Annotated in this window: 58 protein-coding genes and 1 tRNA gene (2 of these 59 only partly in view); 40 read left to right on the top strand and 19 right to left on the bottom strand. The window is 53.9% G+C overall.

The genetic code is table 11. The features are described from left to right. From ACOZIO_RS08875 to dkgB, 11 genes are all read left to right on the top strand, one after another. Positions 1-411: the 3' end of a glycosyltransferase family 2 protein gene (locus tag ACOZIO_RS08875; protein ID WP_421595196.1), read on the top strand. Its footprint begins 1,305 nt before the window's first position; the window shows 411 of its 1,716 coding nt (coding positions 1,306-1,716); its start codon lies off the left edge, out of view; it ends in the stop codon at positions 409-411. 1 nt (position 412) lies between these two features. Next, a complete protein-coding gene (locus ACOZIO_RS08870; protein WP_217137917.1) occupies positions 413-856 on the top strand; it encodes an acyl-CoA thioesterase in 444 nt (147 codons plus the stop codon). Beyond that, positions 853-1,458 carry a LolA family protein gene (locus tag ACOZIO_RS08865; protein WP_129955014.1) on the top strand — a complete coding sequence of 202 codons (606 nt, stop codon included), beginning with the start codon at positions 853-855 and terminating at the stop codon, positions 1,456-1,458. Before ACOZIO_RS08870 ends, ACOZIO_RS08865 begins: the two co-directional genes overlap by 4 nt. Then, positions 1,448-3,754: an MMPL family transporter gene (locus tag ACOZIO_RS08860; protein ID WP_421595190.1), complete on the top strand. Its 2,307-nt coding sequence runs from the start codon at positions 1,448-1,450 to the stop codon at positions 3,752-3,754. Before ACOZIO_RS08865 ends, ACOZIO_RS08860 begins: the two co-directional genes overlap by 11 nt. Beyond that, positions 3,751-4,326, top strand: coding sequence for a DUF3261 domain-containing protein (locus ACOZIO_RS08855; RefSeq protein WP_129955016.1), 576 nt, complete (start codon positions 3,751-3,753; stop codon positions 4,324-4,326). Before ACOZIO_RS08860 ends, ACOZIO_RS08855 begins: the two co-directional genes overlap by 4 nt. Before the next feature lies 1 nt (position 4,327). Beyond that, on the top strand, positions 4,328-5,500 hold the full coding sequence (locus ACOZIO_RS08850; RefSeq protein WP_421595195.1) for a beta-ketoacyl-[acyl-carrier-protein] synthase family protein: 1,173 nt from the start codon (positions 4,328-4,330) through the stop codon (positions 5,498-5,500). Next, entirely contained in the window at positions 5,497-5,976 is a 480-nt protein-coding gene (locus ACOZIO_RS08845; protein WP_129955017.1) for a hotdog family protein, read from the top strand. The genes ACOZIO_RS08850 and ACOZIO_RS08845 overlap by 4 nt, the downstream gene beginning before the upstream one ends. Next, positions 5,973-6,704: a 3-ketoacyl-ACP reductase FabG2 gene (locus ACOZIO_RS08840; protein ID WP_217157911.1), complete on the top strand. Its 732-nt coding sequence runs from the start codon at positions 5,973-5,975 to the stop codon at positions 6,702-6,704. Before ACOZIO_RS08845 ends, ACOZIO_RS08840 begins: the two co-directional genes overlap by 4 nt. Further along, positions 6,701-7,930: a beta-ketoacyl-ACP synthase gene (locus tag ACOZIO_RS08835; protein WP_129955019.1), complete on the top strand. Its 1,230-nt coding sequence runs from the start codon at positions 6,701-6,703 to the stop codon at positions 7,928-7,930. The genes ACOZIO_RS08840 and ACOZIO_RS08835 overlap by 4 nt, the downstream gene beginning before the upstream one ends. Before the next feature lie 2 nt (positions 7,931-7,932). Continuing rightward, entirely contained in the window at positions 7,933-8,619 is a 687-nt protein-coding gene (locus ACOZIO_RS08830; RefSeq protein ID WP_129955020.1) for a 4'-phosphopantetheinyl transferase superfamily protein, read from the top strand. A gap of 113 nt (positions 8,620-8,732) precedes the next feature. Then, positions 8,733-9,536, top strand: coding sequence for a 2,5-didehydrogluconate reductase DkgB (gene dkgB / locus ACOZIO_RS08825; protein WP_129955142.1), 804 nt, complete (start codon positions 8,733-8,735; stop codon positions 9,534-9,536). Positions 9,537-9,577: 41 nt separating this feature from the next. On the opposite strand, the gene yafC is transcribed toward dkgB, so the two are convergent. Continuing rightward, the gene (yafC, locus tag ACOZIO_RS08820; protein ID WP_129992256.1) at positions 9,578-10,474 is read right to left on the bottom strand and encodes a DNA-binding transcriptional regulator YafC; all 897 of its coding nucleotides are present in this window, start codon (positions 10,472-10,474) and stop codon (positions 9,578-9,580) included. 106 nt (positions 10,475-10,580) lie between these two features. Between yafC and ACOZIO_RS08815 the strand changes: the two genes are divergently transcribed. Beyond that, complete coding sequence (locus ACOZIO_RS08815) at positions 10,581-11,756, top strand: MFS transporter (protein WP_129955022.1); 1,176 nt, start codon at positions 10,581-10,583, stop codon at positions 11,754-11,756. Positions 11,757-11,950: 194 nt separating this feature from the next. Next, on the top strand, positions 11,951-12,751 hold the full coding sequence (locus ACOZIO_RS08810) for an endonuclease/exonuclease/phosphatase family protein (protein WP_129955023.1): 801 nt from the start codon (positions 11,951-11,953) through the stop codon (positions 12,749-12,751). An 86-nt stretch (positions 12,752-12,837) separates the two neighbouring features. On the opposite strand, the gene mltD is transcribed toward ACOZIO_RS08810, so the two are convergent. Both mltD and gloB read right to left on the bottom strand, forming a co-directional pair. Then, positions 12,838-14,223 carry a murein transglycosylase D gene (gene mltD / locus ACOZIO_RS08805; RefSeq protein ID WP_129955024.1) on the bottom strand — a complete coding sequence of 462 codons (1,386 nt, stop codon included), beginning with the start codon at positions 14,221-14,223 and terminating at the stop codon, positions 12,838-12,840. A gap of 69 nt (positions 14,224-14,292) precedes the next feature. Continuing rightward, positions 14,293-15,048, bottom strand: a complete 756-nt coding sequence (gene gloB, locus ACOZIO_RS08800; protein ID WP_129955025.1) for a hydroxyacylglutathione hydrolase — start codon at positions 15,046-15,048, stop codon at positions 14,293-14,295. Positions 15,049-15,091: 43 nt separating this feature from the next. Here gloB and ACOZIO_RS08795 point away from each other — a divergent pair, with 43 nt between their 5' ends. Next, positions 15,092-15,817, top strand: a complete 726-nt coding sequence (locus ACOZIO_RS08795) for a class I SAM-dependent methyltransferase (protein ID WP_129955026.1) — start codon at positions 15,092-15,094, stop codon at positions 15,815-15,817. A gap of 141 nt (positions 15,818-15,958) precedes the next feature. Here ACOZIO_RS08795 and rnhA read toward each other — a convergent pair whose 3' ends face one another. Next, positions 15,959-16,426, bottom strand: coding sequence for a ribonuclease HI (gene rnhA, locus ACOZIO_RS08790; RefSeq protein WP_129955027.1), 468 nt, complete (start codon positions 16,424-16,426; stop codon positions 15,959-15,961). 271 nt (positions 16,427-16,697) lie between these two features. Between rnhA and aguB the strand changes: the two genes are divergently transcribed. The 4 genes from aguB to ACOZIO_RS08770 all read left to right on the top strand — a co-directional run bounded on the left by aguB (position 16,698) and on the right by ACOZIO_RS08770 (position 19,707). After that, complete coding sequence (gene aguB / locus ACOZIO_RS08785; protein ID WP_129955028.1) at positions 16,698-17,582, top strand: N-carbamoylputrescine amidase; 885 nt, start codon at positions 16,698-16,700, stop codon at positions 17,580-17,582. Between the two features lie 3 nt (positions 17,583-17,585). Further along, positions 17,586-18,671 carry an agmatine deiminase gene (gene aguA, locus ACOZIO_RS08780; RefSeq protein WP_129955029.1) on the top strand — a complete coding sequence of 362 codons (1,086 nt, stop codon included), beginning with the start codon at positions 17,586-17,588 and terminating at the stop codon, positions 18,669-18,671. 82 nt (positions 18,672-18,753) lie between these two features. Beyond that, on the top strand, positions 18,754-19,491 hold the full coding sequence (gene dnaQ / locus ACOZIO_RS08775; protein WP_129955030.1) for a DNA polymerase III subunit epsilon: 738 nt from the start codon (positions 18,754-18,756) through the stop codon (positions 19,489-19,491). A 139-nt stretch (positions 19,492-19,630) separates the two neighbouring features. After that, positions 19,631-19,707 (top strand) — tRNA-Asp (locus tag ACOZIO_RS08770). A gap of 87 nt (positions 19,708-19,794) precedes the next feature. Here the strand turns inward: ACOZIO_RS08770 and ACOZIO_RS08765 are convergent. After that, the gene (locus ACOZIO_RS08765; protein ID WP_421595189.1) at positions 19,795-21,297 is read right to left on the bottom strand and encodes an NCS1 family nucleobase:cation symporter-1; all 1,503 of its coding nucleotides are present in this window, start codon (positions 21,295-21,297) and stop codon (positions 19,795-19,797) included. A gap of 177 nt (positions 21,298-21,474) precedes the next feature. Between ACOZIO_RS08765 and ACOZIO_RS08760 the strand changes: the two genes are divergently transcribed. Genes ACOZIO_RS08760 through puuE form a run of 3 tightly spaced genes read left to right on the top strand, consistent with a single transcriptional unit; the run spans position 21,475 to position 23,898 of the window. Further along, positions 21,475-22,209 carry a GntR family transcriptional regulator gene (locus ACOZIO_RS08760; RefSeq protein WP_129955032.1) on the top strand — a complete coding sequence of 245 codons (735 nt, stop codon included), beginning with the start codon at positions 21,475-21,477 and terminating at the stop codon, positions 22,207-22,209. Next, entirely contained in the window at positions 22,209-22,967 is a 759-nt protein-coding gene (locus tag ACOZIO_RS08755) for an aspartate/glutamate racemase family protein (RefSeq protein ID WP_129955033.1), read from the top strand. The genes ACOZIO_RS08760 and ACOZIO_RS08755 overlap by 1 nt, the downstream gene beginning before the upstream one ends. Further along, a complete protein-coding gene (gene puuE / locus ACOZIO_RS08750) occupies positions 22,960-23,898 on the top strand; it encodes an allantoinase PuuE (RefSeq protein ID WP_129955034.1) in 939 nt (312 codons plus the stop codon). Before ACOZIO_RS08755 ends, puuE begins: the two co-directional genes overlap by 8 nt. A gap of 647 nt (positions 23,899-24,545) precedes the next feature. Here the strand turns inward: puuE and hpxZ are convergent. The 4 genes from hpxZ to ACOZIO_RS08730 are packed head-to-tail and all read right to left on the bottom strand — an operon-like array spanning position 24,546 to position 28,200. Further along, a complete protein-coding gene (gene hpxZ, locus ACOZIO_RS08745) occupies positions 24,546-24,929 on the bottom strand; it encodes an oxalurate catabolism protein HpxZ (RefSeq protein ID WP_421595188.1) in 384 nt (127 codons plus the stop codon). A 53-nt stretch (positions 24,930-24,982) separates the two neighbouring features. Continuing rightward, positions 24,983-26,386 carry an AtzE family amidohydrolase gene (locus ACOZIO_RS08740; RefSeq protein ID WP_217137906.1) on the bottom strand — a complete coding sequence of 468 codons (1,404 nt, stop codon included), beginning with the start codon at positions 26,384-26,386 and terminating at the stop codon, positions 24,983-24,985. Further along, positions 26,383-26,577 (bottom strand): oxalurate catabolism protein HpxX, encoded by a 195-nt coding sequence (gene hpxX / locus ACOZIO_RS08735; RefSeq protein WP_129955037.1) that lies wholly within the window; start codon positions 26,575-26,577, stop codon positions 26,383-26,385. Before hpxX ends, ACOZIO_RS08740 begins: the two co-directional genes overlap by 4 nt. 36 nt (positions 26,578-26,613) lie before the next feature. Then, the gene (locus ACOZIO_RS08730; RefSeq protein ID WP_421595187.1) at positions 26,614-28,200 is read right to left on the bottom strand and encodes a gamma-glutamyltransferase family protein; all 1,587 of its coding nucleotides are present in this window, start codon (positions 28,198-28,200) and stop codon (positions 26,614-26,616) included. 191 nt (positions 28,201-28,391) lie between these two features. Between ACOZIO_RS08730 and ACOZIO_RS08725 the strand changes: the two genes are divergently transcribed. The 9 genes from ACOZIO_RS08725 (at position 28,392) to uraH (ending at position 35,746) form a co-directional block, all read left to right on the top strand. Next, positions 28,392-29,231, top strand: a complete 840-nt coding sequence (locus ACOZIO_RS08725) for a MurR/RpiR family transcriptional regulator (RefSeq protein WP_129955039.1) — start codon at positions 28,392-28,394, stop codon at positions 29,229-29,231. A 257-nt stretch (positions 29,232-29,488) separates the two neighbouring features. Continuing rightward, complete coding sequence (locus ACOZIO_RS08720; protein WP_129955040.1) at positions 29,489-30,280, top strand: transporter substrate-binding domain-containing protein; 792 nt, start codon at positions 29,489-29,491, stop codon at positions 30,278-30,280. 23 nt (positions 30,281-30,303) lie between these two features. Further along, on the top strand, positions 30,304-30,969 hold the full coding sequence (locus ACOZIO_RS08715) for an amino acid ABC transporter permease (protein WP_217220854.1): 666 nt from the start codon (positions 30,304-30,306) through the stop codon (positions 30,967-30,969). Next, entirely contained in the window at positions 30,969-31,622 is a 654-nt protein-coding gene (locus tag ACOZIO_RS08710) for an amino acid ABC transporter permease (protein ID WP_165383764.1), read from the top strand. The genes ACOZIO_RS08715 and ACOZIO_RS08710 overlap by 1 nt, the downstream gene beginning before the upstream one ends. Beyond that, complete coding sequence (locus tag ACOZIO_RS08705; RefSeq protein ID WP_129955042.1) at positions 31,622-32,374, top strand: amino acid ABC transporter ATP-binding protein; 753 nt, start codon at positions 31,622-31,624, stop codon at positions 32,372-32,374. Before ACOZIO_RS08710 ends, ACOZIO_RS08705 begins: the two co-directional genes overlap by 1 nt. 18 nt (positions 32,375-32,392) lie before the next feature. Continuing rightward, complete coding sequence (locus ACOZIO_RS08700) at positions 32,393-33,631, top strand: pyridoxal-phosphate-dependent aminotransferase family protein (protein WP_129955043.1); 1,239 nt, start codon at positions 32,393-32,395, stop codon at positions 33,629-33,631. Then, positions 33,631-34,905, top strand: a complete 1,275-nt coding sequence (gene hpxK, locus ACOZIO_RS08695; protein WP_421595186.1) for an allantoate amidohydrolase — start codon at positions 33,631-33,633, stop codon at positions 34,903-34,905. The genes ACOZIO_RS08700 and hpxK overlap by 1 nt, the downstream gene beginning before the upstream one ends. Continuing rightward, the gene (gene uraD, locus ACOZIO_RS08690) at positions 34,902-35,399 is read left to right on the top strand and encodes a 2-oxo-4-hydroxy-4-carboxy-5-ureidoimidazoline decarboxylase (protein WP_266060710.1); all 498 of its coding nucleotides are present in this window, start codon (positions 34,902-34,904) and stop codon (positions 35,397-35,399) included. The genes hpxK and uraD overlap by 4 nt, the downstream gene beginning before the upstream one ends. Further along, entirely contained in the window at positions 35,396-35,746 is a 351-nt protein-coding gene (uraH, locus tag ACOZIO_RS08685) for a hydroxyisourate hydrolase (protein WP_129955046.1), read from the top strand. Before uraD ends, uraH begins: the two co-directional genes overlap by 4 nt. 12 nt (positions 35,747-35,758) lie before the next feature. On the opposite strand, the gene ACOZIO_RS08680 is transcribed toward uraH, so the two are convergent. Next, entirely contained in the window at positions 35,759-37,027 is a 1,269-nt protein-coding gene (locus tag ACOZIO_RS08680) for a glutamine amidotransferase-related protein (RefSeq protein ID WP_129955047.1), read from the bottom strand. A gap of 223 nt (positions 37,028-37,250) precedes the next feature. Between ACOZIO_RS08680 and ACOZIO_RS08675 the strand changes: the two genes are divergently transcribed. Further along, positions 37,251-37,757, top strand: coding sequence for a DUF1993 domain-containing protein (locus ACOZIO_RS08675; RefSeq protein ID WP_129955048.1), 507 nt, complete (start codon positions 37,251-37,253; stop codon positions 37,755-37,757). Positions 37,758-37,855: 98 nt separating this feature from the next. On the opposite strand, the gene ACOZIO_RS08670 is transcribed toward ACOZIO_RS08675, so the two are convergent. After that, the gene (locus ACOZIO_RS08670) at positions 37,856-38,629 is read right to left on the bottom strand and encodes an amidohydrolase (protein WP_129955049.1); all 774 of its coding nucleotides are present in this window, start codon (positions 38,627-38,629) and stop codon (positions 37,856-37,858) included. After that, entirely contained in the window at positions 38,617-39,777 is a 1,161-nt protein-coding gene (locus ACOZIO_RS08665; RefSeq protein WP_129955050.1) for a pyridoxal phosphate-dependent aminotransferase, read from the bottom strand. Before ACOZIO_RS08665 ends, ACOZIO_RS08670 begins: the two co-directional genes overlap by 13 nt. A gap of 207 nt (positions 39,778-39,984) precedes the next feature. Between ACOZIO_RS08665 and ACOZIO_RS08660 the strand changes: the two genes are divergently transcribed. From ACOZIO_RS08660 to ACOZIO_RS08650, 3 genes are read left to right on the top strand one after another with little or no spacing between them, the layout of a single operon-like run. Continuing rightward, a complete protein-coding gene (locus tag ACOZIO_RS08660; RefSeq protein WP_129992260.1) occupies positions 39,985-40,599 on the top strand; it encodes a methylthioribulose 1-phosphate dehydratase in 615 nt (204 codons plus the stop codon). Then, entirely contained in the window at positions 40,596-41,282 is a 687-nt protein-coding gene (gene mtnC, locus ACOZIO_RS08655; RefSeq protein ID WP_129955052.1) for an acireductone synthase, read from the top strand. Before ACOZIO_RS08660 ends, mtnC begins: the two co-directional genes overlap by 4 nt. 11 nt (positions 41,283-41,293) lie before the next feature. After that, positions 41,294-41,839, top strand: a complete 546-nt coding sequence (locus tag ACOZIO_RS08650) for a 1,2-dihydroxy-3-keto-5-methylthiopentene dioxygenase (RefSeq protein ID WP_129955053.1) — start codon at positions 41,294-41,296, stop codon at positions 41,837-41,839. A gap of 485 nt (positions 41,840-42,324) precedes the next feature. Here ACOZIO_RS08650 and ACOZIO_RS08645 read toward each other — a convergent pair whose 3' ends face one another. The 4 genes from ACOZIO_RS08645 to mtnA form a co-directional block, all read right to left on the bottom strand. Next, complete coding sequence (locus ACOZIO_RS08645; RefSeq protein ID WP_129955054.1) at positions 42,325-42,987, bottom strand: DUF799 domain-containing protein; 663 nt, start codon at positions 42,985-42,987, stop codon at positions 42,325-42,327. Then, positions 42,984-43,361, bottom strand: a complete 378-nt coding sequence (locus ACOZIO_RS08640) for a DUF4810 domain-containing protein (RefSeq protein ID WP_129955055.1) — start codon at positions 43,359-43,361, stop codon at positions 42,984-42,986. Before ACOZIO_RS08640 ends, ACOZIO_RS08645 begins: the two co-directional genes overlap by 4 nt. Before the next feature lie 18 nt (positions 43,362-43,379). Continuing rightward, complete coding sequence (locus tag ACOZIO_RS08635) at positions 43,380-44,051, bottom strand: CsgG/HfaB family protein (protein WP_015696171.1); 672 nt, start codon at positions 44,049-44,051, stop codon at positions 43,380-43,382. Positions 44,052-44,358: 307 nt separating this feature from the next. Next, positions 44,359-45,387 carry an S-methyl-5-thioribose-1-phosphate isomerase gene (gene mtnA, locus ACOZIO_RS08630; RefSeq protein WP_129992263.1) on the bottom strand — a complete coding sequence of 343 codons (1,029 nt, stop codon included), beginning with the start codon at positions 45,385-45,387 and terminating at the stop codon, positions 44,359-44,361. Positions 45,388-45,503: 116 nt separating this feature from the next. Between mtnA and mtnK the strand changes: the two genes are divergently transcribed. From mtnK to ACOZIO_RS08615, 3 genes are all read left to right on the top strand, one after another. Beyond that, positions 45,504-46,703: an S-methyl-5-thioribose kinase gene (gene mtnK / locus ACOZIO_RS08625; protein WP_421595185.1), complete on the top strand. Its 1,200-nt coding sequence runs from the start codon at positions 45,504-45,506 to the stop codon at positions 46,701-46,703. Positions 46,704-46,798: 95 nt separating this feature from the next. After that, positions 46,799-47,269 (top strand): DUF1456 family protein, encoded by a 471-nt coding sequence (locus tag ACOZIO_RS08620; protein WP_015696175.1) that lies wholly within the window; start codon positions 46,799-46,801, stop codon positions 47,267-47,269. 296 nt (positions 47,270-47,565) lie between these two features. After that, positions 47,566-48,963, top strand: a complete 1,398-nt coding sequence (locus ACOZIO_RS08615) for a carbohydrate porin (protein ID WP_129955058.1) — start codon at positions 47,566-47,568, stop codon at positions 48,961-48,963. Positions 48,964-49,227: 264 nt separating this feature from the next. On the opposite strand, the gene fadE is transcribed toward ACOZIO_RS08615, so the two are convergent. Next, positions 49,228-51,696 carry an acyl-CoA dehydrogenase FadE gene (gene fadE, locus ACOZIO_RS08610; protein WP_217137896.1) on the bottom strand — a complete coding sequence of 823 codons (2,469 nt, stop codon included), beginning with the start codon at positions 51,694-51,696 and terminating at the stop codon, positions 49,228-49,230. Positions 51,697-51,965: 269 nt separating this feature from the next. Here fadE and lpcA point away from each other — a divergent pair, with 269 nt between their 5' ends. Both lpcA and ACOZIO_RS08600 read left to right on the top strand, forming a co-directional pair. Next, entirely contained in the window at positions 51,966-52,544 is a 579-nt protein-coding gene (lpcA, locus tag ACOZIO_RS08605) for a D-sedoheptulose 7-phosphate isomerase (protein ID WP_129955060.1), read from the top strand. Positions 52,545-52,685: 141 nt separating this feature from the next. Beyond that, a complete protein-coding gene (locus ACOZIO_RS08600; protein WP_015696178.1) occupies positions 52,686-53,453 on the top strand; it encodes a class II glutamine amidotransferase in 768 nt (255 codons plus the stop codon). On the opposite strand, the gene dpaA is transcribed toward ACOZIO_RS08600, so the two are convergent. After that, entirely contained in the window at positions 53,424-54,149 is a 726-nt protein-coding gene (gene dpaA, locus ACOZIO_RS08595; protein ID WP_129955061.1) for a peptidoglycan meso-diaminopimelic acid protein amidase, read from the bottom strand. The two genes, ACOZIO_RS08600 and dpaA, sit on opposite strands and share 30 nt — an antisense overlap. A gap of 281 nt (positions 54,150-54,430) precedes the next feature. On the opposite strand from dpaA, the gene dinB reads away from it, so the two are divergent. Beyond that, positions 54,431-55,519: a DNA polymerase IV gene (gene dinB, locus ACOZIO_RS08590; RefSeq protein WP_217137895.1), complete on the top strand. Its 1,089-nt coding sequence runs from the start codon at positions 54,431-54,433 to the stop codon at positions 55,517-55,519. 55 nt (positions 55,520-55,574) lie between these two features. Here the strand turns inward: dinB and pepD are convergent, their stop codons facing one another. Then, a protein-coding gene (gene pepD / locus ACOZIO_RS08585; protein ID WP_129992267.1) for a beta-Ala-His dipeptidase crosses the window boundary here: on the bottom strand, positions 55,575-56,131 show its 3' portion. It continues 904 nt past the right edge of the window; the window shows 557 of its 1,461 coding nt (coding positions 905-1,461); its start codon lies off the right edge, out of view; the stop codon is at positions 55,575-55,577.

Raw genomic sequence — 56,131 nt, 5'->3', positions numbered from 1 at the left:
ATTTTATTGCAGGAAAAACTTGATGCCGGTGAGTGGGTGGCGATTGTCGGCGACCGCACCTCTGCCAGTCATCATCAGCGCGGTGAACATTCCCGCATAATTTACAGCGAGTTTATGGGCAAAACTGCCGCATTCCCGCAGGGACCCTTTATTCTGGCTGCTGCGCTACGCGCACCCGTTATGCTGATGTTTGGCATCATGCAGCAAAAGCGGTTGCATATTTATTGTGAGTCTTTTGCCGATCCTCTGATCCTGCCGCGTGCCAACCGCCTGCCTGCGTTACAGGCCGCAGTCGATCATTATGCCGCACGGCTTGAGCATTACAGCCTGCTGGCACCTCACGACTGGTTCAATTTTTATGATTTCTGGCAGCATCCCGCAGATGTCGCCTCTGACAGGAAACCTGAATGATATGACTTCCAAACTTGATCCGCGTTTTAACGATCCGCGATTTTCTACCTGCGTTGAAATCACGGTTCCTTTCCACGACGCAGATGCCATGGGCGTGGTCTGGCATGGCAACTATTTCCGTTATCTGGAAATTGCGCGCGAGCAGCTACTCAAGCAATTTGATTACGGTTATCGTCAGATGCAAGCATCAGGTTATGTCTGGCCGATTGTTGATACCCGCGTGAAATATATTGCGCCGCTGCTCTTTGAACAGCGTATTGCCGTTCATGCACAGCTGGAGGAAATCGAAAACCGTCTGCGCATCGGCTATCAGATTTACGATATCGAAAGCGGTAAACGTACAACAACAGGCTATACGTTGCAGGTCGCAGTGGACGCTGCCTCCAAAGAAATGTGTTTTGTCTCGCCGCAGGTTCTTTTCGATAAAACAGGAGTCAGCCTGTGAAGGTCTTACTGCTACTGGCTCTGACGATTTTCAGCGTCACAGCTAACGCTGTGACGCTGGAGGAATTACAACAGCGCTTCAGCCAGGTGCCGGTACTCCGTGCTGAGTTTGCGCAGCAAAGAACCATCAGCGGGATGGCACAACCGCTCAATTCCAGCGGGAATCTGCTGATTGCCCGGCAGCAAGGGCTGTGGTGGCAACAGGAAAAACCGTTCACCCTGACATTATTGCTGACTGAAAACCGCATGGTGCAAATCATGGCGGGGCAATCTCCGCAGGTGGTTACGGCGGACACCAATCCGCAGATGTTCCAGTTTAATTCATTGCTTAGCGCACTGTTTCACGCTGACCAACGGGCGCTCGGACAGAACTTCTCGCTTAATTTTACTGATCTGGGTAAAGGCGCCTGGACGCTTGTTCTGACACCAAAGGTCTCACCGCTGAACCGTCTGTTCCGCAGCATTACGCTCAGTGGCGAAACCTTCCTGAACAATATCGATATTAATGATATGCAGGGCGATGCCACGCATATTCGTTTCTTCAATCAGAAGACCACACCCGCCACGCTGACTGATGCAGAGAAACGCCATTTTGCCTCCTGATCTTCATCGAAAACTGGCGCAAAGCTGGCTGCTGATTATTGCGCTGCTGGTTGCAGCGCTGTTCTGGTTGTTACCACGCAGCCAGATTAACAGCAGCGTGCTGGCGCTGTTGCCGCAGCAACAGGAAACCCCTATTCCACAGGCATTGTCTGACGGCTTTACTCAGCGGCTGGATCGCCAGCTGATGTGGCTGGTCAGCCCTCCGCCGGGTGCCGGTATTCAGCCCGCCGCTGACTGGCTGAAGCAGTTGCAGGCGCTGCCAGAACTGAGTCAGGTGCAGGGACCGATGGACGTTCAGCGTCAGCAGGAGTGGGGCACTTTCTTCTTCAGGCATCGTAACGCCTTGCTTGATGATGCCACCCGTCAGCGTCTGACGGCAGGCGCGGAGACACAAAGTCAGTGGATCCTCGGTCAGGTGTATTCCGCCTTTTCCGGCGTCAGCGGCAAAGAGCTGGCGAATGATCCGTTATTGCTGGTTCGTGCCTCGCAGATGGCACAGCAGCAGAACAGCGGCGGCATGATGCTGGAACAAGGTTGGCTGATGGCCCGCGATCAACATGGCCGTAACTGGTTCATGGTACATGGCGAGCTGAAAGCATCTTCCTATGACATCACGTCGGCTAAACAAACCGTGGCGGCTCTTGGTGCGGCGAAAGAGGCTTTTGAAGCACGCTGGCCGGGTGCAAAAGTGCTTGAGCGCGGCACGATTTTCTACAGCAATTATGCCAGCCAGCAGGCTGAGCACGATCTTTCCACGATTGGTGCGGCATCAGTCACCGGCGTGTTTATACTGATCTTACTGATGTTCCGTTCGGTCCTGCCGATGCTGCTCAGTTTACTTTCAATCGCCATCGGTGCACTGTCAGGCACGGTATTGACCCTGTGGGTATTTGGTGAAATCCACGTGATGACACTGGTGCTCAGCACCAGCATTGTCGGTATTTCTGCAGACTACACACTTTACTTCCTGACCGAACGTCGGGTGCATGGCGACTCCTGCACACCGCTGGAAAGTCTGAAAAAACTGTTCCCTGCATTATCAATGGCGCTGCTTACCACGGTGGTGGCCTATCTGATGTTACTGATTGCACCATTTCCGGGTTTGCAACAGCTGGCAGTTTTTGCCGCTGCCGGGTTGAGCGCCGCCTGTATCACCGTGATGTGCTGGTATCCGTATCTGTCGAAGCGTTTACCGGTCGGCCCCGCACCTGGGCTGGCGATTATCATGCGCTGGTTGCTGGCATGGCGCAGCCGCAAAGCGGTACGCATCGGTCTGCCATTACTGATATTAGTGCTGGTAGCGGCCGGAATTTCACGGCTGAAAATCAACGATGACATTGCGGATCTTCAATCTCTTCCGGCCGGTTTACAACAGCAGGAACAGCAGATTGCTGCACTGACCGGACAAACTAACGATCAGAAATGGCTGGTGGTATACGGTGACAGCGCCGAGCAGACGCTGCAACGACTTGAAACATTGCGGCCCGCGCTCATCCAGGCGAGAGATAAAGGCGTAATTGACGGTTTCCGGGCGATAAACCTGTCTTCGCAAGCCCGGCAGCAGCGGGATTTATCTCTGCTACGCCTGCGTGCGCCGCAAATTATTGCACAGTTGCAGCAGGCGGGGATCACGGTGGCGGAACCGGATCTCAGTGCGCAGACGGTTGATGTGCCGGAATGGCTTAATAGCACAGTCAGTGAAGGCTGGCGTTTATTGTGGTTGTCCTTACCGGACGGGCGCAGCGCCACCCTTATTCCGGTGAATGGTGTGCATGACAGCGCCGCCATGGTGGCGCTGTCGGCGTCTGTACCGGGAACCGGCTGGATCGATCGCAAAACTGAATTCAGCGGTCTCTTCTCTCAGTACCGTATTTATCTGACCGGGTTGCTGGCCCTCGCCGTGGCGGTCATTGCGATCATTTATCTCTGGCGTTTTCGCCTGCCCCACGGGTTTATTTGTCTGATTCCGACCTTACTTTCCCTCGGGATGGGTGTCGCGGCGCTGGGCTTTAGTGGCCATAATCTTAATCTGTTCTCCCTGCTGGCACTGATTCTGGTTCTGGGGATCGGCATCAATTACACCCTGTTTTTCACCAATCCACGCGGCACACCGACGACGTCCATGTTTGCCATTTTTATGGCCGCCGTTACCACGCTGCAGACTTTCGGTATGCTGGTTTTCAGTTCAACACAAGCCATCAGTAGTTTCGGCATCGTACTAAGCTTTGGCATATTAACGGCATTTCTGTTGTCACCCCTGACTCTGCCGGCCAAAAAACGAGGACGTAAAAAATGACCCGGTTTAGGCTGCCTGCGCTGGCCCTGTTGATTTTTATGCTGGGCGGGTGTGTGACAAATCCCCCTTCAGATACACAGCCACAAGCCTGGCTGAAACGCGGCGTGCAGGTGAAATTACCCGCACCCACCCTGGATAAACCGGTCAGTCAGCAGCAGTTACTGACGGCCACGGTGAAAGGTAAACAACAGTCCTTGCTGGTCCTGCTCAATGCTGACGGAAAATCGTTACAGCTTGCCGGGCTTTCTCCTCTGGGGATCCGGCTGTTCAAAGTGGTCTACGATCAGACAGGGATCCACACTGAACAGACGATGAAAATTGATGGTTTACCTCCAGCAAATCAGGTTCTTGCCGATATTATGTTGAGCTACTGGCCGGCGCAGAGATGGCAACCCCTGTTGCCTGCAGGCTGGAAACTTGACGATCAGCCACTGCGCCGCACGTTACTGGATAACGAAGGCAACACGATCACCCGCATTGACTATCTGCCACAGGGCCGCGGACGTCGGCCGGTGTCGATCACGCAGATGGCGTTTCACTATCAGATAACTATCCGGAATGTGGGTGACTAACATGATTTACTTTTCGGCCGTCGGCATGGTGAACGCGCTGGGAAACAACAATGCGCAAATCGCTGCCAGCCTGAAATCAGGCTTTGCGCCGGGAATGTCGTTGCAGGAAGGCTGGCTGACGGAGGAACGGCCCGTCTGGCTCGGCGCGGTAACCGGCGAACTGCCTGCGATACCCGGCTCTTTGTCAGCGCACCGCAGCCGCAACAACCAGTTGCTGTTGGCTGCGCTGGCGCAGATTGACCCCCAGGTGCAGGCGGCTGTCAGCCGGTACGGACGCGATCGCGTCGCGGTCATTATGGGTACCAGTACGTCGGGCATTGCTGAAGGCGAAAACGCGGTGCGTCATCTTCACCGGCATGGGAAATTCCCGCAGGGCTACGATTACCAGCAACAGGAGCTGGGCGATCCTTCACAGTTTATGGCGGAACTTCTGGATCTCAGTGGTCCGGCTTATACCTTATCCACGGCCTGCTCATCCAGCGCGAGAGCGATTATCAGCGGGAAGCGCCTGATCGACGCCGGGCTGGCCGACGCCGCCCTGGTGGGTGGCGCTGACAGCCTGTGCCGGATGCCAGTGAACGGCTTCAACAGCCTGGAATCTTTATCCCGCGGGCGCTGTACGCCGTTCGGGCAAGACCGGGATGGCATTAATATTGGTGAAGCCTCGGCGCTGATCCTGCTGACCCGTGAGCCCGCAGACGTCGCTTTACTGGGCACGGGCGAGTCGTCCGATGCGTGGCATATGTCTGCACCGCATCCGGAAGGCCTCGGGGCTGAACGGGCAATTCATATGGCACTGGCGCAGGCCGGGCTGAGTGCGGCAGACATCGGTTATATTAACGCCCACGGTACCGCGACACCTCTTAACGATCAGGCGGAAGCCGCCGTCATACATCGGTTATTTGGCAACCAGACACCGTGCAGTTCGACCAAGCATCTCACCGGCCATACGCTGGGTGCGGCTGGCGCGACAGAGGCGGCGCTGGGCTGGCTGATCCTGACACAAAATCTCAAACTGCCGTCACAGGATTTCAGCCTTACACCACGCGATAGCCGTTTGCCGGATATACGGCTGGTACAAAAAGACGAAGCGCTGGCGAAGCCCGTTATCCTTTCAAACTCGTTTGCCTTTGGCGGGAATAATGCCTGCATTCTGATCGGGAGGCCGTCATGAGCATGCTCAGCGCGGGCCAATATCTGCCGCATGAATCACCCATGGTCTTACTGGATAAGGTCATTAGCGTCACAGCAGAGACCGCGCTGTGCAGCGTTGTGGTGTCCGAAAACAGCGTGCTGGCACCGTTTCTTAATGAGCGGGGCGCATTGCCCGCGTGGTATGCGATCGAACTGATCGCGCAAACTGTCGGTGTCTGGAGCGGCTGGCACGGCGCGCAAAGTGGCGAACCGCCGCAGGTGGGCATGTTGTTGGGCGGCAGGGCTTTGAAAACCAGCGTGCCGGAATTCGCGGCAGGCAGTGAATTATTCATCAGCGTCTTAATGGTGTTGTGCGATGAAAAACTCGCCAGCTTCGAAGGCGTGATCTGCATTAAACAAGAAAAAGATAACCTGCAGGTTGCAAAAGGAAGGCTGAATACCTACCAGCCAGACAAGGACGAACTCATTAAATTAATTCAGGGGAAACAGGAATGATGCGTTCGGTATTAGTGACCGGTGCCAGCAAAGGGATCGGCAAAGCCATTGCGAGTCAGTTAGCCGCTGATGGTTTTTTTGTTGTCATTCATTACCACAGCGATAAAGCAGGGGCAGAAAATACCCTGCAAAACATCACTGACAAGGGCGGCAGGGGTCGAGTTGTGCAGTTTGATATCAGCAACCGCCAGCAGTGTCGGGACGTGATTGACGCTGATATTGAGGCGCATGGCGCGTACTACGGCGTGATCAATAATGCCGGGATCACCCGTGACGCGGCATTCCCGGCACTGACCGACGAGGACTGGGACGGTGTGATCCACACTAATCTCGACAGCTTCTACAATGTCTTACAGCCCTGTGTGATGCCGATGATCGGCTTGCGTCAGGGCGGGCGTATTATCGCGCTTTCCTCGGTTTCCGGCATTACGGGGAATCGCGGACAGGTTAACTACAGTGCGGCCAAAGCCGGTATTATCGGTGCCTGCAAAGCATTGTCACTGGAACTGGCGAAACGCAAAATCACCGTAAACTGCATTGCGCCGGGCTTGATCGACACCGGCATGCCTGACATGGAAAAACCGGCGCTCGATGCCGCAATGAGCATGATTCCGCTCAGGCGGATGGGCCGTGCGGAAGAAGTCGCCGGACTGGCAAGCTATCTGATGTCAGATATCGCCGGTTATGTGACCCGTCAGGTGATCTCCATCAACGGAGGCCTGATATGACCCGGCGTGTAGTCATTACCGGCATGAAAGGCATAACAGCGTTCGGTAACCATTGGGACGAGATTTCCGTCCGCCTTCAACAGGGTAAAAACGCTGTCCGCCACATGGATGAATGGCTGATTTATCAGGGGCTGAACACACATCTGGGCGCACCGGTGGATGATTTTGTTATCCCGGCGCATTACACCCGCAAGCGCATCCGTTCAATGGGGCGCGTGTCCCTGCTGTCAACCCGTGCGGTGGAGCTGGCGCTGGAGCAGGCCGGTCTGCTGGAAGACACGATTCTTACTGACGGCGAAACCGGTATTGCCTTTGGTTCATCGACCGGCAGCACCGGCCCGGTCAGCGAATTTGCAACCATGCTGACGGAAAAGCATACCAACAACATTACCGGTACGACTTACGTACAGATGATGCCGCACACCACGGCGGTGAATGCAGGCTTGTTCTTCGGCCTGAAAGGGCGCGTGATCCCAACGTCCAGCGCCTGTACGTCGGGCAGCCAGGCCATCGGTTATGCCTATGAGGCCATTAAACACGGTTATCAGACGGTGATGGTGGCTGGCGGTGCGGAAGAACTTTGCCCGTCAGAAGCTGCCGTGTTTGATACGCTGTTTGCCACCAGTCAGCAAAACGAACACCCTGAACTGTCGCCGCGCCCGTTTGATATGCAGCGTGATGGCCTGGTGATCGGCGAAGGTGCCGGGGCGTTGATCCTCGAGTCACTGGAGCATGCACAGGCGCGCGGCGCGAAGATTTACGCCGAGATTGTGGGTTTTGCTACCAACTGCGATGCGGCGCATATCACTCAGCCGCAGCAATCAACGATGCAGATTTGTATTGAAAAAGCGCTGAAAAATGCCGGTATTCCTGCTTCCGAAATCGGGTATATCAGTGCGCATGGTACGGCCACCGATCGCGGTGATATTGCGGAAAGCCATGCGACTGCTGCGGTGTTTGGCAATCAGACACCTATTTCGTCGCTGAAAAGCTACTTTGGCCATACGCTCGGTGCCTGCGGCGCGCTGGAAGCGTGGATGTCGCTCGAAATGATGCGCGAAGACCGCTTCGTACCGACCATAAATCTGACGCAACCGGATCCGCTTTGCGGTGAACTCGACTACGTGATGGGCGAATCGCGCCATATTCAGACTGAATTTATTCAGTCGAATAACTTTGCCTTTGGTGGAATTAATACCTCTTTAGTTTTCCGTCGCTGGCCTTAACGATGAACCGGGCGCAGCTCATTACGGCGTCGCTGGATGACAACTTTTCATTGTCACGTGTGCCCGCGCAATGGTTAATGAAAAGTGAAGGAATGAATCCTGCCCGCCGCCAGCAATGGTGCGCGGGCCGGGCGCTTCTGGCCGAAGCGCTGTCAGTTTTCAGTGGTTGTGACAACTTACCCGCCATGCAGATTTCCGCGCAGGGAAAACCGTATTTTGCGGACGCCTCCCTGCCACACTTTTCTCTCAGCCACAGTAAACATCATCTGCAACTGCTGCTGTGTCCGGCGGGCGAAGACGGCGGCGATGTGGAGCAAATTCGCCCGCGCCGGCGTTATCTTGACGTGGCACGCGCAGCATTCAGTGATATCGAATGTCAGTGGCTGGTGGAACAGGCCGACCCGCAGACGGCGTTCTGGCAGTTGTGGTGTCTGCGTGAGGCATGGCTCAAACAGCAGGGTGGAAGTGTGTGGCAGATGGGCCGGATCCGCCTCGAACCGGGCCATCAGCGTTTTACTGCTGAATCTTCAGCGGACTGCCGTTTATGGTTCGCTGCGGATGGAAACGTGATGCGGGCGCTGGCGTTGCCTGCGGGCGTTTCTGAGGTAGAGGAATACAAGGTTGATGCTGCTTCCGGCGGTTTTCTCCGGCAGGTTTCACTGCCCTGGGCCCGCTTTTCCCCCTCCTGATTATTGCACTCTGGTCAAAAGTCTTCTGGCGATACGGTCGTTTTTATCCATGAATGCGCAGTCCATACTCTCTCCACGATTTATCCTCCAGAAAAATTTAAAGAGAGAACATGATGAGTATTCCTGCCTTCGGTTTGGGGACATTCCGCCTGAAAGATGAAGTGGTAAAAGCGTCTGTTGCCACCGCCGTTGAACTGGGTTATCGCGCCATTGATACCGCGCAGATTTATGACAACGAAGCTGCGGTGGGTGAGGCACTGGCTGAAAGTGGCGTTGCGCGTGAAGCGCTCTATATCACCACCAAAATCTGGATTGAAAATCTCGCTGCTGACAAACTCATCGACAGTCTGCAAGAAAGCCTGCGCAAACTGAAAACGGATTATGTTGACCTGACCCTGATCCACTGGCCGTCCCCGAATCAGGCCGTCAGCGTAGCAGAAACGATGCACGCGCTGGTTGAGGCGAAAAAGAGGGGACTGACACGTGAGATCGGTATTTCCAACTTTACCGTGGCGCTGATGCAGGAAGCGATCGACGCGGTGGGCGCGGATCAGATTGCGACCAACCAGATCGAACTGTCGCCGTTTCTGCAAAACCAGACCGTGGCAGATTACGCCCGCCGGAACGGTATCGCCGTGACATCTTATATGACGCTGGCTTATGGCGATGCGTTAAAAGATACGACGATTATCGAGATTGCCGCCCGACATCACGCAACGCCTGCTCAGATCGTTCTGGCCTGGGCATTGCAACTGGGTTACGCGGTGATCCCCTCGTCGACCCGACGCGAAAACCTGCAAAGCAACCTGCTGGCACAACAACTGACGCTGACAGAGGCCGATATGCAGCAAATTGCGGCGCTTGAACGCAATGGCCGACTGGTCAGCCCTGAGGGTCTGGCGCCTGCGTGGGATTGATGTCTTTGCTCCTTTTCCTTCACCGGGGAGGGAGCCAATGTTTAAACCCCGCGGGTTCCCAGCTTTTCACTGAGAAAATCAATAAAGCACCGGATCCGCGTGCTGACGGTTTGATCGCTGTAATACACCGCATGCAGCGGCATGGCGATGCGCATAATGTCCGGCACCAGCAGTTTCACCAGGTCACCTCGCGCCACATCTTCATCGGTCATAAAATCCGACAGACAGGCAATGCCATTACCTTGCAAACACAGCCTGCGCAGCGTTTCCCCGCTTCCTGAACTGATAAAGGGGGTGACCGTCAGTTGCTGACCATCGGCGCACAGCAGCGGCCATTTATTCAGCGCCATCACTTCGTTAAAGCCCAGGCAACGGTGATCCAGCAAATCATCGGCGCTTTGCGGTGTTCCCCATTTTTTCAGATATGCCGGCGAAGCCAGCACGCTGCGATAACTCAGCATCAGTTTGCGGGCCCGCAGGCTGGAATCTTCAAGCTCACCGACGCGGATCGCCACATCCACTTTATGATCGATCAGATTGATATTGCTCTCCGACGAGAACAGTGCCAGTGACATCTTCGGGAAACGTTCGGTAAATTCCGCCACCAGCGGCGAAATGACATGTAAAATGACCGGTGTTGCGGCATCGATGCGCAACAGCCCCTGAGGATCGTCGCGGTTCTCCAGTAAATCATCTTCAGCCGCCGCCATTTCATGCAGGATTTTTTGTACCCGGACAAAATAGCGCTCGCCTTCATGTGTCAGGCTGATCTGACGTGTGGTGCGGTTGAGCAGGGTAATGCCCAGTTTTTGCTCCAGCCGTTTCAGCGTCCGGCTGACCACGGAATTATCCTGCCCCAGTTGTTCTGCGGCACGGCTGAAACTGCCACTTTCTACCACGGTCACAAACGTAATCAGCTCTTCAGAACTGGCTCGCATTGTTGTTACTCCGGCATAAATAAATTGATACTTTGGTTATTTATGTCATTTAAGCACAAGCCGATAATAGCCGCCATCAAATCGACATTCATGTGGAGTAAAGGTTATGCCGCTTGCATTATTAGCACTGACCATCAGTGCATTTGCTATAGGAACAACAGAGTTTGTTATTGTCGGGCTGGTGCCGACTATCGCGCAACAACTGGGCGTTTCTGTCCCGTCCGCCGGTTTGCTGGTGTCCATTTATGCTCTCGGCGTGGCGACTGGCGCACCGGTTCTGACCGCGCTGACTGCCCGCGTGCCGCGTAAAGCGTTACTGATAGGCCTGATGGTGCTGTTTACGCTGGGCAACCTGCTGGCGTGGCAGTCACCGAATTACAGCACGCTGGTGATAGCCCGCCTGCTGACCGGCCTGGCGCATGGCGTTTTCTTCTCAATTGGCTCGACCATTGCCACCAGTCTGGTGGCAAAAGAAAAAGCCGCTTCTGCGATTGCGCTGATGTTTGGCGGTCTTACTGTTGCGCTGGTGACCGGTGTGCCACTGGGGACATTCATCGGCCAGCATTTTGGCTGGCGCGAAACCTTCCTCGCGGTGTCGCTGATTGGGGTTATCGCCATTATCGCCAGCGCGATCCTGGTACCGAATAACATCAAAAACAAACCGGCGGCGCGTATTGCTGATCAGGTAAAAGTGTTGATGAATCCGCGTCTGTTGCTAATTTACACGATTACCGCGCTGGGGTACGGCGGTGTATTCACCACCTTTACATTCCTTGCACCGATGATGCAGGAACAGGCTGGGTTCTCAGCCAGCATGGTGAGTTGGATCCTGCTGGCGTATGGTGTGTCAGTGGCCATCGGCAATATCTGGGGCGGCAAACTGGCTGACCGTCATGGTGCCGTTAAAGCGCTGACGATTATTTTTGCCGCCCTCACCGTGCTGTTGCTGATTTTCCAGTTCACTTCAGGTTTCGGTATTCCGGCGCTGATCACGCTGCTGGTGATGGGGGTTTTCGCCTTCGGCAACGTACCGGGATTGCAGGTTTACGTGGTGCAGAAGGCCGAAGAGGTGACGCCAAATGCCGTCGATGTGGCTTCCGGACTGAATATTGCGGCCTTTAACGTCGGTATCGCCCTGGGGTCAGTGATTGGCGGGCAGGTGGTTTCTACCCTTGGCCTGGCGCAAACGCCGTGGATCGGTGCAATCATCGTGGCGGGTGCATTGCTGTTTACCCGCCTGAGCGGGCGTCTGGACCGCAAACCTACGACTTCGCTGGCCTGATTTTTCTTACATTCTTTGTCTGCACGGCTCGCCTCTGGCGGGCCGTTTTTATGAGTTATGCTAGCCTGTAGATGTGACCAGGATGTATACCAATGTAAACAGATTTGGTCTGAGCGTCTGCGGGCGTATACTGAACTTTCGCGTGGGAATCTCTCTCATAAAGCAACGATATAACGGGTAAACAGGCGATTAGCGTGCGGAAAAAAACATATGCAATGAGGTATGTCGCAGGTCAGCCCGCAGAGCAAATCTTTCCAGGAGTCCTCGCTCATTTGGGGCCAGATTTGCCACCGGGTGCTGCGCTGCCCAATTCGAATATTTTGCGCGTGATGGTGTGGAATATCTTTAAACAACAGCGTGCTGACTGGTTGTCAGTTCTGCGTGATTACGGCAAAGATGCGCAACTGGTTTTGCTTCAGGAAGCCCAAACTACCCCTGAGCTGATTCGTTTTGCGACTTCCAATTATCTGGCCGCCGATCAGGTACCGGCATTTATGCTGCCTCAGCACCCCTCTGGCGTGATGACACTCTCTGCAGCGCATCCGGTTTACTGTTGTCCGCTGCGTGAGCGTGAGCCGCTTCTCAGGCTGTCTAAATCGGCTTTAGTGACGGTGTATCCGCTCATCGATGGCCGTTTACTGATGGTAGTGAATATTCATGCGGTGAATTTCAGTATCGGAATCGACGTCTACAGCAAACAGCTGGATCCGATTGGCGAGCAGATTGCGAACCACAAAGGGCCGGTGATCATGGCCGGGGATTTCAATGCGTGGAGCAAACAGCGTATCAATGCCCTGTTTGGCTTTGCGGGAAATATCCATCTGGAGGAGGTCCGTTTTCCTGCTGATTACCGCAAGCGGGCGTTCGGCAGGCCGCTGGACTTTATCTTCTACCGTGACCTCAGCGTCACCAGCGCGTCTGTGATGGAAACGCGCGCCTCGGACCATAATCCGCTGCGGGTTGAATTCCTGGCAGGCCAGCCTCTGGTACAGTAACGCTTATTTCGCAGGTTAAAAAATGCAGACAAAAAAAAGCACCCGGCATATTCAGGGTGCTTTTTTATTGCCGCGACCTTTCACGATCAGGTATCAGGGCTCATTTTGTTGCTCAGGAACAACGTTAACTTGTTGCCCGGTTGCAGGTTGTCGGCATTCGTATTCCAGCGCATCACATCCTTGATGTTGACGCCGTGACGCCTGGCAATGCTCGACAAAGAATCACCTTTACGTACCTGATAAGTGATACTGCCGCCATTGACACTGGTATCGCTGACGCTGTTATCCGCCACTTGCAGTGTTTGCCCAACTTTTAACGCGCCTGCTGAGCGCAAATTGTTCCAACGCTGTAAATCACGGGTCTTCACATTCAGCCGGGCTGCAATGCCAGATAAGCTGTCGCCGGAGCGAACCTTATACTGTTTTGCACCTGACGGAGTGTTGCTGGCCAGTTTGGTTTCCTGGACTGCGGCGATATCCCCATCAGCCAGTGAGTCTTTTAACTGGTCGGCATGCGCCTTCGGCAGAACAATGTAATGCGGGCCATTCGGCGCGGTCACATTTTTCTTATAGCCGGTGTTAAACGACTTGAGCTTGGTCAGGGACATGCCCGCCATCTCGGCCGCCTGTGTCAGTTGCATCTGTTGTCCGACTTCAACACGCGCCAGGGCACGGTCTTCACTCGGTTTCGGCAAGCTGATACCGTATTTCTTGCTGTGCTTGAGAATATCGCTAAGGGCTAACATTTTCGGCACATAAATCGATGTTTCACGTGGCAGCGCCAGCGCCCAGAAATCCGTTGAACGTCCCTTGGCTTTGTTCGCTTTCACCGCTTGCATGACACGGCCTTCACCGCTGTTGTACGCAGCAACGGTCAATAACCAGTCGCCACCAAACATCTTGTTCAGACGTTGCATCATATCAAGCGCAGCAGTCGTCGAAGCCACAACATCGCGGCGTCCGTCATACCACTGGTTTTGTTTCAAACCATAGTTTCGACCCGTTTGCGGCACAATCTGCCACAACCCTGCAGCGTTAGCTGATGAGGTTGCTTTGGGGTCAAAAGCGCTCTCCACTATGGGTAGCAGTACCAGTTCCATCGGCATATTACGTTTCTTAATCTGCTCGGTGATCCAGTACATGTACGGCTCTGCCCGTAATGTTACATCGTGGAGATAGCTCTTATTTTTTAAATATTTAACTCTTTGTTCGCGGATCCGGGGATTATCCGGAACCTTCATCTTCAGCTCGTCGCCTATGAAGTTCCACAAATTTTGTTGGGAGACGGCGTCGTTTCCATCCAGCCATCCCCCCGAGGCCGCACGGCCATCATCTGTGTACTGTCCTGCTTCACTTTGACTTGCTGAAGACAAACTCTGTGCATGTTGTTCCGGTACCTTCACGCCCTGCCTGGACGCCTGGCAACCTGTGAGCAACATGGAGGCGATTATTAAGATCGCGTTTGCCTTCATGTGTGTGTCATAGTTGCTTAAAAGACGAGCGATAATACTTTGCTTCGGAAAAAAACACAACCTTTGGGGCTAAAAGCTATCTTTGAGTGCCCTTAATCGGGCAAAAACCTGCCAGTCAGGTTTTAAGGGATCGTTAAGGTTTAATTTGTTTTGTAAATCAACGTCATCACATCGTAAAAAGAGATTAATTTTACGCTCAAGACCGAGGGTTGAAGGCAGGGAAGATTGTCCCTTTTCACGCATTTGTTGCACTTTGTGCTCATGAGAATGGATATCATCATCCTCAGGTAAAATAGCACGCGCAAACTTAAGATTTGAGAGAGTGTACTCGTGCGCAGCGCAGATTAATGTTTCATCGGGCAACGCCGCTAGCCGTTGAAACGACTGGTACATTTGCTCTGGCGTCCCTTCGAACAAACGGCCACATCCGGCGGAAAACATCGTGTCTCCACAAAAAAGATAAGGCGCGCTATAGTATGAAATATGACCAAGCGTATGACCTGGCGTAGCAAAGATCTGCCATTCCACACCGCCAATAACACATTTATCACCGTTTTTAAGACTAATCTGACGAAATTTATTCTCAGTTTCGTGAGGTCCGTACACTTTCAGACCCGGAAAATGGCTCGAAATCTCATCGACGCCTCCCACATGGTCGTGATGGTGATGTGTCAGAAGGATAGCTGTCGGGGTTAAATTCGCCTTTTTCAGTGCGGTTAAAACAGGGGCAGCTTCTCCGGGATCAACAATCACGCAATGTCCTTGCTGGTCATCGAGCATCCAAATGTAATTGTCCTGCAACGCAGGAATACTGATAAGATTCATGGCAACCTCTCTTTGGCAACTGCTTGAAAGAAGATAACAAACTATGCGACCAGCCCGCGCCCGTAAGACCATTGTTGCTCCGGCTTGCTGGGATGAGATCCCGTGCGGCGACTACTACCGTGCCGCGCTTGAGCAACAACTGCAACCCTGGTGGGGGAAACTCTACGGTTTCCACCTGTTGAAAATCGGCGCATTAAGTGCCGGAATCGATACGCAGGCTTGTCCAATCTCGCATCAGGTGAACTTCGCGCCCGAAGGCGAGGGGCTGCATGTGCGGGGGGATCCCTACTATTTGCCTTTCGCGGCAAAATCCGTGGATGCCTGCCTGCTCAGCCATACGCTGGCCTACGCGGACGACCCGCACCGTATTCTGCGTGAAGTCGATCGCGTACTGATTGATGATGGCTGGATGGTACTCAGCAGCTTTAATCCGCTCAGTCTGCTGGGGATAGGCAAACTGATGCCGCTCTTTCGTAAGCGTCAGCCGTACAGCAGTCGCCTGTTTACCCAAATGCGTCTGCTTGACTGGCTTTCGCTACTTAATTATGAAGTGATAGTGCACCGGCGTTTTCATGTTCTGCCGTGGAAAAAGAATGGCGGTAAATTACTGAGTACGCACCTTCCTGCACTGGGTTGCATGACGCTGATTATTGCCCGCAAACGGACCTTCCCGCTGACACCGACAGCGAAAAAAGTCACGGCGCAAAAGCAAAAAATCCCGCAGGCTGTGGGCGCGACGAAGAGTTACCGCAAAGAACACCGGGACTGACTGAGGCAGGAATTAACGAACAAGCTGAGGTCAGACAAGACGAAAACGGACGAAAAAACGCAGCTTATACCCGGTAGGTATGCATTTTATCACCGTTTTCAACCGTCCTTTTTCATCGCAGAATAGCCAGCGCGCAGCCGTTTAATTCTCCGCCTGATAGCCCACATCATCCAGGGTCGGATTTCCCGCTGCTTCTTTAGCCAGTACATCACAGCGTTCATTTTCAGGGTGTCCTGCGTGACCTTTCACCCACATCCATTTTAGTTCATGTGTCTGGATCGCGGCATCGAGACGCTTCCATAAATCGACGTTTTTTACCGGTTTCTTATCCGCGGTTTTCCAGCCACGTTTTTTCCAGTTGTGGATCCACGACGTGATCCCCTGGCGTACATACTGGCTGTCGGTGCTCAATGTCACTTCACACGGCGACGTCAGCGCTTCAAGCGCCACAATCGCCGCCATCATTTCCATACGGTTATTAGTGGTCAGACGGAAACCCGCACTGAACTCTTTTTCGTGTTGCTTGTAGCGTAAAATCGCACCAAAACCGCCGGGGCCCGGGTTACCCAGGCAGGAGCCATCGGTGAAAATCTCTACCTGTTTGGTCATTTCTGGCAGGCTCTGTCATCAAAAGTAAACGCCAAGTTTGACATAAACCGGCGTACCGGGCACAGCACTATCTTGGGGTATAACTGTCTGAAAGAGAGACGAAGAGGTGCCTTTGGCGCAGGTTATACAGGCATTCACCACTCTTTTGGCTGGAGAGCGCTGTCATTTGCAATATAATAGGAAAATGCAGAGTGCCAGTTCAAAACTCTGAGCGAGTCGAGCCTTTCATGGTTTTTTCACTGCCAATTTTTCAATGCTTTAAGGATGTCTGATGAGAAATGTAACGGTTTCTGCAACACAAATGAGCTGCAGCTGGGATCTGGAAAAGAATATTGTTAACGCCGAAAAGCTGGTTCGCCAGGCCCATAACCAGGGTGCGCAAGTTATTCTGATTCAGGAACTTTTTGCTGCGCCTTACTTCTGTATTGATCAGAGCCCTGAGCATTACAGTCTGGCGCAAGAACTGACTGACAGCCCGCTCATTCGTCATTTCTCCGCACTGGCAAAAGAACTGGAAGTGGTGCTTCCTCTGAGCTTCTTTGAGAAGTGCAATAATGCTTATTACAACTCGCTGGTCATGATTGATGCTGACGGCAGTGTGCTGGATGTCTATCGCAAAACGCATATTCCTAACGGACCGGCCTATCAGGAAAAACAATTTTTCATTCCGGGCGATACCGGTTTCAAAGTGTGGAACACCCGCTATGCGAAAATCGGCGTAGGCATCTGCTGGGATCAATGGTTCCCGGAAACCGCACGTTGCCTGGCATTGCAGGGTGCGGAAATCATCTTCTATCCGACGGCGATTGGTTCTGAACCGGCGTATCCGGAAATCGACAGCCAGCCACACTGGACCCGTGTTCAGCAGGGCCACGCTGCGGCTAACCTTGTGCCGGTGATTGCCTCTAACCGTATCGGCACGGAAAAAAGCAAATTTATTCCTGATTATGAAATGACCTTCTACGGCTCTTCCTTCATTGCTGATCAAACCGGTGCGCTGGTTGAACAAGCCAACAAAACCGACGAAGCTGTGCTGGTTCATACCTTTGATCTGGATGCTATCGCTGCACAACGCGCATCGTGGGGTCTGTTCCGCGACCGCCGTCCTGAAATGTATGGCGCCATCGCGACATCCGACGGTTCAACAAGGAAATAACTGATGTCTTCTATTGATATCAATCCTCAGGCTGAAGGTTTTGTGATGCCCGCTGAATGGGCCGCGCAGCAGGCTGTCTGGATGATCTGGCCTTACCGCACCGATAACTGGCGCTCCAACGGACGTCCGGCACAGCTGGCTTTCGCCAATGTGGCGGCAGCGATTGCGACTCAAACGCCAGTATTTATGGCGGTTCCGGCAGCAGAAATGGCCAACGCACGCGAAGTGATGCCGGCGCAGATTACCCTGGTGGAAATGGAAAGCGACGATGCCTGGATGCGTGATACCGGCCCGACGATTGTGGTCAATCCGCAAGGCGAGCGTCTGGCTATCGACTGGACATTCAATGCCTGGGGCGGCTTCAACGGCGGTCTGTATTCGAGCTGGGAACGCGATCAACGGGTTGCCCGTCAGGTGGCGAACTATCAGCACATTCCCTATGTGTCGACAGACCTGGTGCTGGAAGGGGGGTCCATTCATGTTGACGGCGAAGGCACCTTGTTGACCACCGCAGAATGCCTGCTCAATCCGAACCGTAATCCTCATCTTTCGAAAGCTGAAATAGAAGCGCAGTTGCAGAAATACCTCGGCGTGAAGCAATTTATCTGGCTGGAAGACGGCGTGTTCAATGACGAAACTGACGGGCACATCGACAACATGTGCTGCTTTGTTCGTCCGGGCGAAGTGGCGCTGCACTGGACTGACGACGAGCAAGATCCGCAATACGCGCGTTCTGCGGCGGCGTTGAAAGTGCTGGAAGCGGCGAAAGATGCTCAAGGTCGCAGCCTGAAAATCTGGAAAATGCCCTCACCTCCTGTCATGCATGCTACTGCGGAAGAAACTGTCGGCGTGTTGCCGGGCACGGCCATTGAGCGTGTGGAAGGCAACCGGCTTGCGGCGTCTTACGTCAATTACCTGATCAGCAATAACCACATCATCTTCCCGCTGCTGGATGCGACAACGGATCAGCAGGCCGGGAATTTACTGGCTGAAATGTACCCTGAGTACAAAATCACCGGCGTTCCTGCCCGTGAAATTTTGCTGGGCGGTGGTAACATCCACTGCATTACACAGCAAATCCCTGCGTAAGCTAAAGTGCCTGGCGCGAGATTTTATTTTCGTGCCGGGCAGATCGTTTCTGCAACTGACTGTCAGCGTTGGATAATGAGCCATGGATTTACAAAACACCTCTAACAGGATCGTCGTCCTCGATACCGAAACTACCGGTATGAATAAACTCGGCGTCCACTATGAAGGGCACCGGATTATCGAAATCGGTGCTGTTGAAGTGATTAACCGTCGCCTGACAGGGCGTAATTTCCATGTTTATCTCAAACCCGATCGTCTGGTGGATCCGGAGGCTTTTGGCGTTCATGGCATCAGTGATGAATTCCTCGCCGATAAACCGACGTTTGCCGACATCGCTGACGATTTTATTGAATACATTCGCGGCGGCGAATTAGTCATTCATAACGCAACGTTTGATATCGGCTTTATGGATTACGAGTTCGACATGCTCGGCCGTGACCTGCCGAAAACCGAAACGTTCTGTAAAATTACCGACAGCCTGGCGATGGCGCGTAAGCTGTTCCCCGGTAAGCGTAACAATCTCGATGCGCTGAGTGATCGCTACCTGATCGACAACAGCAAGCGTACGCTGCACGGCGCGTTGCTTGACTCCGAAATTCTTGCCGAAGTTTATCTGATGATGACCGGCGGCCAGACCAGCATTAAATTCAGCCACGAAGGCGAGCAAAATACCGGCGCGGACGGATTAGGGATCCAGCGCGTGGCGCGGCCAGCCTCCGGATTGAAAGTTATCGCTGCCACAGAGCAGGAACTGGCGTGGCATGAAGAACGTTTAGATTTAGTGGTTAAAAAGGGCGGTAACTGTTTATGGCGTTCGTAAGCCGCTTATCCGGTCTTTCGGATTGAAACGCACCAGACTGCGGAAAAACTGTGCGGTTGATTGAAAATATCAGGAAAAGCATTGACGTAAAGGCAGCCATTCCTTAATATCCGCTCCGTTCTTAACCAGAACACAGCGCGGAGCGGTAGTTCAGTTGGTTAGAATACCTGCCTGTCACGCAGGGGGTCGCGGGTTCGAGCCCCGTCCGTTCCGCCACTATTCAGAAGCCCTGAGTGAGAAATCACTCAGGGCTTCGTCGTTTCAGCCATCCTGGCTTTTTTCTTCCCTGTCGTACCGATTTATTTATTCCACCTCAGTCTTCATAAAGCGCATTTCGCCGCTGGTTGCACGGTCATGACGGGCGATATAACGGTAAAAGCCACCGGCCAGAAACGCACCGATAAACCAGCTAAAATTCGCGACCTGATGCAGGCCTGGCGTAAAGCTGATAATCAGACCGATCACCACGGCGGGCACCAGCGCGGCAATCGCTTTCGGGTTGAATCCGTTGCGATACCAATAACGACCCGAAGGCGTGGCATTAAACAGCGCATCCACATCCATATGCCCGCGCTTAATCAGGTAATAATCGGCCAGTAAAATCCCGAACAAGGGTCCGATTAACGATCCCAGTACATCCAGCGTGTAGTGAATGATTTCCGGTGACTGAAACAGGTTCCACGGTGTCAGCAGAACAGAACCGACAGCAGCGATCATCCCGCCGGTACGGAAACTGATTTTCTGCGGTGAGCAGTTAGAGAAGTCGAATGCCGGTGAAACAAAGTTCGCCACGATATTGATACCGATGGTCGCGATAATCATCGTCAGCAGGCCAAGTGCCACCGCAACGCTGTTGCCAACACGACTGACGGTTTCGATAGGATCGGTGATCATCTGCCCGAACAGGGATTGTGTCCCTGAAACGATCACGACGGTCACAATCGAGAACAGCAGGAAGTTAAACGGCAGGCCCCAGCGGTTACCGCGGCGGATTTCGCCCATGCTTTTGCCGTAACGTGAGAAGTCGCCGAAGTTCAGCAACGGACCGGAGAAGTAAGACACCACCAGCGCTGTGGCGGTCAGCATCTCCCAGCCTTGCTGGCCGGCGGTCAGGGTTTTAGTCGACAGCGTGAAAGAGATATTGCTCAGGCCGGTTTTATACAGGATCCAACCCGCCAGCAGCAGCATAACGACATACACCGCCGGGCCTGCCACATCGATAAAACGCTTAATTGCGCTCATCCCGTGCCAGAACACCATCGCCTGCAATACCCACATGATGCCGAAACATACCCATCCCAGCGCCGACAATCCCAGCCAGTGCGGGAGGGTCATTGGCGTCAGCGACGGGAAGAACTTCAGCAATACCAGCATTAACGCGTTAGCCGCCAGATAGGTCTGAATGCCGTACCAGGCGAAAGCGATCAGCCCGCGGATCACTGCCGGAATATTCGCCCCGAACACGCCAAATGCCTGACGGCAAATCACCGCGTAAGGTACACCGGCCTGCTGGCTTGGTTTCGCCACCAGATTGGCACAAATCTGCACGATACAAATCCCGCACAGCAAACACAGCAAAACCTGCCAGCTGGTCAGGCCGAGCGTAAAGAAGCTCGCGGCTACAACATAGCCGCCCATACTGTGTACATCGGACATCCAGAAAGAAAATATGTTGTACCAGCTCCAGTTTTGGTCACGCGTCGGTGCTAAATCATCGTTACACAGCTTCGGGCTGTAATAAGGTTTGATGATCCCGGCGCTCTGTTCAGATGGCGCCGTGGCGGAGGTGATTTCCTGATTTGGCATAAATCGTGCTCCTGTCATAAACAACATGTGAAAGTCGGAAGCCGGCTGCCGGCTGTCCAAAGTTAAAAAGCAGTCACAGGAGCACTGCATGAATCAGGCCAAATTTCATTTTTTGTATACAAAAAATCACTTTCATGTATACGATTAATCTCTCGAACGGTATACGGAGTAACGGCAATGACCAGTTGGAACGGGCTGAATACGGCCTATTTTACCGAGGATAAGGACGACCATATTTATAACGCGCTGGTGAAATCTATCGTGGAACACCAGCTTTTACCGGGCAGCAAATTGCCGGAAGAAGCGCTGGCAGAGGTGTTTTCAGTCAGCCGCACGGGGATCCGCCGTGTCCTGCAGCGCCTTGCCGCAGTGCAACTGGTGACGTTATTGCCCAAGCGTGGTGCGCATGTCACCACCCCGGATGCGGAAGAATCGCGCGATGTGTTCGCGACCCGTAAAATCCTGGAGTGCGCCAACCTGCCGCTGGTCATTGCTCATTGCCAGTCGCCACATCTGGTGGCGCTGAAAAAACTGGTGCAGGAAGAAAAGCGTGCTCACGATGAACGTAATGGTGCCGCTGCGATCCGCCTTTCCGCCGCGTTCCACGTTCAGCTTCAGGCCATTTCCGGTAATAAAGTACTTACTGAGTCTGTCTCGCAACTGACCCTGCGTTCCTCGCTGGCAATTGCCGCCTGGGGTGCACCGTGGCAGCAGGGTTGCCGTTGTCATGACCATGATGACCTTATTGAACTGCTGAAAAAACGCGATGTTGCCGGGCTGACCGCGAGCATGGCACACCATTTCGACAGCATCGTGGCCAGCCTGCACTTTGAGCAGCACAGCGGGCAGACACCCGATTTTGCGCAGATTTTTGCCACGCACAAACCCGTTACCGGCAAGGAATCAGGCTGATGGTCAAATCACTTTGTATACAACTGATCAACCCGAATACCAGCCAGGCGATGACCGGGATCATGGCACAAACAGCCCGTTCGGTTGCGGCGCCGGAAACAAACATTCTGGCCGTTTGCCCTGAAGAAGGTGCACCGTCAATTGAAGGGCATTTCGATGAAGCGATTGCCGTGCTCGGCGTATTACAGCAGATAAAAGCGGGGCGCGATGCCGGTGTCGACGGGCATATTATTGCCTGTTTCGGTGACCCGGGATTACTGGCCGCCCGCGAGCTGGCGCGTGCACCGGTGATCGGTATTGCCGAAGCGGCGATGCATCTGGCAACGATGCTGGCGACGCGATTTTCTATCGTGACCACTTTGCCGCGTACGCTGACAATCGCCCGGCATTTGTTGCATCAATATGGATTCGAACGCCATTGCGCGGCTTTACACGCTATCGATCTGCCGGTGCTATCGCTGGAAGACGGCAGCGGGCTGGCGCAGGAAAAAGTCCGCAGGCAGTGTATCGCGGCGAAAAAATCTGACGGCAGCGGAGCGATTGTCCTCGGTTGTGGCGGAATGGCTGATCTGGCGCAGGAACTGACACTCGAGCTGAATATGCCGGTAATCGACGGCGTCAGCGCGGCGGTCAAAATGGTCGAGTCACTGGCTGCTCTGCGTCTGACGACCGGTAAACATGGTGATCTGGATTATCCCCTTGAAAAACCCTTGTCTGGCCGCTTTGCCGGGCTGAATCTGAGAGATAATTATGTCTGATTTTGAGTACGGTTTTACGGATGCCTATCCGCGCGATTTAATCGGTTACGCCGGACGCCCGCCGCATGCCAACTGGCCGGGCAACGCCCGCATTGCGGTGCAGTTTGTTCTCAATTATGAAGAGGGTGCCGAGAACAACGTTTTGCATGGTGATGCAGGTTCCGAACAATTTTTATCGGACATCATCGGTGCCGCCAGTTTCCCTGACCGCCACATGTCGATGGATTCGCTGTACGAATACGGCTCGCGTGCCGGTTTCTGGCGCATCCACAATGAGTTTCAGAAACGCGGCTTACCGCTGACCGTTTTCGGCGTGGCGATGGCACTGGCCCGCAATCCGGAAATCGTCAGCGCGATCAAGGCGGCGGATTACGACGTCGTCAGCCATGGCTGGCGCTGGATCCATTATCAGGACATGAGCAAAGCCGGGGAGGCGGAGCACATGCAAAAAGCGATTACCGTTCTGCGCGATTTGTTCGGCAAAGCACCGTCCGGCTGGTATACCGGACGCGACAGCCCGAATACGCGCCAGCTGGTGGTAGAGTCGGGTGGGTTCCAGTATGACAGCGATTATTACGGCGATGATCTGCCGTTCTGGACGCCGGTCAAACTGGAAAATGGTGAAACGAAACAGCATCTGGTGATCCCTTACACGCTGGAGACCAACGACATGCGTTTTGCCTCCCCGCAGGGGTTCAACACGGGTGAGCAGTTTTACACTTATCTGAAAGACACGTTTGACGTGTTGTACGAAGAAGGCGAAACCTCGCCGAAAATGATGTCGGTCGGGATGCACTGCCGGATATTGGGCCGCCCGGGGCGGTTTCGGGCTTTACAGCGGTTTCTCGATTACATCGGGTCACATGAGAAGGTATGGGTGTGTAAACGGCAGGACATTGCGGATCACTGGGTTAAACATTTCGGTGTTTAATCCCGAAATTCAAATTCAAATTCAAATTCAAAACCTTGGGCTCGCCGCCCAAACTGGCCTTAAGGGGCGCCTATCGCCGCACCCCTTAAGAATCCCAGGCTCTTTCACTGCGCGCTCTGCTCGTTGGCTATGTTTCATAAGCCATAGCGATAGCCGCAAAATCCCGCCGCTCCGCGGTGCCCTCTGTTCGGGTTACAACCCGCGCAAAAAGACGCGCGGTTTTCCACCTCTCCTCCGGCGCGATTTTGGAACCGGCCTCAGGCTTCAACTTCACAACCTCACTATATTTTTTTAAAAAGCCCACGGGCGATTCAGAAATCTTGCTGAACGGAGCGGCTTCGAGACCTATGGCTCGAAGACCGAGAGAAGGAACCGCAGAGCGGCAAGATTTCCAGCCTGTCACGGTGGTAACTGGAACATAGCCAGCGAGCGAAGCGCGTGTTGTAACAGCGAGGGGAAATCCAAAAGGGGAAAAGCACTTTCCCCTTTTGGGCGGTTTCGGCGCAGCGCGATAAGTGATCGCTATTATTGAGAAACCGAAATTATCACCGTTCAGATTTCCCCTCGGTGGTAACCAAAACTCCCCTTCGGTGAAACCGAAAAAAAGTTTCCTCAGCTTTCCAAAGCTGAACCGCCCAATGGTTCGGTCAAACCATCAGACTCACATGGGCCGCCACAATCTTCCATCCACTTGGCATCTTCACCCACGTTTGCTGCTGACGGCCAATCTTGTCGCTGCCTTCCCGGCGGAATTCCGTACTGGTGACCGCCATGTCGTCGCCAAAAGTGGTGATGGTGGTATTGACTAGTTCCCGGTCTAACCCTTGTGACGATCGTGCTATGCGGAATGCGCGGATGGCGTCAATGCCGTAAAGATTTTCTCCCGCGCCGTAGCGCACGGTACGCGGGTCGTGCCAGAACAGTTCGTCGAGGACGGCGGTATCGTTAGTGATCAGCGCCTGTTCATAGCGATAAAATGCCGCGTTCATTTCGGCAAGGATCGCCGGGCGGTCGATATGTTCAGTTTTCATAGTGACTCTCTTTACTCTTTTCACTTCACCCTGGAAAACGGGGATGCAGGCTGTCAGGCGGGCATCACCGGAGAACTGCTGACTTTCACGATCCCCTGCTGCTCAAGCGCCCGGGCAGCGCGCAGGCAAAGGTCTTCGCGCCACGGTGGCGCTATCAGTTGTAATCCTATCGGCAGACCGGTTGATGTGGTGACCGGCACCGTTACCACCGGCAGGCCGAGGAACGAAATCGGCTGCGTCAGCATACCCATACTGGCGCGCGTTGGCAGATCCTGACCGTTGATGTGAAAGGTTTCCTGACCAATGAGGGTCGCCGGACACGGTGTGGCAGGCGCGATCAGAATGTCCCAATGATCGAACAAGGACAAGATTTGCTGTTGAAACTGCTGACGGAAACGCTGTGCCTGAACATACCATGCCGCCGGGATCATCGCCCCCGCCAGTAAGCGCTCGCGCGACAGCGGCTCAAACTGTTCCGGTATGCTGCGCAGTTTTGGCAAATACTGATTGCCGCCCTCCGACGCACTGATAATAAACGCAGCGGAACGCGCCAGTTCGGCCTGTGGCATTTCAATTTCTTCCTGCGCTCCCAGTGCCTGCGCGACCTGACATACGGCTACTTTGGCGTGATCATCGCACCAGGTGGAAAAATATCCGCCCAAAACGGCACTGCGCAAACCTTCCTGCCCGCGTTTAAGCAGTGAAAATGTCCCGGTCACAGGCTTATCGGCCTGGAAGTGATCCTGCGGATCCGTGCCCTGAATGGCATCATAAACCTGCGACAAATCTTCGCTGCAACGGGCCATCGGCCCGATGTGATCGAGGCTGGCAACAAACGGCTGGCTGCCGCGACGTGAAATCCGCCCGAAGGTGGGCTTCAGGCCCAGAATACCGCTTAACGAGGACGGCACGCGGATCGAACCGTTGGTATCGCTGCCGAGGCTGAAATGTACCAGCCCGGCAGCGACGGCAGCGGCCGAACCGCCGGAAGAGCCACCGGCCACACGCGACAGATCCCGCGGGTTACGGGTGGTGCCATAATGGCTGTTTTCCGTGGTGAAGCCGTACGCGTAAGCATCCATATTCAGCATGCCGGAAAGCATTGCACCCTGTGAGGTCAGGCGTGAAACCGTCCAGGCGTCCTGACGTGCGGCGGCATTGTTGCTGTTAAGGCTTGCGCCTGCCAGCGTCACTTCCCCGGCCACGTCCAGCAGGTTTTTCACTGCATAAGGAATACCCGCCAGCGGAGGCAATGTTGCGCCGCTGGCCCGGATTTTATCAACTTTTGCAGCTTCACTCAGCATGCGTTCACGGGTGATATGCGTATAAGCATTGATGACCGGATTCGCCTGTTCAATGGCATCAAGCGCGAAAGTGGCTATTTCCCTGGCGGAGATATCCCCCTGCGCAAGTGCCCGATGTAACTGGCTTATCGTAAAGTGATCAAGCGATTTCATGCGCGATATACCCCGGCAATCTCCAGTCGGGCATCGAGCGGTAAATCCATCAGGGGTTGCGCCATTTGGGCGATGCGGCTGAACTGCACCAGCAATTCCTGACGACGTGCGTCGTCGAGTTCCAGCGCCAGAACGGATTCCATCTGGCAGATATAGGCGGCCCAGCTGGTCGCTGCGGATGTTTCTTTCATGCTGCTTCCTTATCAATTTTCATGAGCGAACTCTGATCAAAATCCGGCTGCGCTGCCGTTGCTGCGCGGGTCGGAGGCCCCTTCAAACATGCCGTTGGTATGGCGGACGATCGCGCCAGCGTGGCCGACGGCTTCGCTGAAATCTGGCAACAGTTCGACGTCGTGACCACGCTGTCTCAGGCCCGCCAGCGTCGGATAGGCAAAACGGCTTTCCAGTTTCAGTGAATCCGAACTCTCGCCCCAGGTACGGCCAAGCAGCCAGCGCGGGCCGCTGATCGCCTGCTGTAACGATTGTCCCTGGACCACATGGCGGATAAACACGGCGGCCTGCGTCTGCGGCTGTCCGTCTCCCCCCATTGAGCCGTAAACCATCGTGCGCCCGTCATATAAGCGTGCGGCGGCAGGATTAAGGGTATGGAACGGTTGTTTGCCCGGCGCCAGCGCCAGTAAATGCCCGGCATCGAGGCTGAAGGACGCGCCACGGTTTTGCCACAACACGCCGCTGCCCGGCAGCACCACGCCACTGCCGAACTCGTGATAAATACTCTGGATAAAAGAAACAGCCAGTCCGCTGCTGTCCATCACACCCATCCAGACGGTATCGCCCGGTCCTTTACCTTTGCCCCAGTCGGCAGCGCTGTGGGGTTTGATGCGGGTGGCGAGGGCATCCAGATATTGGGGATCCAACAGGCTCTGGGCATCCTGCGTCATCATGCGCGGATCGGTGATAAAACGGTCACGCAGGCCGAACGCCAGTTTGGTGGCTTCAACAATGCTGTGAATCGTCGCACTTTCATCCAGGGTTTCCAGCGGCAGGCGGTCAGTCAGGCCGAGGATCGCCAGTGAAACCAGCCCCTGCGTCGGCGGTGTCAGGTTGTAGATTTCGCCTTTACTGTGTTTGAGGCGCAGCGGCACACGACGCTGGGGCTTGTAAGCCGCGAGATCAGCGCGGGTGACCGGCATGCCGAGCTTTTCCATGTCGGCGGCCATATTGTCGGCCAGCTCACCACGATAGAAACTGTTCAGCCCGTCCTCGCACAGCATCGATAATGTCTGCGCCAGTTGCGGCTGGGTAAAGCGATTTCCGGCGCGGGGGACATCGCCATTAGGCAGAAAAACGTCGGCGAAGGTGCTGAAATTTTCAAGTTCGTGTTGTTTGGCACGGGTCGCAGCTTCCTGCGAGGCTGTTACCGGAATGCCGTCAGCAGCGTAACGAATGGCATCACGCAGCAGGCGGGAGAGCGGTTTTTGCTCGCCGCCAAATTCAGCCGACACATTCAGCGCTTCCTGCCAGCCGCCGACAGTGCCTGCGACTGTCAGCGCGGCTTTCGGTCCCCGATGCGGAATATGCGTTTCACCGGTATAGAAATCGAGAGTGGCGAGGGAGCCTGCGGCACCGCTGGCATCTATTGCCACCGGGTTTCCCTGCGGTGGCACAATCAGCCAGAAGCCATCGCCGCCCAGACCGTTCATGTGCGGATAGACCACGGCAATTGTCGCGGCCGCCGCCACCATCGCCTCGATGGCATTGCCGCCTTCGCGCAATACTGCAAGCGCACTCTGGCTCGCCAGATGATGGGGTGTGACCGCCATGCCCAGCGGCGCGCTGTTACTGTTAATCATGCGATGTCCTTTTTGAAACACTTTTTTTATGCTGCCCGCGCATGCAGGGATGTGGGCGCGTAGGGATAAAGTTAAGCAAGAGGTGTTCCACATCGGCAGAATCTTCACGCTTTCACTCATAATTTAGCTTGCATTGGCAAGCATAGTGCATGGTATGTTCCGCTGAAACATTGGTTACAAAAGGGACGGGGATGAAACAGATTGATGAACGTCTGCGTGACCATTACGCAGAACTGACGCCGCAGGAACAGCGGGTGGCCGACTTTATTTTTGCCAGTATTGACGACCTGATGAGTTATAACAGCGCCGAACTGGCACGGCTGAGCGGCGTGTCGAAAGCCACGGTCAGCCGGCTGTTCAAGCGCCTGGGATATCCGAGTTACCGTGACATGCGCGATGAAATGCGCACCCTGCGCCAGAGCGGTATGCCGCTGACGGACAGTCGCGATGCGGTGCAGGGCAACACTTTGTTATCGCGGCACTATAAGCAGGAAATGGCCAACCTGACGCAGTGGATTAATCAGATTGATGGCGTACAGTTTGGCGCGCTGATCGCCGCCCTCAGTCAGGCGCGTCAGGTGCGCCTGCTGGGCTTTCGCAACAGTTATCCGGTGGCGCTGCATTTGCGTCAGCAACTGATTCAGGTACGCACTGGCGTGATGATGATGCCGCAACCGGGCCAGACGCTGGCTGAAGAACTGGTGGATCTGACTGTGCAGGATGTGGTGATTTTCGTCGCCTTCCGCCGCAGGCCGCGCATGGCGAAGGCAGTTCTCACGCAATTACAGACGATGGGCGTGCCGGTGTTGTTGATCTGCGAGCCGCAGGCCCAGACGCTGATCCCACTGGCAACCTGGCATCTGGCCGCGCCTCTCGACAGCGTATCGGCGTTTGACAGCTATTCTTCCGCCATGAGTCTGGCGAATTTACTCAGCAACGCATTGCTGCACGAGATGCTCACCTCAGGCCGGCAGCGCATTCATCAGATAAGCGATTTGTATAACGATCTGGATGAGCTTGAGCAGCGCTGATTCCCGTTTGCAGAACAAACTGAGCGCTTTTCTGGTGCTTTTGCACATTTTTAGTGCGTCATGATTGTCTTCTTTTCAGTCCTTTTGCCCTGGTTCAGGGCAAAAAATCCCTCCTGATCGTATCCTCCGTTTTCTAATTCCTTGTGGTACCGTGATTTTGTCCGCATTTTTTCCGCTGTGCTGGTTTTGGCACATTCGTTGCAGAGTTATAAATATAAGAATCTATCGTTTCAAAAACCTTTCACCGGAGATAATCTATGAACATGAACAAACGGCTGTTGATGTGGGCAGGTGCGGCAATGTTGGTGCTTCAGGCATCTGCCGTCATGGCCGATCAGTTACAGGATATTCAGAAACGCGGTGTACTGCGCGTGGCCGTTCCTCAGGATTTCCCGCCGTTTGGTTCGGTGAGCAAGGACTTGCAGCCGGAAGGGTATGACATCGATATGGCACATTATCTGGCCGATAAGATGAAACTTAAGTTGCAACTGGTGCCGGTCACCAGCGCCAACCGCGTACCTTATCTGCAAACGGATAAAGTCGATCTGGTGATTTCAAGCCTGGGTAAAAATCCTGAGCGCGAAAAAGTCATCGATTTCAGCAATGCCTACGCACCGTTCTTCCTCGGCGTGTTTGGTGCGCAGGGGGACAAACTGTCCGACCTGAAAGCGCTGTCCGGTAAAACCATCGGCGTGACCCGTGGTGCCGTGGAAGATCTGGCACTGACAGACGTGGCGCCGAAAGATGCCAAAATTCAGCGCTATGAAGACAACAACACTACGCTGTCTGCATACCTGTCCGGTCAGGTGGAATACATCGCCACCGGTAACCTGGTGGTGGCAGCCATTGCCCGCATGAATCCGGCCAAGGCACCGGTTTCCAAAGTGATGCTGAAAGATTCGCCGTGCTACGTGGGTCTGCGTAAAGACGAGCCTGCGCTGAAAGACAAAGTGAATGCACTGATCGCCGAAGGCATCAAAGACAAGACGCTGAATACGCTGTCTGAAAAATGGATGAAGGCACCGCTGCCTGCTTCCATCGGCGCGTAATCAGGGTTTGACGGAGATCTTTCATGACCTATCAGCTTAACTTTAGCGCGCTATGGCCTTATATGCCGGAACTGCTGGCCGGTTTATGGACCACCATTGAGCTGACGGTAATGGCAACGGTTGGCGGTGTCGCAATCGGCATTTGCGGCGCGGCCATCCGCTGCGGCAACCATAAAACCCTGCGTGCGGTATGGGGCGTGTATGTCGAAGCCATCCGTAATACGCCGTTTGTGGTGCAGTTATTTTTCATTGTCTTTGGCCTGCCGGCTATCGGCCTGAAAATGACCGCCGGTGAAGCGGCGTTGCTGGCGATGCTGATTAACCTCGGTGCGTACAGCACGGAGATTATCCGCGCCGGTATTCAGGTGACGCCGAAAGGCCAGTGGGAAGCCGGACGTGTGCTGGGATTAACCCGCAGCCAGACGTTCCTGCGTATCGTGCTGCCGCCGTCGCTGAAACGCATTTATCCGTCGCTGGTCAGCCAGTGCATTATCGTGATGCTCGGGTCTTCTGTGGTCTCGCAGGTGTCCTATGAAGAACTGACGTTTGCCGCAAACTTAATTCAGTCGCGTACATTCCTTAGTTTTGAAGTGTATCTGGTCACCACGTTGTTCTATTTGATGCTGTCCGTCGCAATGCGTCAGTTGCTGCTGCTGGCCGGACGCCGTGTCTTTGGGAGTGAAAACTGATGATGACCTTCACCGACTGGGACATTGTGCGCAATCTCCTGCTGGCGGCGCGCTGGACATTGTTGCTGTCGCTGACTGCCTTTATTGGCGGCACGCTGGTGACGTTGCCGTTGCTGCTACTGCGTCTCACCAAACGCCGCTGGCCCGGAAGGTTTGTGCGTCTTTATGCCGAGCTGTTTCAGGGCACGCCGTTGCTGATGCAGTTGTTCCTGGCTTTCTTCGGGCTGGGGCTGTTCGGGATCAACGTCAGCCCGTGGACTGCTGCCGCGCTGGCGCTGACGCTGTATACCAGCGCTTATCTGGTGGATATCTGGAGCGGCAGTATTGCCGCGTTACCGAAAGGCCAGTGGGAAGCGTCGCGCTGTCTCGGCCTGAATTTTGGCCAGACGCTATGGCGGGTGATCACCCCGCAGGCGCTGCGCATTGCTATTGCGCCGACGGTCGGATTTTCCGTGCAGGTGGTGAAAGGTACCGCGCTGGCTTCGATTATCGGTTTTGTCGAACTGACCAAAGCCGGAACCATGCTCAATAACGTGACCTATCAGCCGTTCAAAGTGTTTGGATTAGTGGCGCTGGGCTACTTCCTGATGTGCTATCCGCTGTCCCGTTACAGCCAGCATTTAGAAAAATCATTGCGTGGAGAGAAACAGTAATGCCGCTGATCACCATCAATCAGGTTCAGAAATTTTACGGCCAGAACCACGTACTGAAAGGCGTGGATCTGGATATCGACAGCGGCGAAGTGATTTCGATCATCGGTCGCAGCGGTTCAGGGAAAAGCACGTTGTTGCGCTGCATGAACGGGCTCGAAGGTTATCAGGAAGGCAGCATTAAACTGGGCGGAATGACCATTACCGACCGCGATTCCCAGGCGCGTGATATCAGCCGTTCCGTTGGCATGGTGTTCCAGAGTTTTAATCTTTTCCCGCACATGACCGCGCTGGAAAACGTCATGCTGGCACCACGCCGGGTGCTGAAAAAATCTGCCGCTGAGTGCCGTGAACTGGCCGCACAGATGCTGGCGAAAGTGGGCCTCGCGGATCGCATGGATTATTACCCATCCAGCCTTTCCGGCGGTCAGCAGCAACGCGTGGCGATTGCGCGTGCGCTGGCCATGAACCCGAAAGTGCTGTTGTGTGATGAAATCACCTCAGCGCTGGATCCGGAATTAGTCGGCGAAGTATTGAAAGTGCTCGAGCAACTGGCGAAAGAAGGCATGACGCTGGTACTGGTGACGCACGAAATGAATTTTGCCCGTGAAGTGGGCGACCGCGTGGTGTTTATGCATCAGGGCACCGTGTGGGAACAGGGCGAAAGCCGGACGTTGTTTGCCAATCCGCAAACCCCCGAGCTGAGACAATTTATCGCATCCGTACGCGGCTTAAATGAGGCTGCAGCAAGCTAACATTGTAAAGGATTAACTATGTCAGATTTCATTACTCCCGGACAAATCAACCCGCCAACCCGTCTGCTGATGGGGCCGGGGCCCATCAATGCCGATCCGCGCGTGCTGCGGGCGATGGCGAGCCAGCTGGTCGGGCAATATGATCCGGTGATGACCGGCTACATGAACGAAGTTATGGCGCTGTACCGTGCGCTGTATAAAACCGACAATCAGTGGACGTTCCTGATCGACGGCACCTCACGCGCGGGTATTGAAGCCGTGCTGCTTTCCGGTATCCGTCCGGGCGACAAAGTACTGGTGCCGGTATTTGGCCGCTTCGGTCATTTGCTGTGCGAGATTGCCCGCCGCTGCCGCGCCGAAGTGCACACCCTCGAAGCGCCGTGGGGCGAAGTGTTTGACCCGCAGCAAATCGAAGATGCGATTAAATCGGTGAAACCGCGCTGGCTGCTGACCGTGCAGGGCGACACCTCCACCACCATGTTGCAGCCGCTGGAACAACTGGGTGAAATCTGCCGCCGTCACGGCGTCCTGTTCTACTCCGATGCCACGGCGTCTTTTGGCGGCAATCCGCTGGAAACCGACGCCTGGGGGTTAGACGCGGTATCTGCCGGTTTACAAAAATGCCTCGGCGGCCCGTCAGGCAGCTCACCGGTCACCATCAGCCCGCGCTTTGAAGAACAAATCCGCCGCCGTAAATGCGTCGAGCAGGGCATCCGTACGGCGGATCATGCTGACGGTGACGAAGAGATGATTTACTCCAACTATTTCGATCTGGGCATGATCATGGATTACTGGGGGCCAGAGCGTCTGAATCACCATACCGAAGCCACCAGCATGTTGTTCGCAGCCCGCGAATGCGCACGCATTATTCTGGAAGAGGGGCTGGATACCGGTATCGCACGCCACAAGTTGCATGGTGGCGCATTACTGGCCGGCATTCAGGGCATGGGACTGGAAGTGTTCGGTGACCTGAATAACCGCATGAGCAACGTGCTCGGCGTGGTCATTCCGCCGGGCGTTCATGGCGAACAGGTTCGCCAGATCATGCTTAATGACTTCGGCATTGAAATCGGTACGTCATTTGGCCCGCTGGCCGGAAAAATCTGGCGCATCGGCACCATGGGCTACAACGCCCGTAAAGACTGTGTGCTGCAGACGCTGGTGGCGCTGGAAGCGGTGCTTAACCGTCTGGGCTTTGCGTCGAAATACGGCGCAGGGGCGCAGGCCGCCTGGGACCATTACGCGGGAGGTCAGTAATGGCTGAAGCCTTTACGCTGGCTGCGGTTTCAGAAAGCGCAAAGCTTGCCGCTGAAAGGGTGATGGCGCGTTGCGACGCACTGGCCGCCATCAGCGAAACGCCGGGGCAACTGACCCGCGTGTATCTTTCGCCGGAGCATTTGCAAGCCAACCGTCTGGTGGGCGAATGGATGAGCGCCGCCGGGATGCGCGTCTGGCAGGACAGCGTCGGCAATATCTGCGGGCGTTATGAAGGGCTGGATGCGTCGGCACCGGCTATTTTGTTGGGATCACATCTTGACAGCGTGCGCAATGCCGGCCGTTATGACGGCCCGCTCGGCGTGCTGACCGCGCTGGAAGTGGTGGCGCATTTGCATCAGAACGCCATCCGTTTGCCGATGGCGGTGGAAATCGTCGGGTTCTGCGATGAGGAGGGCACACGTTTTGGCATCACGCTGCTTGGCAGTCGCGGACTGACCGGCACCTGGCCCGCCGACTGGCTGGAACGTCAGGACGCGCAGGGTATTACGGTTGCTCAGGCGATGCGTCACGTCGGGCTGGATCCGCTGAATATCGGCGCATCACAGCGTGCGGTCAGCGATTTTTGCGCCTATCTGGAATTGCATATTGAGCAGGGCCCGTGCCTGCAAACGGCGGACGTGCCGCTCGGCGTGGTCACGGCGATTAATGGCGCGCGTCGCCTTAATTGTGAATTCACCGGTCATGCGGGTCATGCCGGCACCGTACCAATGGGGCAGCGTCAGGACGCGCTGACTGCGGCAGCCGAATGGACACTGGCCATCGAAAGCATCACCACCGCCACCGGTCGCAATACGGTGGCAACCGTGGGTACGCTGGAATGTCTGCCGGGCGCGGTGAATGTCATTCCGGGGCAGGTGAAATTGTCGCTGGATGTGCGTGGACCGCGTGATGATGATTTATCGGCACTGCTGGAAACGCTGCTGGCGAAGGGCCGTGATATCGCTGTACGTCGCGGGCTGACGTTTACCGCCGAACAGTTTTACGCCATCAGCGCGACGGAATGTCACGCCGGCTTACAGCATCGTCTCAGCCAGAGCGTTTTACACTTGCAGGGACAGGCGATGTTGCTGCCAAGCGGCGCAGGGCACGACGCGATTGCTATCGCCGAATGCTGGCCGGTCGGCATGTTATTTGTGCGCTGCAAAGACGGCATCAGCCATCATCCCGATGAGTCTGTTACCTCCGGTGATGTGGCATTCGCGGTGCAGGCATATATTAATACTGTGCTGAGTTTTGGTGAGGGACATTTATGACACCGGAAGCGTTCAATGCGTTATCCGAAACCGAAGCCGTTTCCCTGTTGCGCCCGCTGGTCAGTATTCCGGCCTGGGCGAAAACGGTCAGTGAGGCGCGGCCTTATTCTTCTGTGGAAGATGTGCTGCGCTGTGCCGAAGCGGCCTGTGACAACTGGACGCAGGAAGACATTGCCCGCGCGCTGTCTGCGCATCCGCGCATCGGTGAACGGGCCAGCGGCACCGGCAAAGAAGCGCAGCTTTCCCGTGGCGAACAGGCGACGCTCAATATCAGCCAGCAGGCAGTGATTGATGCGTTGCATGACGGTAATCTGCGTTATGAACAGCGTTTCGGACGGGTATTTTTGATCCGCGCCAAAGGGCGCAGCGCAGAGCAGATTCTGGATAATCTGCAACGGCGGCTACAGAATTTACCGGACGATGAAGATCGCGAAACGGCGCAACAACTCAAAGAAATTACCTTGCTGCGTTTAAAGGAGATATTTCAGTCATGACCTCTGTTTCTAAAACGAAAGTCACCACCCATATTCTCGATACGTCGTCAGGGCAGCCTGCGGCCAATGTGCGCGTCTGGCTGGAAAGGGTGGAAGGGCACAACATCACGCTTGTCAGCGAAACCCAAACGGATGCCGATGGTCGTGCCGCAAAATTAACACCGGAACCGGTCGCCTCAGGGCATTACCGCTTGTGTGCGGATATCGGCGCGTATTTTGCCGCCACCGGTCGTGAGACGCTTTATCACTCGGCGATCATTGATGTGGTGATCGCCGGTGAACAGGATCATTACCATCTGCCGCTCCTGATCAGTCCTTATTCCTGCTCCACCTATCGCGGCAGTTAGACGGCGTCGTCATCAGCCCATCAGCCTGTGCGGATGTTTTAAACGCACGCTTTTGGTCAGTGCAGCGTGACTGACATCGCGGTCACGGTTGCACTGGCGCACCTGTTGCAGAAACGCCATCAGCAGCGGATTGGGCCGCTCGCGTCGTGACGTCAGCTCCGGTTGCCCCTGAACGCCTATAAAGAACGGATGATTGTTCAGCTCAACAGCCTGCGCCTGTTCACCACTTTCGTCATACCCTGAAACGTTCAGCCCTGCGCTTTCAAGCTCCGCCAGTAAATGCGGATTCAGATAGCGGCGCTGGTTGTAGCGCAGCAAAAATTCATTGCCCGTTTTATTGGCCAGCAGGGTGCCGCGGCGGGTGATGACCGGATGATTTCCCAGACGGGGCTGGGTGTGTTCGGCCAGCGGTAAACCGGTTTGCAGGCTGCCGAGCGTTGATGGCCCGTGCATGACTACACGTTCCTGTCCGAGCACTTTCTGCCCCAGCGCAGTGATCATCTGATGCATGCCCTGATTAATCCCTAACACCGGGGTCTGGTTTTCCAGTGCCCAGGTGGCGGTTGCCAGCGGTCCGGCCTGCGCATCGCTGCGGGTGATCGTTGCGCCCGGGAAGATAATGCCGTCGACGTCAGCCAGTGTGCAATCAAGCTGGCTGCCCAGTAACGTGGATGTCACATAGACAACATCAATGTTCATTGCCAGTGCATCGGCGGCGTCTCCCAGTGCAGCGAGCATTGCCGGATAACTGTCGCGCTGCTCGCTAACATCCCCCACCAGTGCCACGCGCAGGGTTTTTCCTGCCCGCATGACCGGCTGTGAAACCGAACCTAATGCCCAGCGGCCAAAGGCATCGCGTCCCCAGCCGTTACTGCGAATTTTGCCGGTGATGCAGTCTTCCAGCTGGAATTTATCCTGATTGCGCACCACGGTTAATGATTCAGTTTCAATGCCCTGTGCTGTAATGAATGCGTTCAACTCTGCGGATAACGGTTCACGCAAGGGCACGACGATATCTTCTTTAAGTGCCCGATAAATCAGGGATTCAATGCCGGATTCCTCACCCGCATCACGCCCGGTCAGGCGCTCCAGCCACACCAGCCCGCTGGTTATTGCCTGTCCCTGCGCCGTCACGTGCTGGCGCGCATTCGGGTAACGTTGCGCATCATGACTGACGGGAAAATGACACAGCGGCAAAGCGCGTAGCTCAGCAAGTATCGCTGCCATCGCGCCGTACAACGCGGGTTCGGGCGTGGAGTGTGCAATAAAGGTGATGGTCATCAGGGGTCCTCTGTCAGATGTTTTTGCGGGAGTAGGAAATGCAAGAATTGATCCACCGGGGGTTGTTTTTACATGCGCTGACAAAAAGAGCGGCGCACGTCGCAAACCTGACGTTCCGCCATCCTTCACTGCTATAAAACGTCACGCTGTTCAGACCGGAACGCGCTAAGGTAGCGCCGGTTGTTCTAAGTTGTTCTAACCCGTCATTCACTGAGGAAGCATCATGTCAGCATCGCTTTATGGCAGTACAGCGGCACAGTTTGTTCGTGGTTTACAGAATCTTTCAGCATTACTGGAAAAGGGCGAGGCATGGGCAAAGGAAAACGGCAAATCAGAAGAAGAAGTCCTGAATACCCGTCTGGCAGAAGATATGTATCCGCTGGCGCGTCAGGTGCAGATCACCAGTGATATGTCGAAAGGCGCGGTTGCCCGTCTGGCCGGTATTACCGCGCCGGCGATGGAAGACAACGAAGTGACGTTTGCCCAATTGCAGGAACGTATCGCCAACACACTGCGTTTTATCGAAAGCGTGGACGCACAGCAACTGGAAGGCGATGAATCCCGTGAGATCGTGGTGAAAGGCAGAAACCGTGAAATGAAATTTACTGCACACAGCTACGTGACAGTATTTGCCATACCTAACTTTTATTTCCATATCACCACGGCGTATAACATTCTGCGCCATCTGGGCGTGAATATTGGTAAAGCGGACTTTATCGGCGGAAATTAACCGCGGCGGCCACCCAACAGAACGGTATAAAGTAAAAATGCCCCGGCAGAGACGTCCGGGGCATTTTTTTGTGAAGGCTGTTTAAGCGCTAAACCTTCTTAATCATGAAGCAAAAAAGTATCGGCATCACGCCAGGCCGGGAAGGTTTCGCGGTAATCCTGTAGCGCTTCAAGCGACAACTCGGCATCGATAATCATCGCTGAGCCCGGCTCAGCACGCGCCAGTTCTTCACCCTGCGGATTAAAAATCAGGCTGTCACCGCTGTAGTAATGGCCGTTGTCATCGTGGCCGACACGGTTGCAACCGGCAACATAAGCCTGATTTTCAATCGCACGGGCGGCAAGCAATGTCTGCCAGTGGCGGCTGCGCGGTGCCGGCCAGTTGGCGACGTAAAGTGCCAGATCGTAATCCTGCCGGTTGCGTGAATACACCGGGAAACGCAGGTCATAGCAGACTTGCGGCAGAATACGCCAGCCGCGCCATTCCACGATTTCACGACGTTTTCCCGGCACATAATAATTGTGTTCACCCGCCATACGGAACAGGTGGCGTTTATCGTAAAAATGCACTTTACCCTGCGGTTCGACCAGCAGAAAACGATTCACTGCGCCTTCCGTGGTGCTCAATGCCACGCTGCCTCCGATCATTGCACCGAGCTGTTTCGCCCACTGTTGCAGCCATTGCACGACACGCGATTCAGGCAATGCGCTGCCCGGTGCCTGCATGGCGAAACCGGTGGTGAACATTTCCGGCAAGACAATCAGGTCGCGTGCGGTCAGTGCACCGAGCAGGCCGTCGAAGTGTGCGAGGTTAGCCTCGCCGTCCAGCCACACCAATGGCTGTTGCAATACGGACAGTTTTAAAGTTGACACAGGCGCTCCGAAGCCGCGTCCAGTGTAGCTTCCTGTTTGGCGAAGCACAGCCGGATCAGTTTATGTGGGAAAGGCGCGGCGCAGAAAACCGACATCGGAATGGCCGCCACACCGGCATGTTCAGTCAGCCAGTGGCAGAATGCAACATCATCTAAATCGGAAACGTCACTGTAATCGGCCAGCAGGAAATAGGTGCCCTGACCCGGCAAGACCTTCAGACGGCTGTTAGCCAGCCCCTGCGCGAGACGGTCACGTTTAGCCTGATAAAAGGCCGGTAATTCCTGCCAGTGTTCCGGCGCTTCACGCAGCATATCCGCCAGCGCCAGCTGAACCGGCGTGGTGATGGAGAAGGTGAGGTACTGGTGAACCTTGCGCAGTTCAGCGCTGATTATCGCCGGTGCCACGCAATAGCCCACACGCCAGCCGGTCATGTGATACGTCTTACCGAACGACGACACGGCAATGGCGCGCTGACGCAGTTCCGGATGACGCAGCACACTGGCGTGACCTTCCGGCGCAAAACAGATGTGCTCATACACTTCATCGCTCAGCACGAAAATGTGCTTATCCGCAATGCTCTGCCAGAGCTGCTCAATGTCGCTGTGGCTCCAGACGGTGGCCGACGGATTATGCGGCGTGTTGATGATCACAAGCTTTGTGCGATCAGTGATGTGATCCGCGAATTCCGCCCAGTTAACTTTGAATTCCGGTGGCTGCAACTGAATACGTTTCATTACGCCGCCCGCCAGTTCTACCGCCGGAGCATAGCAGTCATAGCTCGGATCGAAAGCAATCACTTCGTCACCTTCCGATACCAGCGCGGTGATGGCGATATACAGCGATTCTGTCGCACCCGCCGTGATGGTGATGTCGGTGGTGGCATCCGGTGCATAGCCGTAAATCTGTTCGGTTTTGGTGGCAATTGCCTCACGCAGCTGTGCCGTGCCGGTCATCGGGGCGTACTGGTTCGCGCCCTGGCTGACGTGATAAGCCAGACGGTTTTTCAGGTATTCGGGGCCGTCGAAATCAGGGAAACCCTGCGACAGGTTAATGGCATTGTGTTTCTGCGCCAGCGCACTCATTTGGGTAAAAATGGTAGTGCCTAAAGCAGGAAGTTTACTTTCGGGGATCAGTGCTGCTGTGCTCATGGCGGGTCAGTACTCCTGGACCGTTGACCTGACAGGCGTCAGGTGTGCAAATAGCGATGTTGCTCACAATATAACACGATGTTAATATTTGGCAATCGAGACGCTTAGATGGCTAAATGCCAATTCGGTCTAAGCCGCATAACATTGAATATATCGTCAGTTTCATCCCGAACTTCGTCCCTCAACCCACAGCTTTTCAGGAATACGATGACAGAGAATTTGCAACTGGGCGCGCTGCTGGCGGCCTGTCACTGGATTGGACAGAAGGGCTGGAGCCCGGCGACGGGCGGCAATATGTCCGTGCGCGAAGGCGATGCCCATTGCCTGATCACTGAATCGGGAAAAGACAAGGGATCACTGACCGCAGAAGATTTCCTGCGGGTGGAACTCGACAGTGGCCTGGCACCCGGCGGACGTCGTCCTTCAGCGGAAACCGGGCTGCACACCATGCTGTATTCCCGCTATCCTGAAACAGGTGCGGTGCTGCATACCCATTCGGTCAATTCGACGGTGTTATCCCGGGCAGAACGCAGTGGTGCGCTGGTGCTGGAAGGTTATGAGATGCAGAAATCGCTCAGCGGCCAGACCTCGCACCTTGATCAGGTGGTGATCCCGATTTTCGACAACAGCCAGGATATTGCTGCGCTGGCGCAGAAGATCATGACGTCAGCGGAGCACACACCGTTGCAGTATGGTTTTTTGCTGCGTGGCCATGGGCTGACGTGCTGGGGGCGGGATGTGGCCGAAGCGCGCCGCCATCTGGAGGGGCTGGAGTTTTTATTCCAGTGTGAACTGCAACGTCGCCTGCTGGAGGCTAAATGATCCGCGCTATTGTCACTGATATTGAAGGCACCACCACGGATATCCGTTTTGTACACCAGGTGTTATTCCCCTATGCCCGGCAGCGTCTCGCCGACTTCCTGCGCCATGAGCACGAACAGCCGGACGTCGCCGCTGCCCTGGACGCTTTACGCGCTGAAATCGACCGGCCACAGGCCAGCGTCGAGGCGCTGATCGAACAGCTCTTTACGTATATGGATAACGACGTGAAATCGACGTCGCTGAAAGTATTGCAGGGCATCATCTGGCGTACCGGCTATGAAAACGGTGATTTTCGCGGACATCTGTATGCCGATGTCGCGCCGCAGCTGGAAGCGTGGAAAGCGGAGGGGCTGCAACTTTGCGTGTATTCCTCAGGTTCGGTAGACGCGCAAAAGTTATTGTTTGGCTACAGTGATGCCGGTGATTTAACGCCGCTGTTCAGCAGATATTTCGATACCCGCGTCGGTGCCAAGCGTGAAACGGAATCGTATCAGAACATCGCTGAACAACTGATATTGCCGCCGCAGGATTTACTGTTTTTATCGGACATTCGTCAGGAGCTGGACGCCGCGCGTTTAGCGGGCTGGAATACCTGTCAGCTGATCCGCGATGACGCTGATGAACTCAGCGATCATCTGCAGGTTAATCGTTTTGATCAGATAGCCTTAGAAACATTCTTATAAGAGGGTTGACCATGAGTGCATTAACGATTTTTAGTGACCAGGATCCTTCCGCACCGTTGTGGGAAAGCCGAGACGGAGACGCGATCGCCGCCGAACTGAGCAAAATTGATGTACGTTTCGAACGCTGGCAGGCTGACCGCGATTTAGGCGCAAACCCGCAGCCGCAGGACGTGATTGCCGCTTATCAGCATGAAATCGACAAACTGGTCGAAGAGAAGGGGTATCAGAGCTGGGACGTGATCAGCATGCGGCCGGACAACGAGCAACGCGAGGTGCTGCGCACTAAATTCCTTTCCGAACATACGCACGGTGAAGACGAAGTGCGTTTCTTCGTCGAAGGCGCAGGGCTGTTTTGTCTGCACCTGAACGGCAAGATTTTCCAGATCCTGTGCGAGAAAAACGATCTGATTTCCGTACCGGCCAACACCCGCCACTGGTTTGATATGGGCGGCTCTCCGTCGTTCACGGCAATCCGCGTTTTCGATAATCCCGAAGGGTGGGTGGCGCATTTTACCGGCGATAAGATTGCCGATGCGTACCCGAGAATGGGTGAATAAGATTTGCGTACTGCAGAAACAAAAAAACCACCAGAAGGTGGTTTTTTTGTGCTGGTCAGGTTAGCGGCCTTTCCAGCGGGCTTCGTTACTGATGTAACGCAAGCGCAACCCAGCCACAACATAGTCTGCTTTCTGAACAATTTTGTCAAGTTGGTCGACAACAAGTGTATGATTATGGCGGCCCTTTACGCCGTCTTAGCAAACGGGCACCGGTTTCAGAAAAGGATGTCCAATGACCGTCAACGCAGGCGCAACCCAGCGCTTGTTTTCACGGAGATATCACCGGTGGTGTTGACGTGAAGCGGTCTTTGCAAGGACCGCACAATGAAACGGTACATCTGTATCTTTATCGTTGTCACCGGAGCGGCAATGTTTCAGGGCAAAGGAAGTTGGAGTATCTCCAATAATTCTCTCTCTGTGACAATTGACGCATCGGGCAAGTAAGCCAGAAAGCCGTCTCGTAAGGGGCGGCTTTCTTTAGGCCTTTATCGCATTGCCTGCTTAGCGTAATTCGGTGAGCGCGGGCCATACAGCAGGCCGTCGGTCTGAGATGCACTCAGCAGACGGTCGCTGGTGAGCCCGGCGATATCATGACCTTTGTCGGAAATCGTGCTGGAGATTTGCTTCACGGCAGCCTGAACCAACATGCCGATGATCCCACCGTTATTGTTGTTGTCATTTTCGCTGTCAGAAGCGGTGGCGTTACCGGTCCACAACACTTTGCCATTGCGTAAATCCACCAGTTTGGCATTAGCGGTCACACGGGTTTCGCTGGAAACCACCATGTAAGTGCTGCCGTAGCGGGTTATATCAATGTAAAGCGCGGCATCCGCACCGAAAATTTCACGCAGTTTGGCGGCGCTGACGGCACGAATATCTTCCGCACCGGTTATGCCGTTCTGCTTGAAAGTTTCCTCAACGACGGCCACCGGGAAGACATAGAAGCCGTCTTCAGCCAGCGGTGCGGTGACGGTAGAAAGCATGCTGTGACTGGCATTCACATCCGGAGAATGGTTCACCGGCGGGAGCACCAGAATCGATCTCGGTTTGCTCTCTTTAAACGCGGTGTAATCGTAGGACGCTTTTTTCGCACAACCCGTCAGCAGTAACGTCAGCACTACGCCGGTCAGCAGGAATAAACGTTTCATTTAACACTCCCTTTATTTTTCAGCAGGAAATCCATATAGGTTGCTGACTCCGGAAATAAACTTTTCTCAGTATTGAATTCCTGAAATGCCAGGTCGGTGTGGCCCGTATTGGCATAAAGCAATCCCAGTTGCGCGTGCAGGCCAGGTGGTACGGCTTTATTGGTGGCGCGGGATTTTTCAATCGATTCTTTTAATGACGCGATTTGTTCTTCAGGACCCACTTTGTCACCCTGATAATACTGGTATACCGTAGACTGGTATTTGTCCCAATTATAAAGTGACTTATCCGCCTGCTTTGCACAGCCCGCTAATAATAACGTTAAGGTAATAAGGCCACCCTTTATCAGGGCGCTTTGGTTTTTACATATTGTCATTTTATAATATCCGTATTATTAATTAGCCGGACGCCATGCGCCGCTTTCGATTCCATTGACCAGATTATTCACCGCTTCGCGGATAGCTAAATCCAGCACTTTACCGTTTAAGGTTGAGTCATAACTGGCGGTGCCGCCGAAACCAATAATTTCGCGGTTAGACAGGGAATATTCGCCCGCACCTTGTGAGGAGTACACCACTTCTGAGGTCTGTACATTAACGACATTCAGGCTGACTTTAGCGTAAGCGATTTGTTGCTTGCCGCGTCCCAGGATGCCCCACAGCTGGTTATCGCCGACTTCTTTGCGGCCAAACTCAGTGACATCGCCGGTGATGACATAGTTCGCGCCTTTCAGAGTTTGTGCCTGGCCTTTGATACCCGCTTCTTCTTTAATTTCCGCCATATTCGTGCGGTCTAATACATTGAAGCGACCCGTTTGTTGCAGGTCAGTGACCAGAATGGTTTTAGACTGATTGCCCAGACGATCGACACCATCGGAGAAAATGCCACTCATATAACTGGAGCGGTTATCGAATTTACCGACAGAAATCGGGCTGCGCGGACCATTATATTGCGTGTTATAAGAAGCCACTTTCTGAACTTCTACCGTGCGTGATGATTCTGTTGCGCACCCTGATAATGTGCCTGCCGCAATAATTGCCGACAAAACGAAAACTGATTTCCTCATGTTACTATTCCTTGTCCATTTAATGTCTTATTAACGGGTAATAGCTGCCCGTTCCAAATTAAAATAATTTGACTTAATGTCATCTCAATATGATGAAATTGATATTTCACTTAAAGGCGCGAATTATCTCAATAGCCAGATTTTCTATTTACGGCATCGAAAACCGGTGCAGAAAAGGGATAAATTTAAATTGGCTAAGAATAATCCTAACAGATATTGGTTTTCGATTTCCTTACATTTGTGAGTTTTTCTTATCAGTAGCTTAAAAAAACAGCGCCCGCAGGCGCTGTATTGCAGGCAGGCTGTTTTAACTTAATGCCTGACGGAAGATACCATCCTGTACCTGATCCGGTGTCACCACCCCCACATCCAGCACCCAGCCGCTGATCAATTCTGCCGGTGTGACATCAAATGCCGGGTTATAAACCTGCGCGTTGAACGGTGCCCATTGCACGGCCCCGAAACTGCCGGAAACGCCGGTGACTTCAGTCGCTGTCCGTTGTTCGATCGGGATGGCGGCACCGTTCCGGCACTGCGGATCATGTGTGGTATGCGGCGCGGCAACGTAGAACGGAATGCCGTGATATTTCGCCAGTACCGCCAGGCTGTAAGTGCCAATTTTGTTCGCGACATCGCCATTGGCGGCAATGCGGTCAGCGCCAACCCAGATAGCATCGACGCGTTTTTGTGCCATCAGGCTGGCGGCCATCGAATCACAAATCAGCTGATACGGAATGTTAAGTTCGCCAAGTTCCCAGGCAGTGAGGCGGCCGCCCTGTAACAGCGGACGGGTTTCATCCACCCATACCTGTTCCACATTGCCCTGTTCATGGGCACGGCGGATCACCCCGATGGCTGTGCCGATGCCTGCCGTTGCCAGACCGCCGGTGTTGCAATGGGTGAGCAGGCGACTGCCGGGCGTCACCAGCGTCGAGCCGTGTGTGGCAATGCTGTCACATAATGCTTTGTCTTCATCCACCAGACGGAGAGCTTCTTCAGTCAGCGCTTTCACGTAATCCGCCTGCTGCAATGCAGCCTTCATGCGGTCAAGATTGTTCATCAGATTCACTGCCGTCGGACGCGAAGCACGCAAGGTTTCCAGCGCGTGATGCAATTCATCCTGCGCCATGCCCTGTTCAGCCAGCAATGCCAGCAGCAGGCTGGCGGACAAACCAATCAGCGGCGCACCACGCACGCGCAGGGTCCGGATGTGATCCACCAGTTCACTGACGTCGCGGCATTCGCGCCAGTCTGAACGTTGCGGCAGAGCTTGCTGGTCGAGGATCCACAGCTGGTTTTCACGAATACGTAAACTGGTGGTTGTGAGGCTTTGCATTGTTGGTTAAATCCTTGTTGCCCGGTTGCATCTGTTCACTTATTCTGCCAACATGCTTCACGGATGTATAGACGTCTAAACGCTTTAAAGGCTAAAAAAGAATTCGAGAGGTCAGGATGTCACGTTACTACACCTTTACCGCCCAAGATGCCGTTGAATATGCCCGTCAGTTTGGTGGCGTGGCGGATCCGCAATCTCTGGTCACGGCCGATGAAATCGGTGACGGAAACCTGAACCTGGTGTTTAAGATCCGCGATACGGCGGGAAAAAGCCGGGTGATTGTGAAACAGGCTCTCCCTTATGTGCGGTGTGTGGGGGAATCCTGGCCGCTGACGTTAGATCGTGCGCGCATTGAAGCCGAAACCCTGATAATCCACGGTCAGTATTGCCCGCAGCACACGGTTAACGTGTTGCATCACGACGCTGAACTGGCCGTGATGGTGCAGGAAGATTTGTCGGATCATCATATCTGGCGCAGTGAACTGGTGCTGGGAAAACATTACCCGCAGGCAGCAACCCAGTTGGGCGAATATCTGGCTCAGACGCTGTTCCATACTTCCGATTTCTACCAGAATGCGCAGGCCAAAAAAACCGAAGTCTCCCGTTTTACTAACCCTGAATTATGTCAGATCACCGAAGATCTGTTCTTCACCGATCCGTATGTTGATCATGAGCGCAATAATTTTGAGCCGGTATTGCAGCCGGCGGTGGAGGTGCTGCGTCAGGATAAACCGCTGCGTCTGGCCGTCGCCGCGCTGAAACACCGTTTCCTGAGCAAGGCGCAGGCGCTGCTGCATGGTGATATCCACAGCGGTTCGATTTTCGTTGCCGAAGGCAAACTGAAAGCCATCGACGCGGAGTTCGGTTATTACGGCCCGATGGGCTTTGATCCCGGTTCGGCTCTCGGCAACCTGCTACTGAACTATTGTGGTCTGCCTGGGCTGGTTGGGGTGCGTGAAGCGGCGGATGGCCGCGAGCAGCGCCTGCAAGATGTGCGCGAACTGTGGCTGAGTTTCTCAGCGCGTTTTCTGCAACTGGCGCGGGATAAATCACAAGATCCGACGCTGGCAGAGCCGGGTTATGCAGAACTCTTCCTGCAGGAGGTCTGGCACGACGCGGTCGGTTACTGCGGCGCGGAGTTGATTCGTCGTACGGTTGGCCTGGCGCATGTTGCTGATCTCGATACCATTAAAGATGATGCCATGCGCGCTGATTGCCAGCGCCATGCGCTGAGCCTCGGGCAAAAACTGATCCTCACTGCGCAACAAATCGGCGATGTGGAGTCACTTATTGCACGGATCCGTCAGTTCAGCTAATCCTGTAAGTTTCTTGTATAATGCCCGCCTTCGAGGTGCGTAGGGGTAAACCCGGTGGCATTTCCTCGGTTTACTTTTAACAGGAATACAGAATTATGATGCATAACCATGTCTTACGCAGCGTGCGCTACATGTTGGATTTAAGTGAAGGCCAGCTGATCGAGATCCTTAAAACCACCGGTACGCCTGTCAGCCCCGACGTGATGTCGCGTTATCTGAAAAAAGAAGACGAAGAAGGTTACATGGAAGTGCCGGACGAAGTGATGGCAAACTTCCTTAATGGCCTGATCACTTTTAAACGCGGCAAAGACGATCGCTTCCCGGCACCGGAAGTGGAAAAACGCCTGACCAACAACATTATGCTGAAAAAGCTGCGTGTGGCGTTTGAGCTGAAAACCGAAGATATGATTTCTGTCCTGACCGCGGCTGATTTCAAAGTGTCTGAAGGCGAACTGAGCGCGTTCTTCCGTAAAGAAGGCCACAAAAATTACCGTCCGTGTGGCGATCAGGTGATGCGTTATTTCCTGAAAGGGTTGACGGCGAAAGTTCGTCCTAAAAAAGGCTAAGATATAAAATATTCGCCAGCTTAATATATCTGATGGTGTGTATTATAAATAATAATTAGCGGGGTGCTTTTATGAAAAAAGCGCCCCGTTTTACGTTTATTGGTTTTTCAGTGATGTAATTTCGTTATTACAGTTTTACTTCACGTTTCCCCGCTTTTATTTTTGACAGATTATTCCTTCGAAAACTATCTTCTGTTCTCATTATGAAACCTCCGGGCATTATTTTAATAAAAATGAAATAACACCGTTTATTTTAAAATGGCGAATTTAATTTGTATTGAAAGGACATCTTAATTATGAGAAAGATTACAACTTTGGCTTTATTAGTCGGGCTGGCTGTGTCTGCTCCCGCACTGGCAGCGAGTTCATCAGCCAGTCTGGAAGCCCGTATGGCGCAGCTTGAACAACGTCTTCAGCAGGCAGAAGCGCGCGCGGAAACGGCGGAAAAACAGATCCAGCAACTGACGAAGCAGGATGTGAAACGTGAGCAGCAAATAGCCAGCGTGAAAGAAGCCACGCCGGTAGAAGTTAAACAAGATGGAATATCGAAAGACAAATTGTTAACACTTAATGGATTTGATAATTTAAAACTATACGGCGATGTGGAATTTAATGTCGACGGTGCAAGCCGTAGCGGTCAATTAACCTCTGTCAGAACGCAGGATAATAAAAACTGGAAACCGGGAACCCATGAACGCTGGGATGTTAACGGACGGTTATTAATCGGGCTGGATGGTTATCGTCGTAATGATAACGGGCAATTCTCTGGATTTTCTGTACAGCCGACGGCTGACCTGAACGGTTCAATGACGCTTGATGATGCCGCCTTCTTCTTCGGCGAAGAAAAAGACTGGATGGCAAAAATCGGCCGTTTCGAAGCTTATGATATGTTCCCGCTTAATCAGGATACTTTCGTCGAGTACTCCGGTAATACCGCCAATGATCTGTACGCTGACGGCTACGGCTATGTCTATATGATGAAAGAAGGGCGCGGGCGCAGTGACAGCGGCGGCAACATCATGTTGAATAAAAACATCGGCAACTGGTATTTCGAGCTCAATACCTTACTGGAAGATGGTTCCGCGCTGTTTGCCGAGCAAAATTACCATGGCAATGAGCTTGAAAATGATAAAAACGTTGCGTATCTGCGCCCGATTATTGCCTGGAAAGGTGATGCATTCTCGGTGGCGGCCGCAATGGAAACCAATGTGGTGAATAATGCTTACGGTTACACCAACGATAAAGGCGATTTCGTTGACCAGTCCAAACGTAATGGTTACGGCATGACCATGACCTGGGACGGGCAGAAAGCTGACCCTGAAAATGGCGTGGTGGCTAACCTGAGCACTGCCTACATGGATGCATCGGATGAGAAAGATTTTACCGTCGGCGCCAATGCGTTGTGGAAACGCTTCGAACTGGGCTATATCTATGCGCATAACAAAATTGAAGATTTCAACATTAATGGCGTTCGTGCATCCGATTACGACGATGACTGGTTCGATGAGCCGGGCAGCTATGACATTCATACCATTCACGCCAGTTATCTGATCCCGAACGTCATGAACATGGAAAACTTTAACGTGTACCTGGGTGCCTACGTCTCAATGCTGGAAGCAGATAAAGCTGACAGTGCCGATGATGACAGTGATGAGCGTTACGGTGCGCGCGTGCGCTTCAAATACTACTTCTAAATTACCCGTTATATTTCGCGTCACAGGTGCGTTGGCTGCACATGCTCGCCCGAATCACTTACCTGAGTAAGCTCATCGGGACTCGCTTGTCTGCCGCGTTACTCGTCAAAGCCTCGCCCCTTCGGGGCCAGCTTGAGCGCTGTTCAAAGGCTAAAGCCTTTGTCCTGGGACAGGAACTCGTTAGGGTAATAGGTATGTATTTTCACAAATAACAAAAAGCCTGAGTGCGTAACACTCAGGCTTTTTTATCGGCTAACGGTTCACTCAGGCAGCTTCGGTGTGGCGGGGTTTCGCCTCATCCTTTTTTGCGTCGTTTTTCTCCGCGGCTGGTTTTTGCGCGGCCAGGGCATCCGGCTCGAACTCATCAACGTTAATCGAACGCAGACGGCTTTCTTCTGCACGGCTGAGAATACGGGCGTCATCAGCACTCAGATGACCGGCATCCAGACCTTTTTGCGCCAGCATATCCAGACGGGTAAATGGCAGTTTTTTACCCATCGCCTCACATAAACGTTTATGTACCGGCTCTGCCGCCAGAATATCCTGCAATGCTTCTTCCAGCAGGCCAACCGGGTTGTGCTCGCTTGGCGTCAGATACTGACCGCGGCCGATGCGGCTACGCGTGGCCGAAGGCACCTGAAGAATACGCGCCAGTTCGTGATCCAGACGATCTGACGGGGCGGAATGCGAACGGCCCAGCGGGAAAATCACCACCCGCATCACACCGGCCACAAAACGGTTCGGGAAGTTACGCAGCAGGTCATCGATAGCCACTTCAGCCTGGTGCAGACAATCCTGCACGCCCCAGTGCACCAGCGGTAAATCCGCTTCGTTACAGCCTTCTTCGTCATAGCGTTTCAGCGTCGCCGTGGCCAGATACATCTGGCTGAGGATATCACCGAGGCGGGCGGAAATACGTTCGCGACGTTTCAGGCTGCCACCCAGCACCCCCATCGACACGTCAGCCAGCAGGGCCAGATTGGCGCTCAGACGGTTGATGTGCTGGTAATAACGGGCAGTTTTATCATTAACCGGCGTATCGCTGGTACGACCGTCAGTCAGGCCAAGCCAGAAACTGCGCATTTGGTTGCTACCCACGTGGCCGATATGTCCGAACAGCGCGCGGTCGAAATCATCCAGATCATTTTTCTCCGCCGCCGCCATTTCACGAAGCACATAAGGATGGCAGCGGATCGCACCCTGACCGAAGATGATCATGCTGCGGGTCAGAATGTTGGCACCTTCCACGGTAATTGCAATCGGCGCGCCCTGATAAGAGCGGGCCACGAAGTTACTGGTGCCGAGCATAATGCCTTTACCGCCGGTGATATCCATCGCATCCATCACGGCGCGCTGCCCGCGGTGTGTACAGTGGTATTTCACGATAGCGGACAGCACCGCCGGTTTTTCACCCAGCATAATACCGTTAGTGATAAGCGTCGCGGCGGCATCCATCACATAAGCATTACCGGCAATGCGTGCCAGCGGTTCTTCAATACCTTCCATTTTACCGATCGGCAGTTTGAACTGACGGCGGATATAAGCATAAGCACCGGTCGCCAGCGCCAGAGATTTCAGGCTGCCGGTCGAGTTAGAGGGCAGCGTGATGCCCCGGCCCACAGAAAGACATTCCACCAGCATCCGCCAGCCCTGACCGGCCATTTTCGGGCCGCCAATGATGTAATCGATCGGGACAAAGATATCGCTGCCACGTGTCGGACCGTTCTGGAAGGGCACATTCAGCGGGAAGTGACGGTGACCAATTTCCACACCGGCGGTGTCGGTTGGGATCAGTGCACAGGTAATGCCTAAATCAGTTTCGCTGCCGAGCAGGTGATCGGGATCTTTCAGTTTAAACGCCAGGCCCAGTACGGTGGCGATAGGTGCCAGCGTGATGTAACGCTTGTTCCAGGTCAGGCGCATGCCGAGCACTTCTTTCCCCTGCCACTGACCTTTACACACGATACCGAAATCAGGGATGGCTCCGGCATCAGAACCCGCTTCCGGGCTGGTCAGGGCGAAACACGGGATTTCCAGACCGGCGGCCAGACGTGGCAGATAGTGATCTTTCTGCTCTTCGGTACCGTAATGTTGCAGCAGTTCGCCCGGCCCGAGGGAGTTCGGTACACCGACGGTGATCGCCAGAATGCCCGACACACCGGCCAGCTTTTGCAGCACACGCGCCTGTGCGTAAGCTGAGAATTCCAGGCCACCATATTCTTTCTTAATGATCATCGCGAAGAAGCGGTGCTCTTTCAGATATGCCCACAGTTCCGGCGGCAAATCAGCCAGTTCGTGGGTGATCTGAAAATCATTAGCCATGCGGCAGGCTTCTTCAACCGGCCCGTCAATAAAACGCTGTTCTTCTTCTGTCAGTTGCTGCTCAGGGTAATTCTGTAATTTCTCCCAGTCCGGCTTGCCACCAAACAGGTCGCCTTCCCACCAGGTAGTGCCCGCTTCAATCGCTTCTTTTTCCGTACGGGACATAGCAGGCATCACTTTACGGAAGGTACGCAGCGCGGGGCCGGAGAATAAGGCGCGACGCAGGGCAGGAATATTGAAAGGCAGAAGAATGATCGCCAGCGGCAATAACAACCACAGCGTCCACAGATGAATAGCGCCCATGGCCGCTGTAAACGCCAGCAAAATCAGGCTGCTAAGGGCAAGGTTGACCTTGTGATAGAACAACGCACCAAGGATCACGATAAATGCAACAATGCTAAGAACCATCATAGTAAAGCTCCTGAGTCGTAGGAGGTCTGACCTGTTGTAGGGATACAATGGTTGTAGTTCATGCTCATTTCTTTATCAATGTGTTTACATATTAATTACAACGCAGCTCACAAACCGGTCGCACGAAGCGTCAAAAACAGAAACTATCGGAATCATTACCGCTTCACTGCTTCTCGCTGTTTCGGCTTTCCGTTAAACTGCACAGCGGAACGTTTTATTGCTATCGGCCGTGCTGAAACCGGCTGTAAATGGACATAAAAGAGGCTGCTATGTATCTGGATATTATCCGTACTGAACTGAACGAAGCTGCTGATACGCTGAATAAATTCATCAGCGATCCGTCAAATATTGAGTCTATTCAACGTGCAGCAGTGCTGCTGGCGGATTCATTCAAAGCGGGTGGGAAAGTGATTTCCTGCGGTAACGGGGGTTCACACTGCGATGCCATGCATTTTGCAGAAGAACTGACAGGCCGCTATCGCGAAAACCGTCCGGGTTATCCGGCCATTGCGATTTCCGACGTCAGCCACATCTCATGCGTCGGTAACGATTTCGGTTACGAATATATCTTTTCCCGTTATCTGGAAGCCGTGGGTCAGAAGGGCGATGTGCTTCTGGGTATCTCCACTTCCGGTAATTCCGGTAATGTGATCAAAGCCATCGAAGCCGCGCGCGCCAAAGGCATGAAAGTCATCACCCTGACCGGTAAAGACGGCGGGAAAATGGACGGTTCAGCCGACGTGGAAATCCGCGTTCCGCACTTTGGTTTTGCTGACCGCGTGCAGGAAATTCACATTAAAGTGATCCATATCCTGATTCTCTTAATCGAAAAAGAAATGGCGAAATAATTCGCCGCACGTTTGTAATACGGCGTTGAAATCTGGCTCAGAATGCTCATTTACTCTGTGTAAACTCCGCTTCTTCGCCAGATCCCGCTTTGTTTCACCATAGTGCAGCGCATTATTAAAATAATAAAAAGGGGGCTGGTGATGTGCGAATTGCTCGGGATGAGCGCTAACGTTCCTACTGATATTTGTTTCAGTTTCAGCGGATTAGTGCAGCGCGGTGGCGGAACCGGCCCGCATAAAGACGGCTGGGGCATCACCTTTTATGAAGGCAATGGCTGTCGTACTTTTAAAGATCCGACGCCAAGCTTTAATTCGCCCATTGCCCGCCTTGTTCAGGAATACCCGATCAAATCCTGCGCGGTGATTTCTCATATCCGCCAGGCAAACCGTGGCGAAGTGGCACTGGAAAACACCCATCCGTTTACCCGCGAGCTGTGGGGACGCAACTGGACTTACGCACACAACGGTCAGCTTCGCGGCTATCGCCAGCTGGATACCGGTACCCTGCGCCCGGTGGGGCAGACCGACAGCGAATACGCGTTCTGCTGGTTATTGCATAAACTCACTCAACGTTATCCGCGCCGCCCTGCAAGCTGGCCGCCGGTGTTTCGCTATATTGCGTCTCTGGCTGATGAGCTAAGGCAGAAAGGGGTGTTTAACATGTTGCTGTCGGATGGCAATTTTGTGATGGCGTATTGCTCGACGAATTTACACTGGATCACGCGGCGTGCGCCTTTTGGCAAGGCAACGTTGTTGGATCAGGATGTGGAAATTGATTTTCAGCAGCAGACGACACCGGATGATGTCGTCACTGTGATTGCCACGCAACCGCTGACGGCGAACGAAACCTGGAACAAAATTGCTCCAGGTGAATTCGCATTATTTCATCGGGGCGAACGCCAGCTGTGAAGGCAGCGGGGTGTTGGACAACGGTTGCAGCACTTCATATTTACCGTCAGTGACCACGACATTCGGTGGCTGATGGTGTTTTTCAAAGTACGCATATCCTGGCTGCAACTGGTTCCAGAAACTGTAGTAGCTGGAGTTTTTATGCGCCTTCATGTTGGCATCGGTCATCCTGAACGGATAAATGCTAATCTTTAAACTGCGTTGCCCGAACTGGAATGCCGCCTGTACGTACGTAAAGATTTCGTCCATATAGCCGTCGGTCATGGCATAGCAACCGATAGACTTACAGTTACCGTGAATCATCAGATACTTACCTGAATAACCCTGCGAGATATCGTAAGCATTCGGGAAACCGATGTTGATGGCGCGATAAAAGCGGCTGTCAGGCTTCAGGTGGTGAATATCCACGTTGTAGAAACCTTCCGGACTTTTAAAATCGCCTTCGCGACGTTTATTTCCCAAACCGCCGGAAAAATCGCAGATGCCATAACTGCCAATCAGGCGAAATTCGCCGTCGAGCTGGGCATACAATTCGAGTTTACGTTCTTGTTTGAAGATCTGAATATAAACCGGTGCGCCCAGTAATTGTTTTTTTAGTGTCGCGTTGACCGGGACAGCATCGCTGGCCACGGCGTAATTTGCTGTAAATAAAGGCAAACTGAGGAGCATCGCAAGAAACAGCGCGATTCTGATCATTCTAAGTCCTGCTCGGTAATAATTTTGATTATGTTGTCTACAGCTGAACTGCCTGTAAGACCGCCACTGATTTTCTTCTTATGTACTGCCTGTCTGAAACGATGCCATATTAATACTGATTAAATTTTTAGCAATCACCAAATAATGAATAATGACTTTCGAAATAGGAAATTTATTACGATGCCATTTCTGGTGATTCATTAAGCCAAATTAACCCGGATTTTGTGTGTTTGAAATTACGCCATCCCACTGTATACTTATACAGTTATCAGGGGAGGGCTATGCGTAAAATCATTCACGTTGATATGGACTGCTTTTTCGCGGCCGTCGAGATGCGCGATGATCCTTCCCTGCGCGACATTCCTATTGCCATTGGCGGCAGCCGTGACCGCCGTGGCGTCATCAGCACCGCCAATTATCCTGCGCGCAAATTCGGCGTGCACAGTGCGATGCCGACCGGTATGGCACTGAAACTTTGCCCGCACCTGAAAGTCATCCCCGGCCGAATGGAGGCTTATAAAGAAGCTTCAAACCACATCCGTGAAATCTTTGCGCGTTATACCCCATTGATCGAACCGCTGTCACTTGACGAAGCTTATCTGGATGTTTCCGACGCAACGCAATGCAACGGCTCTGCGACGCTTATTGCTGCAGAAATCCGTCAGGCCATTTTCGATGAAATCAGGCTGACGGCCTCTGCCGGCATTGCACCGATAAAATTTCTGGCAAAAATCGCCTCGGACCTGAACAAGCCTAACGGCCAGTTTGTGATCACGCCGGATAAAGTCGATGCGTTTTTACAGGATCTTCCGCTGGGTAAAATCCCCGGCGTCGGCAAAGTCACAGCCCAGCGTTTGCAGGCGCTGGGGCTGAACACCTGCGGCGATGTACAGCGCTATGATCTGGCGACACTGCTCAAACGATTTGGCAAGTTTGGCCGGGTACTGTGGGAGCGCTGCCAGGGTATTGATGAACGTGAAATATCCCCCGAGCGGTTGCGCAAATCGGTCGGTGTGGAACGCACGCTGGCAGAAGATATTCACAGCTGGGAAGAATGCGTGGCACTGATCGAACGTTTATATCCGGAACTGCACATACGCCTGAGCCGTGTCAGTCCGGATCTGCGCATCGCCCGTCAGGGGGTAAAACTCAAATTCCATGATTTTCAGCAGACCACGCAGGAACACGTCTGGCCGGTGCTCAATAAAGAAGATTTACTGAAAGTGGCGCGGGAGGCATGGGAGAAACGGCGTGGCGGACGGGGCGTCAGGCTGGTGGGATTACACGTGACGTTGCAGGATCCGCAGATAGAGCGGCAGCTTCTTTTGGATTTGAGCTCCTCCCCCTGTGATGAACTGAACTCCGAATGAAGGTTTAAAAAGTCCAACATTCGGGGTTCAGTTCACAGGGGAGGGAGCCAAAATATCATTTCTTTTCAGGAATTGCTTTCAGCAGGGCTGTCAGCAGTTGCCAGTACAGCCCGACGCTGGCGATTTCAACCTGTTCATCCGGCGAATGCGGGCCGGTGATAGTTGGCCCGATGGAAACCATGTCCATGTCCGGATACGGTTTTTTGAACAGACCGCATTCCAGACCGGCGTGGATCACCATGATGTTCGGGGTTTTGCTGAACAGTGACTGGTAAGTTTCACGCACCAGCGTCATCACCGGCGAGCTTGGCTCAGGTTTCCAGCCAGGGTAGCTGCCTTTTGCCAGACTTTTTGCACCAGCCAGTTCACTCAGTGAGCTCAGCATGCTGACCACATATTCTTTACCGCTGTCGATAAGCGAACGGATCAGGCTGTTGATCGCCACTTCGTCATCTTTCATCGTGACAACACCGACGTTGAGCGATGTTTCGACCACACCTTTCACATCATCACTCATGCGGATCACGCCGTTAGGCGTCGCGTTCAGCAGCGCAAGGAACTTATCCTGACTGTCCTGGCTCAGTGCCCTGGCGTTGCTTTCAGCCGTTTCCG

The organism is Rahnella sp. PD4, from assembly GCF_049199325.1.
Classification (GTDB): Bacteria; Pseudomonadota; Gammaproteobacteria; order Enterobacterales; family Enterobacteriaceae; genus Rahnella; species Rahnella perminowiae.
The sequence above is the reverse complement of the archived record's forward strand: the minus strand, read 5'-3'. Positions and strand labels throughout refer to the sequence as shown.

Excerpts from the sequence above, each read along its gene's own strand:
- hpxX (WP_129955037.1), bottom strand. The coding sequence starts at position 26,577 with ATGAAAGAAACATCCGCAGCGACCAGCTGGGCCGCCTATATCTGCCAG.
- ACOZIO_RS08850 (WP_421595195.1), top strand. The coding sequence starts at position 4,328 with ATGATTTACTTTTCGGCCGTCGGCATGGTGAACGCGCTGGGAAACAAC.
- mtnC (WP_129955052.1), top strand. The coding sequence starts at position 40,596 with ATGATCCGCGCTATTGTCACTGATATTGAAGGCACCACCACGGATATC.
- ACOZIO_RS08665 (WP_129955050.1), bottom strand. The coding sequence starts at position 39,777 with ATGAGCACAGCAGCACTGATCCCCGAAAGTAAACTTCCTGCTTTAGGC.
- ACOZIO_RS08600 (WP_015696178.1), top strand. The coding sequence starts at position 52,686 with ATGTGCGAATTGCTCGGGATGAGCGCTAACGTTCCTACTGATATTTGT.
- dinB (WP_217137895.1), top strand. The coding sequence starts at position 54,431 with ATGCGTAAAATCATTCACGTTGATATGGACTGCTTTTTCGCGGCCGTC.
- gloB (WP_129955025.1), bottom strand. The coding sequence starts at position 15,048 with ATGAATCTTATCAGTATTCCTGCGTTGCAGGACAATTACATTTGGATG.
- ACOZIO_RS08730 (WP_421595187.1), bottom strand. The coding sequence starts at position 28,200 with ATGATTAACAGTAACAGCGCGCCGCTGGGCATGGCGGTCACACCCCAT.
- hpxK (WP_421595186.1), top strand. The coding sequence starts at position 33,631 with ATGGCTGAAGCCTTTACGCTGGCTGCGGTTTCAGAAAGCGCAAAGCTT.
- ACOZIO_RS08645 (WP_129955054.1), bottom strand. The coding sequence starts at position 42,987 with ATGAAACGTTTATTCCTGCTGACCGGCGTAGTGCTGACGTTACTGCTG.
- puuE (WP_129955034.1), top strand. The coding sequence starts at position 22,960 with ATGTCTGATTTTGAGTACGGTTTTACGGATGCCTATCCGCGCGATTTA.
- ACOZIO_RS08765 (WP_421595189.1), bottom strand. The coding sequence starts at position 21,297 with ATGCCAAATCAGGAAATCACCTCCGCCACGGCGCCATCTGAACAGAGC.
- ACOZIO_RS08830 (WP_129955020.1), top strand. The coding sequence starts at position 7,933 with ATGAACCGGGCGCAGCTCATTACGGCGTCGCTGGATGACAACTTTTCA.
- ACOZIO_RS08650 (WP_129955053.1), top strand. The coding sequence starts at position 41,294 with ATGAGTGCATTAACGATTTTTAGTGACCAGGATCCTTCCGCACCGTTG.
- ACOZIO_RS08740 (WP_217137906.1), bottom strand. The coding sequence starts at position 26,386 with ATGAAATCGCTTGATCACTTTACGATAAGCCAGTTACATCGGGCACTT.
- dnaQ (WP_129955030.1), top strand. The coding sequence starts at position 18,754 with ATGGATTTACAAAACACCTCTAACAGGATCGTCGTCCTCGATACCGAA.
- ACOZIO_RS08710 (WP_165383764.1), top strand. The coding sequence starts at position 30,969 with ATGATGACCTTCACCGACTGGGACATTGTGCGCAATCTCCTGCTGGCG.
- ACOZIO_RS08675 (WP_129955048.1), top strand. The coding sequence starts at position 37,251 with ATGTCAGCATCGCTTTATGGCAGTACAGCGGCACAGTTTGTTCGTGGT.
- aguB (WP_129955028.1), top strand. The coding sequence starts at position 16,698 with ATGAGAAATGTAACGGTTTCTGCAACACAAATGAGCTGCAGCTGGGAT.
- ACOZIO_RS08855 (WP_129955016.1), top strand. The coding sequence starts at position 3,751 with ATGACCCGGTTTAGGCTGCCTGCGCTGGCCCTGTTGATTTTTATGCTG.
- ACOZIO_RS08715 (WP_217220854.1), top strand. The coding sequence starts at position 30,304 with ATGACCTATCAGCTTAACTTTAGCGCGCTATGGCCTTATATGCCGGAA.
- fadE (WP_217137896.1), bottom strand. The coding sequence starts at position 51,696 with ATGATGGTTCTTAGCATTGTTGCATTTATCGTGATCCTTGGTGCGTTG.
- uraH (WP_129955046.1), top strand. The coding sequence starts at position 35,396 with ATGACCTCTGTTTCTAAAACGAAAGTCACCACCCATATTCTCGATACG.
- ACOZIO_RS08835 (WP_129955019.1), top strand. The coding sequence starts at position 6,701 with ATGACCCGGCGTGTAGTCATTACCGGCATGAAAGGCATAACAGCGTTC.
- ACOZIO_RS08620 (WP_015696175.1), top strand. The coding sequence starts at position 46,799 with ATGATGCATAACCATGTCTTACGCAGCGTGCGCTACATGTTGGATTTA.
- dpaA (WP_129955061.1), bottom strand. The coding sequence starts at position 54,149 with ATGATCAGAATCGCGCTGTTTCTTGCGATGCTCCTCAGTTTGCCTTTA.
- ACOZIO_RS08635 (WP_015696171.1), bottom strand. The coding sequence starts at position 44,051 with ATGAGGAAATCAGTTTTCGTTTTGTCGGCAATTATTGCGGCAGGCACA.
- ACOZIO_RS08615 (WP_129955058.1), top strand. The coding sequence starts at position 47,566 with ATGAGAAAGATTACAACTTTGGCTTTATTAGTCGGGCTGGCTGTGTCT.
- ACOZIO_RS08660 (WP_129992260.1), top strand. The coding sequence starts at position 39,985 with ATGACAGAGAATTTGCAACTGGGCGCGCTGCTGGCGGCCTGTCACTGG.
- yafC (WP_129992256.1), bottom strand. The coding sequence starts at position 10,474 with ATGCGAGCCAGTTCTGAAGAGCTGATTACGTTTGTGACCGTGGTAGAA.
- ACOZIO_RS08755 (WP_129955033.1), top strand. The coding sequence starts at position 22,209 with ATGGTCAAATCACTTTGTATACAACTGATCAACCCGAATACCAGCCAG.
- ACOZIO_RS08725 (WP_129955039.1), top strand. The coding sequence starts at position 28,392 with ATGAAACAGATTGATGAACGTCTGCGTGACCATTACGCAGAACTGACG.
- mltD (WP_129955024.1), bottom strand. The coding sequence starts at position 14,223 with ATGAAGGCAAACGCGATCTTAATAATCGCCTCCATGTTGCTCACAGGT.
- ACOZIO_RS08840 (WP_217157911.1), top strand. The coding sequence starts at position 5,973 with ATGATGCGTTCGGTATTAGTGACCGGTGCCAGCAAAGGGATCGGCAAA.
- ACOZIO_RS08700 (WP_129955043.1), top strand. The coding sequence starts at position 32,393 with ATGTCAGATTTCATTACTCCCGGACAAATCAACCCGCCAACCCGTCTG.
- aguA (WP_129955029.1), top strand. The coding sequence starts at position 17,586 with ATGTCTTCTATTGATATCAATCCTCAGGCTGAAGGTTTTGTGATGCCC.
- ACOZIO_RS08760 (WP_129955032.1), top strand. The coding sequence starts at position 21,475 with ATGACCAGTTGGAACGGGCTGAATACGGCCTATTTTACCGAGGATAAG.
- ACOZIO_RS08870 (WP_217137917.1), top strand. The coding sequence starts at position 413 with ATGACTTCCAAACTTGATCCGCGTTTTAACGATCCGCGATTTTCTACC.
- ACOZIO_RS08705 (WP_129955042.1), top strand. The coding sequence starts at position 31,622 with ATGCCGCTGATCACCATCAATCAGGTTCAGAAATTTTACGGCCAGAAC.
- ACOZIO_RS08795 (WP_129955026.1), top strand. The coding sequence starts at position 15,092 with ATGCGACCAGCCCGCGCCCGTAAGACCATTGTTGCTCCGGCTTGCTGG.
- ACOZIO_RS08680 (WP_129955047.1), bottom strand. The coding sequence starts at position 37,027 with ATGACCATCACCTTTATTGCACACTCCACGCCCGAACCCGCGTTGTAC.
- ACOZIO_RS08815 (WP_129955022.1), top strand. The coding sequence starts at position 10,581 with ATGCCGCTTGCATTATTAGCACTGACCATCAGTGCATTTGCTATAGGA.
- uraD (WP_266060710.1), top strand. The coding sequence starts at position 34,902 with ATGACACCGGAAGCGTTCAATGCGTTATCCGAAACCGAAGCCGTTTCC.
- ACOZIO_RS08720 (WP_129955040.1), top strand. The coding sequence starts at position 29,489 with ATGAACATGAACAAACGGCTGTTGATGTGGGCAGGTGCGGCAATGTTG.
- dkgB (WP_129955142.1), top strand. The coding sequence starts at position 8,733 with ATGAGTATTCCTGCCTTCGGTTTGGGGACATTCCGCCTGAAAGATGAA.
- rnhA (WP_129955027.1), bottom strand. The coding sequence starts at position 16,426 with ATGACCAAACAGGTAGAGATTTTCACCGATGGCTCCTGCCTGGGTAAC.
- hpxZ (WP_421595188.1), bottom strand. The coding sequence starts at position 24,929 with ATGAAAACTGAACATATCGACCGCCCGGCGATCCTTGCCGAAATGAAC.
- mtnK (WP_421595185.1), top strand. The coding sequence starts at position 45,504 with ATGTCACGTTACTACACCTTTACCGCCCAAGATGCCGTTGAATATGCC.
- ACOZIO_RS08640 (WP_129955055.1), bottom strand. The coding sequence starts at position 43,361 with ATGACAATATGTAAAAACCAAAGCGCCCTGATAAAGGGTGGCCTTATT.
- lpcA (WP_129955060.1), top strand. The coding sequence starts at position 51,966 with ATGTATCTGGATATTATCCGTACTGAACTGAACGAAGCTGCTGATACG.
- mtnA (WP_129992263.1), bottom strand. The coding sequence starts at position 45,387 with ATGCAAAGCCTCACAACCACCAGTTTACGTATTCGTGAAAACCAGCTG.
- ACOZIO_RS08845 (WP_129955017.1), top strand. The coding sequence starts at position 5,497 with ATGAGCATGCTCAGCGCGGGCCAATATCTGCCGCATGAATCACCCATG.